Annotated in this window: 48 protein-coding genes, 2 tRNA genes, 2 pseudogenes, 1 riboswitch and 1 other annotated feature (1 of these 54 running past the window's edge); of the genes and pseudogenes, 8 read left to right on the top strand and 44 right to left on the bottom strand. The window is 32.2% G+C overall.

What is annotated here, in order from left to right; all coding sequences use genetic code 11:
* From ML436_00260 to ML436_00230, 7 genes are all read right to left on the bottom strand, one after another.
* Nucleotides 1-615, bottom strand: partial view of a tandem-type lipoprotein gene (locus ML436_00260; protein UMT78231.1) — the 5' portion only. 156 nt of this gene lie to the left of the window's left edge; the window shows 615 of its 771 coding nt (coding positions 1-615); the start codon lies at nt 613-615; its stop codon lies beyond the left edge, outside the window.
* Nucleotides 616-679: 64 nt separating this feature from the next.
* Entirely contained in the window at nt 680-1,450 is a 771-nt protein-coding gene (locus ML436_00255; protein ID UMT78230.1) for a tandem-type lipoprotein, read from the bottom strand.
* 51 nt (nt 1,451-1,501) lie between these two features.
* Nucleotides 1,502-2,269, bottom strand: coding sequence for a tandem-type lipoprotein (locus tag ML436_00250; GenBank protein UMT78229.1), 768 nt, complete (start codon nt 2,267-2,269; stop codon nt 1,502-1,504).
* A 220-nt stretch (nt 2,270-2,489) separates the two neighbouring features.
* A complete protein-coding gene (locus tag ML436_00245) occupies nt 2,490-3,476 on the bottom strand; it encodes a phosphatidylinositol-specific phospholipase C (GenBank protein ID UMT78228.1) in 987 nt (328 codons plus the stop codon).
* A gap of 206 nt (nt 3,477-3,682) precedes the next feature.
* The gene (locus tag ML436_00240; protein UMT78227.1) at nt 3,683-4,165 is read right to left on the bottom strand and encodes a hypothetical protein; all 483 of its coding nucleotides are present in this window, start codon (nt 4,163-4,165) and stop codon (nt 3,683-3,685) included.
* Nucleotides 4,166-4,319: 154 nt separating this feature from the next.
* A complete protein-coding gene (locus tag ML436_00235) occupies nt 4,320-5,051 on the bottom strand; it encodes a methyltransferase domain-containing protein (protein ID UMT78226.1) in 732 nt (243 codons plus the stop codon).
* A 235-nt stretch (nt 5,052-5,286) separates the two neighbouring features.
* Complete coding sequence (locus ML436_00230; GenBank protein ID UMT78225.1) at nt 5,287-5,841, bottom strand: TetR/AcrR family transcriptional regulator C-terminal domain-containing protein; 555 nt, start codon at nt 5,839-5,841, stop codon at nt 5,287-5,289.
* A gap of 178 nt (nt 5,842-6,019) precedes the next feature.
* Between ML436_00230 and ML436_00225 the strand changes: the two genes are divergently transcribed.
* On the top strand, nt 6,020-6,934 hold the full coding sequence (locus ML436_00225) for an alpha/beta hydrolase (GenBank protein ID UMT78224.1): 915 nt from the start codon (nt 6,020-6,022) through the stop codon (nt 6,932-6,934).
* A gap of 291 nt (nt 6,935-7,225) precedes the next feature.
* On the opposite strand, the gene ML436_00220 is transcribed toward ML436_00225, so the two are convergent.
* The 4 genes from ML436_00220 to ML436_00205 form a co-directional block, all read right to left on the bottom strand.
* Complete coding sequence (locus ML436_00220; GenBank protein UMT78223.1) at nt 7,226-7,828, bottom strand: hypothetical protein; 603 nt, start codon at nt 7,826-7,828, stop codon at nt 7,226-7,228.
* A gap of 562 nt (nt 7,829-8,390) precedes the next feature.
* Nucleotides 8,391-8,816: a MarR family transcriptional regulator gene (locus tag ML436_00215; GenBank protein UMT78222.1), complete on the bottom strand. Its 426-nt coding sequence runs from the start codon at nt 8,814-8,816 to the stop codon at nt 8,391-8,393.
* Between the two features lie 162 nt (nt 8,817-8,978).
* Nucleotides 8,979-10,544 (bottom strand): FAD-dependent monooxygenase, encoded by a 1,566-nt coding sequence (locus ML436_00210; protein ID UMT78221.1) that lies wholly within the window; start codon nt 10,542-10,544, stop codon nt 8,979-8,981.
* A 254-nt stretch (nt 10,545-10,798) separates the two neighbouring features.
* Nucleotides 10,799-11,659 carry a LysR family transcriptional regulator gene (locus ML436_00205; protein UMT78220.1) on the bottom strand — a complete coding sequence of 287 codons (861 nt, stop codon included), beginning with the start codon at nt 11,657-11,659 and terminating at the stop codon, nt 10,799-10,801.
* A gap of 112 nt (nt 11,660-11,771) precedes the next feature.
* On the opposite strand from ML436_00205, the gene ML436_00200 reads away from it, so the two are divergent.
* Nucleotides 11,772-12,323, top strand: a complete 552-nt coding sequence (locus ML436_00200) for a flavodoxin family protein (protein UMT78219.1) — start codon at nt 11,772-11,774, stop codon at nt 12,321-12,323.
* Nucleotides 12,316-13,536 carry an MFS transporter gene (locus tag ML436_00195; protein ID UMT78218.1) on the top strand — a complete coding sequence of 407 codons (1,221 nt, stop codon included), beginning with the start codon at nt 12,316-12,318 and terminating at the stop codon, nt 13,534-13,536. The genes ML436_00200 and ML436_00195 overlap by 8 nt, the downstream gene beginning before the upstream one ends.
* A gap of 63 nt (nt 13,537-13,599) precedes the next feature.
* Here the strand turns inward: ML436_00195 and ML436_00190 are convergent, their stop codons facing one another.
* Together ML436_00190 and ML436_00185 are read right to left on the bottom strand one after the other, a co-directional pair.
* Nucleotides 13,600-13,896: a TfoX/Sxy family protein gene (locus tag ML436_00190; GenBank protein ID UMT78217.1), complete on the bottom strand. Its 297-nt coding sequence runs from the start codon at nt 13,894-13,896 to the stop codon at nt 13,600-13,602.
* A 48-nt stretch (nt 13,897-13,944) separates the two neighbouring features.
* On the bottom strand, nt 13,945-14,148 hold the full coding sequence (locus ML436_00185; GenBank protein UMT78216.1) for a DUF6007 family protein: 204 nt from the start codon (nt 14,146-14,148) through the stop codon (nt 13,945-13,947).
* Nucleotides 14,149-14,456: 308 nt separating this feature from the next.
* Here ML436_00185 and ML436_00180 point away from each other — a divergent pair, with 308 nt between their 5' ends.
* On the top strand, nt 14,457-15,443 hold the full coding sequence (locus ML436_00180) for a tRNA-dihydrouridine synthase (GenBank protein ID UMT78215.1): 987 nt from the start codon (nt 14,457-14,459) through the stop codon (nt 15,441-15,443).
* A 103-nt stretch (nt 15,444-15,546) separates the two neighbouring features.
* On the opposite strand, the gene ML436_00175 is transcribed toward ML436_00180, so the two are convergent.
* Together ML436_00175 and ML436_00170 are read right to left on the bottom strand one after the other, a co-directional pair.
* A complete protein-coding gene (locus ML436_00175; GenBank protein UMT78214.1) occupies nt 15,547-16,020 on the bottom strand; it encodes a GNAT family N-acetyltransferase in 474 nt (157 codons plus the stop codon).
* 61 nt (nt 16,021-16,081) lie between these two features.
* Entirely contained in the window at nt 16,082-16,495 is a 414-nt protein-coding gene (locus tag ML436_00170) for an Lrp/AsnC family transcriptional regulator (GenBank protein ID UMT78213.1), read from the bottom strand.
* Nucleotides 16,496-16,595: 100 nt separating this feature from the next.
* Here ML436_00170 and ML436_00165 point away from each other — a divergent pair, with 100 nt between their 5' ends.
* Nucleotides 16,596-17,003 carry a carboxymuconolactone decarboxylase family protein gene (locus ML436_00165; GenBank protein UMT78212.1) on the top strand — a complete coding sequence of 136 codons (408 nt, stop codon included), beginning with the start codon at nt 16,596-16,598 and terminating at the stop codon, nt 17,001-17,003.
* A gap of 166 nt (nt 17,004-17,169) precedes the next feature.
* On the opposite strand, the gene ML436_00160 is transcribed toward ML436_00165, so the two are convergent.
* Both ML436_00160 and ML436_00155 read right to left on the bottom strand, forming a co-directional pair.
* Nucleotides 17,170-17,328: a hypothetical protein gene (locus ML436_00160; protein UMT78211.1), complete on the bottom strand. Its 159-nt coding sequence runs from the start codon at nt 17,326-17,328 to the stop codon at nt 17,170-17,172.
* 759 nt (nt 17,329-18,087) lie between these two features.
* Nucleotides 18,088-18,987 (bottom strand): hypothetical protein, encoded by a 900-nt coding sequence (locus ML436_00155; GenBank protein ID UMT78210.1) that lies wholly within the window; start codon nt 18,985-18,987, stop codon nt 18,088-18,090.
* 334 nt (nt 18,988-19,321) lie between these two features.
* On the opposite strand from ML436_00155, the gene ML436_00150 reads away from it, so the two are divergent.
* Nucleotides 19,322-19,924 carry a hypothetical protein gene (locus ML436_00150; protein ID UMT78209.1) on the top strand — a complete coding sequence of 201 codons (603 nt, stop codon included), beginning with the start codon at nt 19,322-19,324 and terminating at the stop codon, nt 19,922-19,924.
* A 197-nt stretch (nt 19,925-20,121) separates the two neighbouring features.
* Nucleotides 20,122-20,247 (top strand): hypothetical protein, encoded by a 126-nt coding sequence (locus ML436_00145; protein ID UMT79453.1) that lies wholly within the window; start codon nt 20,122-20,124, stop codon nt 20,245-20,247.
* A gap of 107 nt (nt 20,248-20,354) precedes the next feature.
* On the opposite strand, the gene ML436_00140 is transcribed toward ML436_00145, so the two are convergent.
* From ML436_00140 to hutH, 21 genes and pseudogenes are all read right to left on the bottom strand, one after another.
* Nucleotides 20,355-23,084, bottom strand: a complete 2,730-nt coding sequence (locus tag ML436_00140; protein UMT78208.1) for an ATP-dependent RecD-like DNA helicase — start codon at nt 23,082-23,084, stop codon at nt 20,355-20,357.
* 179 nt (nt 23,085-23,263) lie between these two features.
* Nucleotides 23,264-23,383: pseudogene (locus tag ML436_00135) on the bottom strand (IS3 family transposase).
* A gap of 44 nt (nt 23,384-23,427) precedes the next feature.
* Entirely contained in the window at nt 23,428-23,907 is a 480-nt protein-coding gene (gene rlmH / locus ML436_00130) for a 23S rRNA (pseudouridine(1915)-N(3))-methyltransferase RlmH (GenBank protein ID UMT78207.1), read from the bottom strand.
* Nucleotides 23,908-24,272: 365 nt separating this feature from the next.
* On the bottom strand, nt 24,273-26,591 hold the full coding sequence (gene adsA, locus ML436_00125; GenBank protein UMT78206.1) for an LPXTG-anchored adenosine synthase AdsA: 2,319 nt from the start codon (nt 26,589-26,591) through the stop codon (nt 24,273-24,275).
* A gap of 227 nt (nt 26,592-26,818) precedes the next feature.
* Nucleotides 26,819-27,619, bottom strand: coding sequence for an MBL fold metallo-hydrolase (locus tag ML436_00120; GenBank protein ID UMT78205.1), 801 nt, complete (start codon nt 27,617-27,619; stop codon nt 26,819-26,821).
* Nucleotides 27,620-28,007: 388 nt separating this feature from the next.
* Nucleotides 28,008-28,796: a two-component system regulatory protein YycI gene (gene yycI / locus ML436_00115; GenBank protein ID UMT78204.1), complete on the bottom strand. Its 789-nt coding sequence runs from the start codon at nt 28,794-28,796 to the stop codon at nt 28,008-28,010.
* Nucleotides 28,797-30,131, bottom strand: a complete 1,335-nt coding sequence (yycH, locus tag ML436_00110; GenBank protein UMT78203.1) for a two-component system activity regulator YycH — start codon at nt 30,129-30,131, stop codon at nt 28,797-28,799.
* Complete coding sequence (gene walK / locus ML436_00105) at nt 30,124-31,950, bottom strand: cell wall metabolism sensor histidine kinase WalK (protein ID UMT78202.1); 1,827 nt, start codon at nt 31,948-31,950, stop codon at nt 30,124-30,126. Before walK ends, yycH begins: the two co-directional genes overlap by 8 nt.
* Before the next feature lie 12 nt (nt 31,951-31,962).
* Nucleotides 31,963-32,664 carry a response regulator YycF gene (yycF, locus tag ML436_00100; GenBank protein UMT78201.1) on the bottom strand — a complete coding sequence of 234 codons (702 nt, stop codon included), beginning with the start codon at nt 32,662-32,664 and terminating at the stop codon, nt 31,963-31,965.
* A gap of 732 nt (nt 32,665-33,396) precedes the next feature.
* Nucleotides 33,397-33,469: transfer RNA gene (locus ML436_00095), tRNA-Asp, on the bottom strand.
* Between the two features lie 7 nt (nt 33,470-33,476).
* Nucleotides 33,477-33,551: transfer RNA gene (locus ML436_00090), tRNA-Glu, on the bottom strand.
* 435 nt (nt 33,552-33,986) lie between these two features.
* The gene (locus tag ML436_00085) at nt 33,987-35,270 is read right to left on the bottom strand and encodes an adenylosuccinate synthase (protein UMT78200.1); all 1,284 of its coding nucleotides are present in this window, start codon (nt 35,268-35,270) and stop codon (nt 33,987-33,989) included.
* A gap of 279 nt (nt 35,271-35,549) precedes the next feature.
* On the bottom strand, nt 35,550-36,950 hold the full coding sequence (gene dnaB / locus ML436_00080; GenBank protein ID UMT78199.1) for a replicative DNA helicase: 1,401 nt from the start codon (nt 36,948-36,950) through the stop codon (nt 35,550-35,552).
* 31 nt (nt 36,951-36,981) lie between these two features.
* Nucleotides 36,982-37,428: a 50S ribosomal protein L9 gene (gene rplI / locus ML436_00075; protein UMT78198.1), complete on the bottom strand. Its 447-nt coding sequence runs from the start codon at nt 37,426-37,428 to the stop codon at nt 36,982-36,984.
* The gene (gdpP, locus tag ML436_00070) at nt 37,425-39,392 is read right to left on the bottom strand and encodes a cyclic-di-AMP phosphodiesterase GdpP (GenBank protein UMT78197.1); all 1,968 of its coding nucleotides are present in this window, start codon (nt 39,390-39,392) and stop codon (nt 37,425-37,427) included. The genes rplI and gdpP overlap by 4 nt, the downstream gene beginning before the upstream one ends.
* A 14-nt stretch (nt 39,393-39,406) precedes the next feature.
* The gene (locus ML436_00065) at nt 39,407-40,345 is read right to left on the bottom strand and encodes a YybS family protein (GenBank protein ID UMT79452.1); all 939 of its coding nucleotides are present in this window, start codon (nt 40,343-40,345) and stop codon (nt 39,407-39,409) included.
* Between the two features lie 285 nt (nt 40,346-40,630).
* Entirely contained in the window at nt 40,631-41,599 is a 969-nt protein-coding gene (locus tag ML436_00060; protein ID UMT78196.1) for an alpha/beta fold hydrolase family protein, read from the bottom strand.
* A gap of 58 nt (nt 41,600-41,657) precedes the next feature.
* Nucleotides 41,658-41,756: riboswitch (SAM riboswitch) on the bottom strand.
* 208 nt (nt 41,757-41,964) lie between these two features.
* Nucleotides 41,965-42,296 (bottom strand): annotated as a pseudogene (locus ML436_00055) (AzlD domain-containing protein).
* Nucleotides 42,293-42,988 carry an AzlC family ABC transporter permease gene (locus ML436_00050; GenBank protein UMT78195.1) on the bottom strand — a complete coding sequence of 232 codons (696 nt, stop codon included), beginning with the start codon at nt 42,986-42,988 and terminating at the stop codon, nt 42,293-42,295. Before ML436_00050 ends, ML436_00055 begins: the two are co-directional and overlap by 4 nt.
* A gap of 581 nt (nt 42,989-43,569) precedes the next feature.
* On the bottom strand, nt 43,570-44,856 hold the full coding sequence (gene serS / locus ML436_00045) for a serine--tRNA ligase (GenBank protein UMT78194.1): 1,287 nt from the start codon (nt 44,854-44,856) through the stop codon (nt 43,570-43,572).
* Between the two features lie 87 nt (nt 44,857-44,943).
* Nucleotides 44,944-45,159, bottom strand: a binding site (T-box leader).
* A gap of 72 nt (nt 45,160-45,231) precedes the next feature.
* On the bottom strand, nt 45,232-46,746 hold the full coding sequence (gene hutH / locus ML436_00040) for a histidine ammonia-lyase (GenBank protein UMT78193.1): 1,515 nt from the start codon (nt 46,744-46,746) through the stop codon (nt 45,232-45,234).
* 324 nt (nt 46,747-47,070) lie between these two features.
* Here hutH and ML436_00035 point away from each other — a divergent pair, with 324 nt between their 5' ends.
* Entirely contained in the window at nt 47,071-47,883 is an 813-nt protein-coding gene (locus tag ML436_00035; protein UMT78192.1) for an NAD(P)H-hydrate dehydratase, read from the top strand.
* A gap of 108 nt (nt 47,884-47,991) precedes the next feature.
* Here ML436_00035 and gyrA read toward each other — a convergent pair whose 3' ends face one another.
* The 6 genes from gyrA to dnaA all read right to left on the bottom strand — a co-directional run bounded on the left by gyrA (nt 47,992) and on the right by dnaA (nt 57,153).
* Nucleotides 47,992-50,661, bottom strand: a complete 2,670-nt coding sequence (gyrA, locus tag ML436_00030) for a DNA gyrase subunit A (protein ID UMT78191.1) — start codon at nt 50,659-50,661, stop codon at nt 47,992-47,994.
* Nucleotides 50,662-50,697: 36 nt separating this feature from the next.
* Nucleotides 50,698-52,632, bottom strand: coding sequence for a DNA topoisomerase (ATP-hydrolyzing) subunit B (gene gyrB, locus ML436_00025; protein UMT78190.1), 1,935 nt, complete (start codon nt 52,630-52,632; stop codon nt 50,698-50,700).
* A gap of 9 nt (nt 52,633-52,641) precedes the next feature.
* Nucleotides 52,642-53,754 carry a DNA replication/repair protein RecF gene (gene recF, locus ML436_00020; GenBank protein UMT78189.1) on the bottom strand — a complete coding sequence of 371 codons (1,113 nt, stop codon included), beginning with the start codon at nt 53,752-53,754 and terminating at the stop codon, nt 52,642-52,644.
* Nucleotides 53,751-53,996 (bottom strand): S4 domain-containing protein YaaA, encoded by a 246-nt coding sequence (yaaA, locus tag ML436_00015; protein UMT78188.1) that lies wholly within the window; start codon nt 53,994-53,996, stop codon nt 53,751-53,753. The genes recF and yaaA overlap by 4 nt, the downstream gene beginning before the upstream one ends.
* Before the next feature lie 382 nt (nt 53,997-54,378).
* Nucleotides 54,379-55,512, bottom strand: coding sequence for a DNA polymerase III subunit beta (gene dnaN / locus ML436_00010; protein UMT78187.1), 1,134 nt, complete (start codon nt 55,510-55,512; stop codon nt 54,379-54,381).
* Between the two features lie 279 nt (nt 55,513-55,791).
* On the bottom strand, nt 55,792-57,153 hold the full coding sequence (gene dnaA, locus ML436_00005; protein UMT78186.1) for a chromosomal replication initiator protein DnaA: 1,362 nt from the start codon (nt 57,151-57,153) through the stop codon (nt 55,792-55,794).
* Between the last annotated feature and the right edge of the window lie 518 nt (nt 57,154-57,671).

Raw genomic sequence — 57,671 nt, 5'->3', positions numbered from 1 at the left:
TGGTATATTATATCTTTTACGTAATTGCTTTACATTATAATCATCATTGGTTAGTTGATATTTTGCTGAATAACTCGGCACCTCTGGATTATATGAAATATTTCCATCTTTATAATTTTTCAAATCTTTAAAATTGCCATACTGCGCGAAAAACTTAAAGTTTTTAATTTCTTTTTTTATTTTTTCATCTTTGATATCTTTAGTTGGAATGATTTTATTGTCAATCATTTTAACGGGATATTCTATTTGATTATCCTGAGGTCTGCCATTTTTATCCTTCTTTATCGCATTAACATAGTAAAATCCTTTTGCACTTCTTGTATTTCTATTTATCTTCAAAACCATACCTTTTATATTTAAGGCTTCTCCCTTTTTCTGATTTGCCATTTCAGAACTAATAGTCCATGTTCCTTTATCTTTTTTATCAAATTGATCATCACGATATCCTTCTTTATCGTATAAATCCTCTAGATTTTTAATCGGATACATACTTAATGTTTTTTCAAAACTTTTCTTTATTTCCGCTTCTTTCCCTGTACCACAACCAGCAACGATACTGATGATTAATATCAAAAAACTAATGTACAATACCAATTTGTTTAATCGTTTCATCATTTCACAATCCTATTTCTTTTTATTGTTTTTCCTGGATCGATTTCATAATTTGATCGAATCATGATTATTTATCCTCACTTGGATTAAAATGTAGCCCATCACTAAAGTATATATTTTCTCCCTTTTTCTCTACGAAAGTAAATTCAATATTTTTATATCCAACTGATGAGTCTTTTAAATTACCTGAACCTTTCAAAAATAACTTCGGCGCGTTATTTGTTGGTATGTCATATCTTTTACGTAATTGTTTTACATTATAATCATCATTAGTTAATTGATATTTAGCTGAATAACTCGGTACCTCTGGATTGTATGAAATATCTCCATCTTTGTACTTCGACAAATCTTTAAAGCTACCATATTGCACGAAGAACTTAAAATTTTCGATTTCTTTTTTTATGTTTTTATCTTTAATTTCTTTTGTTGGAATGATTTTATTATCGACCATTTTAACAGGATACCTTTTTTCGTTATCACGATGTATGCCTTTATCCTCTCTTTCTATAACATCAACATAGTAATAACCATTTGTTGTTCTTGAATTTCTATTCATATATAAAACCATGCCTTTTACGTTCATATCTTTTCCATTAGGTTGAATCGACATTGACGAACGAACAATCCATGTTCCCTTATCTTTTTTATCAAATTGATCATCTCGATAACCTTCTTTATCGTATAAATCCTCTAGATTTTTAATCGGATACATACTTAATGTTTTTTCAAAGCTTTTCTTAACTTCCGCTTCTTTACCTATACCGCAACCAGCAGTGATACTAATGACTAAAAACAGAAGACTAATACCAAGCACTAATTTATTTATACGTTTTATCATTTCATCACTCTCTTTTTCCGGGATCGATTTCATATTCTGATTGAGCCATGATTATACATCTCCGCTTTTTTTATAATCTAAGCTATCACTAAAGTATATATTTTTACCTTTTTTCTCTACGAAAGTAAATTCTATATTTTTATATCCAACTGATGAACCTTTTAAGTTACCTGAACCTTTCAACAATAACTTCGGCGCGTTATTTGTTGGTATGTCATATCTTTTACGTAATTGTTTTACATTATAATCATCATTAGTTAATTGATATTTAGCCGAATAACTCGGCACCTCTGGATTATATGAAATATCTCCATCTTTATAATTTTCCAGATCTTTAAAGTTTCCATATTGAACAAAAAACTTAAAGTTTTCGATTTCTTTTTTTATGTTTTCCTCATTAATTTCTTTAGTAGGGATTATTTTATTGTCGATCATTTTAACAGGGTATCTTTTTTCATTCTCCTGTGGTCTTCCGTCTTTATCATTCTTTATTGTATTTACATAATAATATCCTTTTGTTGTTTTTGTATTTCTATTTATCTTCAAAAGCATGCCATTTATTTTTAAAGCTTCCCCTTTATTTTGAGTCGCCATTTGAGAATTTATAATCCATGTACCTTTATCTTTTTTATCAAATTGATCATCACGATAACCTTCTTTATCGTATAAATCCTCTAGGTTTTTAATCGGATACATACTCAATGTCTTTTCAAAGCTTTTCTTAACTTCCGCTTCTTTACCTATACCGCAACCCCCAATAAAAATTGTTAAAAATAAGAAACTAATGCCTAACACTAATTTGTTTAATCGTTTCATCATCTTACAACTCTCTTCTTTTTAAAATGATTTACTTTTGAAAATTACATATTAATATCAATTTATAACACTTTTTCACTTTAATATTATCAAAAATTTCACAAACAATCTGTTCAATTTATAATATTGTTGAATTATTACTTATTTTCAAAATAAAAACGAGTAGTGAAAATAATTAAAATCTAACTATTTTCATACTCGTCTTAATGTCATTATTAAATCCTTATTTATTACTATCTATAATTTCACTTACGATACCATCATATCCAGGCCACGGATATCCTGCATAGTCAACAATCAGCCAACCAGTTCTAGCTTTCCCGTTTTCTTTAATCGTTTTTGCAATTTCAGGATTTATATGTGATGCATAGTTATAAGTACTATTAAATGCGCTGCCTCCAGATGCCACACTCAAGAAATTCACATATACATTGTCTTTGTTACTATCCGTTTTAGCTTTAGCCAATAAATTTTTAACAGCTTCAACTTTTTTATCATAGTAATCTTTATACTCATCTTGTACTTGTAAATTTAAGCTACCATTATTAATTTTCGTTTCAAATGTCGCGTTGTCTGCCCATTGAATGCCAGACGTGTCAGCACCATAACCACTTTTTATGTATGTACCACCCATTCTATTGAATAGGACAATTTTACCTTTTGTCTCTTTTAAAGTAGGATTCGCGTTATTTCCTGTGTAAAAAAGATTCTGATATTGTGGGTTATTATAATAATATTCTCTAAAAATTTCTTCAAATGTCTTCATAACTTTAGAGTCGCTATCGTAGTCCTTTTTCATAGACATCACAATTGTTTCATTTGGATAGGCACTCAAATAATATTTAGCATCATCGAGAAATTTTCCCAATTCATGATGCAAATAAACCATGCCGTGATGAACCGAAATTATATTATCAGCACTTGCTCTACCTCTAATATCAAAAAACCTGACTCCCGACTTCATTTGAGTAAGGTAATCTTTGTCTTGAGTCTTTGCCCAAACCGATTTTACTGGATCCTTTAAAGTGAATGAGCCACTATCATGTGAACCCGGTATATTAATCTCAGTTAAATGTTTGCTTTCATCAAGTTTACTCATCCAATTTTCCGGACTTTTACTCAACGAATCTGACGCTTGTGCTGAATGATACAAACTACTCACCACTACTAAAATGATACTTAAAAACAAAGTCTTAATACATTTTTTCATAACATCAACTTCTTTCTATATTTAATACATTAATTATACATCTTTTTAAAATAAAATTATGCTTAAAATTTTAAATATTATTTAAATAATATTTATGCGTATGCATTATAGAAATTAATGACGTATGATTCAAAACCATATAATTTAACTTTATAGTTGTACGTAAAATTTAAGGAGCTAGCTTTATAATCGCCAGCTCCTCATCGCTATTTTTTATCTTCCATTGTGTAACATACGAGGCCAAATAGAATGCCACCTATACTCCAAACGATTAAATCACTCCTAGTATTTCCTAAGTCAGTGATACCGTATATATCAGCTACAGTGCCTGCTGTCAGCGCCAATGATGTAAATAAAATTGCTACTAAAATTGATTTTAGTTTAACGAAACCCTTACTATTTTTCTTATTTTCTTTATCTTTGCCACGCTTAACATCGTACTCTTTCAAGAAACGCAGTCCAATTATTGCTTCAATTAAAATCAAAACGATGATGATTTGAGTGGTAATTGATAGTTTAGGCTCCAAAATGTGAATGAATATGTTAGAAATTACTAACGCAAGCAAAACGAGCATTGAATATGCATATAAAATGATAAATTTTGCCCCTTTTAATTCTTTAGTTGTTCCATTCTTGTCTGTTTGAGATCCACTTATTGCATTTAATATCCAGTTGTTAAATTTCTTCATTATTCAATTTTGCTCCTTTTAAAATGTATAAATTGCTCGATAATTAAGTATCACTTGATTAGCCTATAGAAATGTTGTTATTTTCAAAATCCATTAGTAACTTCACAAATTAAAACAATGGCGATGATAATATGCTGCTTTCAGCATTTTTAAACTAGGCTTTTCCGATAATACCAAACGCCATGTCACGTATAAATGCACACTGATTGTTTATTGCTTCGTGTTCAAGGTTTGATTTAAACTCATCTAGTGAAAAATCATCATTAATGACACCATGTGCTTTCATTCTTGGTAGCATTACATCTACAAGCCATGCTAAATCATTGTCCATTGATGTTTGAATCACTACCTCTGAAAAATAATCTACAAGATGCATTCCATTCTTATTAAACAAATTATATAAATTTTGACCGATATGAATATTGCCACCTTCTTGCTTCACTGTTTCCCAAATCCATTGAATTGCTGATTGATGTAAAGATAGTACATCTGCACCAACACCTGCATTAATAGCATCACTTTCTTGAAAACATAATATACCCTCAGGTTTTAAAATTGATTTCAAAATTTGTAAACACTTTTCAGCATCTGGTAAGTACATTAATACTCTTCTACCAACAATCGCATCAAAATGCCCCATAGTTTCTGGCAATTGATATATATCAGAAGATTGATATGATACATTGTTATATTGATTGTTTTCATTTGCAATTTTAAGTAATGATTCATTCACATCAACACCGACGACTTCACCATTCGCCCCCACACGTTTTGCAATTAATTGAGTGACCTCACCAGTCGCACAACCTATATCCAGTACACGCATGCCTTCTTCAATTTGGGCTCTGTCTAATAGTTTTTCTATAAAATCATTTCTATTTTGCATGAACATAACTTCCTCTATATACTTTTTTGTATGTTATTTTACATTTCTTTCTTTAAAAATCGTCTCATAAAATGGTTTCGACTGTATTCTTTGCATGTCGCCAATTACATAAAATTCTTTCTTAGCTCTTGTCACTGCAATATCAATTCATAAAACTATTATAATAAAATTCTCTCAAGAAATGACATACTATATCTGCTACACGCAATTATATTTCAATATAGATAGCTTAGTTTTAAATTAAATCGTATAAAGATAGTAGGCGCGACACCTGCAATGTTATTTTTTCTTGTTCTTCTGTATTTTCACTGCTGTTTAGATAGATATCTAGTAGTCCGATAATACCGTTACTAATAAAATTAATATATAAGTCGTAGTCTAAGCTTTTTTCAGTAGCAACACGTGTCGGAACTTTTTTCTTAAATTCTTCTTCAATAAAATGAAGCAGCTTTTTCTTATAATTTGAAGCGTTGTTAATATTAAAAATTTTCATAAAAAATGTTCTATTATTTTCGAAAAACTCAAACCATAACTGTGTGCCTTCTTGGATACCGAGACTCTTTTTGGCTTCAGAAATTTGTTCAAGTTCTATCAATTTTTCCGATACTATTTGATCTAGTAAATCATATTTATCAATATAATGTAGATAAAATGTTTTTCTCCCAATTTGCGCAAATTCAGTAATTTCTTTAATCGAAATAGTATCAAAATCTTTTTCAAAAAGTAAGGTCATAAATGCCTTTTTAATACTTGCCCTCGTTTTAACAACACGTAAATCCCCAACATTCATAATAATACTCCTTTCTTTTAAAACCCATTTTTATAAAACTGTGTATTAAAACACATATGTGCTTCCTTGCTAATTGAATTGTACATTTAAATACTCTAGTATGGCATTATACACACAAGAGTAATAAATATCTACAACAAATGAATGACTTATATAAAAAGATGGAGGCATTTAATCTATGAAACAATCAGTTAATTTTAAAAGTAAAACAAATTTATTAGCAGCGAATTTATATACACCAGAACAATTTGATGAAAGCAAAAAATATCCAGCAATTACAGTTTGTCACCCAGGTGGCGGTGTTAAAGAACAAACTGCAGGTATGTATGCAGAGAAACTTGCGGAATTTGGCTACGTTACGGTTGTATATGATGCATCACATCAAGGTGAAAGTGAAGGCTCTCCTAGATATTTAGAAGATCCATTTGCGAGAACAGAAGACGTTAGAGCTTCAGTTGATTATCTTACAACATTAGACTTTGTGGATAATGACAGAATTGGTGCGCTTGGCGTTTGTGCAGGTGGTGGATATACAGTAAGTGCAGCAAGAACAGAACGTCGCATTAAAGCACTTGCAACTGTAAGTATGGTAGATATTGGTGCTTTATTCCGTAAAGGTCCTGGCGATGTAGTATCAATAGATGATCAACTGGCATTTATGACACAAGTTGCAGATCAACGTACAGCTGAAGCAAATGGTGCAGATTATGGCATCACTGGCTATGTTCCTGAAGAAATTGATGATTCTATGCCTGAAAATTCAACAATGGTACAAGGGCATGATTATTATTTAACTGAACGTGGTCGCCATAAAAACGCACCAAACAAACTATTATTAAGAAGTTTTTCAGAAGTATTAACATTTGCGCCATTCACATATATTGATGAATTGTTGACACAACCATTCTTAGCAATCGCAGGTACAGAAGCAGACACGATTGAATATAGCGTTGATGCTGTTGAAAAAGCAGCAGGCGACAACAATGAATTATATAAAATTGAAGGTGCATCACACGTAGATTTATATGATATTCCAGAATATGTAAATCAAGTGTTACCAAAACTTGAATCATTCTATAAAGAAACTTTATAAAAACAACATGCGGTAGTGTGCATTGAGGCGGACGATTTTGTCCGCCTTTTTTAGTGCGTAGAAATATTTTGTAGATAGAATTATTATTAGATTAGTGTTTGAAAAAGCATGTTACTAGAATGTCTGTTTTTAATTAAGATGAAGATTGTGGCGTTAATTTTTTGCTTTACAGATATGTTCGATAGGATTTCAGCTTAACTTTTATTTTCCACTCACAAATGTTTCCGCTTCTTCATTTCCAACTAAATTTGAACATCAAAAAAGAGTACTCCTGAATAAGCACTCCCTTAATTATCTTTCCGTTATATTTGTATTGTCGACGGTTTCGATTTCTTTATTTTTATTTGTAGCTTTTTTCGCAACAATTAACAACGTTGAAAGTACCGCTAAAGCTAAATAAGCATAACCGCCCGCTTGTTTCATTACAAAACTACCGTAATAGTATCTTACGCCACCTTCGTCCATATAAATTTTCGTAGTGTGAACCAAAACTAGAGATAAGCCTAGACAAATTGACAAACCAATCGTAGTGTAAGCCATGTATTTTTTAAATGTCTGTTTTTTCTTTTTTTGCTTATAAAACGGTAGAAAACATAATCCATATGGCATTAAAAAAATGATACCTGCAATACCAAAGGTAAGTATGACAAGCCAAAAAAGAAATGCTGATACTATATAATATAGATAAAATTGAGAAATACCAGCCGTAGCCAAGATTAGAAATAAAAAAGTAGTAGCGAATTTATATGTCTCACTAACTTTATTAATTTTGTTAAAAAAGTTATCAATTGCTTTATTCTTTTTTGAAATATGTACTATACCTTCTATAATTGCCCAAATAATACCACCAATAACTAACAAAGCAAAAACTGGGATTATGAGACTAATTAACATATCGTTCACCTACTCATCTATATTTTCAAACAATTATGATTGAATTGAATCATTCTAATTTTTGTAAAGTTATTTATTCAATTTATTAACTCTATCATAACAAAAATACTGTTTGTGTATAACAATAAATTGAGCTACTCAATAATTTAATAATATGAAAATGATGCTTTTCAAAATAGTTGAGTATGGCAATTTATGATGTGTTGTGCAATCAATTTTTAGCGGTTGTCGTTATGATTTAAGGTGAGTCCAGTCGCCGTTGTGGTGCTTTGTAATTGTACTATTTTATAAGATAAATAAATGTTATAGATGGCGTCATTCATAATGAACGCTATTTAAAGATTTGAAAAAAGTGTGAAACAATCGGGTCGTGCTTAGTGGCATTTAATGATTATGAGACGATTGAAGAAATGATCGAACTTCTGTAGTATCAAAGATGTAAGTTACATAGATAAACTTAACGATATCCATCCTGCTATATGGTGCACTTATCATTTACATAATGCACTCATATAGCAGATTATATATTGAATAACTCAAACTAATCTATATTTTTCACGTACTAAAATTGTGTTTTTATCTTAACTAATAACTCATGTAAAGTCTTAAACTCTTCTTCTGATAAAAAGCTCTTATATTTTTCATTGTTTTCTTTTATTTTTTTGTCAAAATCATCAATAATACTTTCTCCTAATGGCAAGACAATAATATCGTATTGTCTCGCATTTTCATGCTTTCTCGTACGTTTAATGTAATTGTGTTTTTCTAACACTTTTAGAGAGCCACCAATACTTGCTGTCGAAACGTTAAAGTAATCGGCTAAATCTTTTTGACTCACAGACTGATCTTGATGTGTATAAATATATTTAATAATGCGACCTTGTTGCGCAGATAATCCCAAATCTTGAATCGCTTCATTTGCATCAATTTTACTTTTTAAAGCAATTTCTTGAATTTCTCGTATCGTTTGAACAGCATAATTTGTCATAGTTTAAGACCCTTTCAATACGTAATTAATAATACAAACTCCCTTAGTACCTTTGCAAAAGTATTTAAGGAAGCTTGATTTAGTATAACTTAAATATGAATGTATCAACTGTAATTTTCAAGCATCACTGTTACATTACTCTTTAAAATAAAACTTCGGTAATTATTTATCTTTAAATAACAATTTGTCTAATGTTGATTTCAAAATACCTCTTGTATCTTCAGGTCTATTTTCAGAGCGCCAAGCTATTACACCATCTGGTCTAACAACTACTGCACCATCTTCGCTTATACCAAATGCATCACAAAATGTTTGCTTGCCTACATTTTCATTTGTTATTTGGAAAATATCAATCGTTGCTTCAAATTGACCAACCATTTCCTGGGCAATATCTTTCCATACTTTATCTGCTGTTAATATAATCCAATTGTCACCAACGATATCAAGTGTTGAACTTTCTTTGTTTTGATTATTAAAAGTTAAATACGGTACTCGTGTTCCAGGTTGACCTTTCCATTGATCAAGACATAAAGCGGATGGCAATGAATCGTCTGCTCCAATAATTGCATCAGAGCGATATAATTCACCAAACTCTATCGCATCATCGTCAATTACAGCAATGTCGTAATTATTTTGTGTATATGATTTGTAGTCAGGACGAGCAAACGTTTGATCATGTCGCATATTAGCCACAGGTCGACGTTCTTTATCATACGTATCTAACAAATCTGATGTTGCTTTTTTAGAAATAACTGCTGCTAGTTTCCAAGCTAAATTATATGCATCTTGGATTCCAGTATTTGCACCGAAACCTCCTCGTGTTGGTGGCAATGTATGTGCTGAGTCTCCTGCTAAAAAGATTCTACCTACTGAAAATGTTTTAGCTATTAAAGCAGCTAATTCCCAACGACCACTTGTAATAATTTCGATATCTAAATCGTTACGACCAATAGCTTTAATTATATCTTGATACATCTCTTTTTCAGTTCGCTCAATATCGTCTTTAAACATTAATACCCAACGACCGTCACCATAACTTGTTAAAAAGGCTTTTAAATCTTCTTGATCTATATCAAATTGACGTACACCTGATTCTAAATATGCATCTAATGGCGCTTTGAATAGAACACTACGCATAATTCTTAAATCCCCAACACCTTCACGCTCAATTCCTAACTTTTCACGAATTGGACTACGATTACCATCTGCTGCTACAAGATAGTCGGCTGTAATTTCGTATTCTTCATTATTTTCACGGTTTCTAACAGTTGCAGTAACACCATATTTATCTTGACTAAATGAGACTAGCTCTGTGTTCATTCTAATGTCTGAGCCAAGTTCTCTAGCACGATTCATAATGATAGGTTCTAATTTATCCTGTGCAATTGCGGCACCATTAAATGGTGAGTAACTAACTTTACTTTCATCAACATCACCAGGTGTCCATTCTGTTTCCTCAAACCATTCACCGTCTAAACTTTCAATTCTAGCTCTTCTTAATCGGAAATTAGATGGTGACTGTGGAATCAATTTTGCGATATCAATTTTATCGAATATTTCCATAGTTCTAGGAGTAAATCCCATCGCTTTAGGATGCAACGCACTACTCGGATGACGTTCAATTACAATATTTTTCACATTTTGGTTAGATAAAAATGCACTAGTAGACAAACCTACTAAACTACCACCTACTACAAGTACAGACGTATGATTATCTCTATTATTCATCTTAAAGACTCCTTTTAATTTCAATTTTAAAAGTAGTTAATTCTATAGTTAGTTACTTATCTGTTAAGTACTTTACTATTTTGGTGAATGAATGTCAAGCCTTTAAAATTTTAACTAATATGAGCTTGATTGAAGGCTTAGTGTGCGTAGTTTAATACAAAATTAAATTTTCCAATGGTATATACTCTTAAATCTGTGCTTTCGAATTATATTTTAAAAGTTAGAACTGTATAAAACAAAAAATCAAACAGTAATTATAAAAAGACATCTTTTACAAAAGATTCTAGTACTTGCTTACTGGATTCAGGATTAATTATCAATGTTGTTTCTAAATTCGGAATATCGACATCTACGTCTATTTGAAACAAACTTTTATTTTCTAATTCATCTGCAACAATAAATTCCGGCAATAACGCAATCCCACCTGAATTTTTCAAGTGTTTTTTTAATGACTCAATTCCTAGAAATTCAATCATTTGTTTTGTTGAAAAGCTATATTTATAGAGAATCTTTTCTAACTGTTCTCTGTAACTACACCCTTTTTCAGTAACAAGTAATGTATGTTTTGGAATATCGTTTAATTTGAAATTTTTCATCTCTTTGTTAGTAACAAATATTAAACGTTCTTCAGTTATAGGAATAGCAGTTAAGTTACTATTGATAATTTTTTCATCTGTGATAAGGCTAATATCCGATTTAAAATTAGCAATTTCTTCTTTAATATAGAAATTAGAATGTGCGGATTTAAACTTCAAATTTACATATGAGTGTTCAGCTAACCATTCGCTAATCTTATTATAGTAGCGATACAGATACTGACTTTCTTGCATGTTAATACTTATATTTACCGTCTTATTGTAAAGCCCTTTTATTTCTCTTTCATATTCGTTATTACTATCTAAGATCACTTTAGCGTACTTAACGTATGCTAAGCCTTCTTCAGTCAGTTCCATACCATATTTTTTTCTATAAAATAATTTAACTCCTAACTGCTTTTCTAACTTTTCAATATGTGTAGATACAGTTGACTGTGAATAGTTAAGTAATTCTGATGCTTTAGTAAGGTTCTTAGTTTCACTAGTAACTAAAAATGATTTTAAAATGTTTAAGTTCAATATATTACCTCCTTTAGGATTCACTTTTATCGAATCCTGAATTCTAAGAATTCTGATTTAATAATAATATATTAAATATTATCATAAAGGTAAATCGAAAGGAGTTATGATTATGATTACTTGCTTATTTGGAAGTAGTAGAAAAGATGGCAATTCAAATATAGCAGTAGAGAATCTATTGAAGAATTTAAATGTCAACTTTGTAAACTTATATCAAAGTAACATTGAAAAAGTTACAGATAATCGTCATAGCAAAGATTCCAGCTTTCATAATGATGATTACGAACAAATTTTAAACAAAGTTTTAGAATCAGATATTATTATTTTTTCAACACCACTCTATTGGTACTCCATGAGTGCATCTTTAAAACTTTTCATTGATAGATGGACTGAATCATTGCGAGATACGCAAATAGATAATTTCAAAGAAATCATGTCACAAAAAAAGTATTTGGTTTTAATCATAGGTGGCGATAATCCCCGCACTAAAGCACAACCTTTAATCAACCAATTCAAATTAATATTTGAGTTTATGAATATTACAAACTATAGATTTTTAATCGGTGAAGGTAATAAACCGTTCGATGTTTTAAATGACTCTCAATTTATGGAAGCACTCACAAATACAAATCTTGCATTGAAAAAAGGTGATATTTATGACTGATTTGTTGAAAATTAAAAACTTCAGATTGTTCTTTTTAGCTGAAATAATTTCAGCATTCGGAGTTGGAATTAGTACTGTTGGAGCTAATTGGTATTTAATCGACAAAACCAACGACTCCCAACTATTAGGTATTATGTTAGCTTTAAATGTATTATCTGGTTTCTTAGCTTCTCCTATTATAGGTGGACTAGCCGATAAATATAATAGACGAAACATTATTTTAATCACCTATCTTCTTCAGGTAATATTATATTTACTCATTGTCGTAGCACTCATAATTATAGGCTTTGAGACCTATTTAGTGATTGGATTTGCGATTGTTAATGGGATAGGTTGGACTACGTATATGACAACATCTAGAAGTTTAGTTAAACAGATTTTAAAACCAGATCAATATACAGATGCTAATTCTCTATTAGAGATTAGTTTGCAAACAGGTATGTTTATTGCAGGTGGATTATCAGGAGTATTATATAAAATAAATGGATTCACTCTAATTATAGCGATGACTATAATTATGTTTCTAATTAGCATTATTATGTTGTTTAGATTGCATGTAGATAAACCCACGCATTCAGAGGAAGAATCAACAAATAGTTTATTGCAAGAGTATTTATTGGGATGGAAATTTTTAAAAGACAACATGATGATATTTATTTTCGGAGTTATTTCAATCATACCAATGGTGTTTACAATGATCTTTAACATATCATTACCAGGATATGTATATAATGTTTTAAAACTTTCGTCTGTACAATTTGGTTTTTCAGATATGTTATATGGCATTGGAGGATTATGTGCAGGTTTAATTTCAGCTATTCTTTCGAAGAAAATTACAACTAGAACATTAATATTTTTGTTGTATTTTATATTAATCATAAATTCAGCATTATTTATTTGGATAAATTCAGCATTTTACTTATTCTTAGGATCACTTATACTAGGCTATTCAATTTCATCAATCAGAATATATATGAATACAGCTATAATGAACACTGTTTCAGATAAATATGTCGGTCGTTCATTTACAATTTGGACGTCAATTTCATTGTTACTGCAAAGTTTTATCTCTCCATTTTTAGGAAGATGGATTAATGAAATCAATGATAAATTCGGTTTCTATATTATACTCATTTTATCCCTATTGATATTTGTTACACTGCTGCCAGTAAACAAAACAGGCAAAATAAAATATGCACATAAAGAAGAGTGACCGTCACTCTTCTTTAACAAGCGACCATTTATCGATGGGCTTAGTTCTCTCTGCACCCACACTTCACTTTTTCAAATCATTTTTTATGGTCTTAAATAAATCAGTGAGATTTGTTGCTTCGGTAAAGTCTGGAATTAATATCATTTCTTTAGCACCTGGATATGGCGAAACTAATGTATTATCTTGCAATTTCTGCTGGGCACTTTTAGTCGCTTTAACCAATAATCTATTATCATACAAACCACCTATAACCACGCCATCGTAATAAATAATATATTCTCCCATCATCTTTCTTGTCTTAACCGCGTTTGAATTCACATAATTTAAAAATAAATCATGTACATCTTTTTCAGTAGCCATTGTAATCGCTCCTTCAGTTTTATGTTTAATCACATTCGTATTAATGAATCATTTCGAGTTGCTCTTAATTTTATCTATAATTATATGCGTAGTTAAAATCAAACCTATGGAAAAGAAAATAATAATAACAATGTTAAGAAATATAGTTATAAAATTATTGTTTGGAAGGTATGCGAATAGCAGAAACATAGGTATCGCAAAAAATAAATCCCACCAACCTAAACTTTTTAAAGAATGCTTTAAATCTTCCATAATATCACCTTTATAAATTTGTCTTTGTTATAAGATAACTAAAAAATTGCTTTACTGTAAAAGTAGCTAAAGAAAATTCTGAATCATATTCATAAGTAGTGTATCATTAATAATGAACAATTTAACGCGAAAATCGTTGATTTGTATATTGATCAACTTACCACAACATTTATTTTAGACTACTCTTAGACTTCCCTTTAAAAGGGTTGCATCTATTGAAATTCCTTTTGTATAAGTTCGTCTTTTGTGGTAATATCATCATGCATAAAAAATCGAGATACTAATTATAAAGAGGGTATAAATATATTATGAAAGAAAATTTTTGGAGTGAATTACCACGTCCATTTTTTATTTTGGCGCCAATGGAAGACGTTACAGATATCGTCTTTCGACACGTTGTAAGTGAAGCAGCTAGACCGGATGTGTTTTTCACTGAATTTACAAATACTGAAAGCTTTTGCCACCCTGAAGGCATACATAGTGTGCGCGGACGCTTAACTTTTAGTGAAGATGAACAGCCGATGGTCGCTCATATATGGGGAGATAAGCCAGAACAGTTCCGTGAAACGAGTATTCAATTAGCTAAAATGGGCTTTAAAGGCATTGACTTAAATATGGGATGTCCTGTAGCAAATGTTGCTAAAAAGGGTAAGGGTTCCGGCTTAATCTTAAGACCTGACGTCGCTGCCGAAATTATTCAAGCAACTAAAGCAGGCGGGCTTCCGGTAAGTGTTAAAACACGCCTTGGCTACTATGAAATCGATGAATGGAAAGATTGGTTGAAGCACGTGTTAGAACAAGACATTGCCAATTTATCTATTCATCTTCGTACACGTAAAGAAATGAGTAAAGTAGATGCACATTGGGAACTAATCGAAGCTATTAAAAATTTACGTGACGAAATCGCACCAAATACATTGTTAACAATTAACGGTGATATTCCCGATAGAAAAACAGGACTTGAGCTTGCAGAAAAATATGGCATCGATGGAGTCATGATCGGTAGAGGCATTTTCCATAATCCATTCGCTTTTGAAAAAGAACCACGCGAACACACAAGCAAGGAACTATTAGATCTATTGAGATTGCATTTATCATTGTTTAACAAATATGAAAAAGATGAAATACGACAATTCAAGAGTTTGCGTAGATTCTTTAAAATCTATGTGCGTGGCATAAGAGGCGCTAGCGAACTTCGCCATCAATTGATGAACACACAATCAATTGCAGAAGCAAGAGCACTACTAGATGAATTTGAAGCCCAAATGGACGAAGACATTAAAATAGAATTATAGGTGTAATAAAGGTTGAGGAGGAATTTAAGTTCCTCCTTTTTTGTTTGTGTTAAAGATTTTTTGGTATGAACTAGGGTGATTTAAAACAACGTATATTTATACGTTATAAACATTTTTTCAATACAATTTCATCTCTAATTTCAATGCCATTTTTACCAATTGCAGGAATCGACGGCTTTATTTTCCTTGCTTCTGTTACAGCATCAAAAATAACGTCTGTGATTCTATATTTATTTTTTTGATAGAAATAGAGTGCCTTAATATTTTCATTTGTAGTAATAACACTGATACTTCTTTTACTCATATCTGAGGCAATTATTTCAGCATAATCAAGTAAATGACTACCAATACCCTTGTTCTCTACAAAACTATCTAAAGAAATGATTTCAATGTACTCATCATAAACTTTATACGTTAGTAGCCCCACGATATCATTATTTTTATAGGCAACAATACATGGCAACTCAGACAAAATGTAACTACCTGTTGAGACTACCATTTTATTATCGAAATTTTTTTCACTCAACAAGATAGATAAAATATTATTACTCATTTTGTTGTAAGATTTATATTCCAAACTAAGTCACTTCTCTCTGTTAATAATCTTTCCTATGCTTATTAAACTTTTTCCATGTAGTTTAGACAACTGATGAAAAGATAAACTGACATTTTGTCTGCCCATATGGCTGTATGGTATCAACAAATGTTTCTACTTCATCCATATTTTCCAACCGAACCTTAAATACAAAACATGCCTCTCCTGATACACGATAACAAAACTCAACATTATCTTGTTTTGAAATAAATTCTTTAAAATCTTTGTATCTATTATTCTTTATAGTTAACTCAATTAATATTTCTACATCGTAACCTAATTCCTTATAATCTATGTTAATTGTATAACCTTTTATAATACCTTGATCTTCAAGTTTATTTACCCTTTCTCTTACAGCTGGAGCAGATAAGTTCACTTGTTTACTTAATTCATTAATAGTAATTCTACTATTATTTAACAAAACGTTGATTATTTTTTCATTTATTAAGTCATTCATAGAAAATCCTCTCTTTTCAAAGCATTTAATGATATAAACTTTCAAAATCTTATTTCCATACAATTTTATCATGTATATCATTAAGATAGGAGATGAGGATATGACATTATTAGAATACAGTAATATTGGAAACACACCATTTGAAAAACTATTAGGGCATAATAAAAACTTATTAAAATACTGGAATAATTTATCTGATTTTTTAAGTAGCGATGGGGCAATAAGTAAAGAATTAAAAGAGGAATTAAGAAGGTTACTGGCCCAGCAAAACGGATGTCAATATTGCAAAGCAAAAGGTAGTCCTACAAATAAATTTCTAAACGAAAAATCTCTACTTTGTATTGGCTTTGTTGAAGTTTATTTAAAATCTAAACAAAACATACCCGAATCAAGTATAAGTTTATTAAAAGAAACGATGACAGATGAAGAAATCATTGAATTAATTACATTCGTATTATTTACTACTGCACAGCAACATTTAGGAGCAATATTAAGGCTATCTGAATAAAAAATGAATTTTTGGGTAATCACACTTTTTAATTACTTTGAAATATTTTAGTTACGAATTTTTTTAGGTAAGAGCATTTATATGTTATTTTATTTGAGCAATTATTATTTAATGAGTAACTTTTCAAGATAATTTAATGCCTCTTGAAAAGTTGCTCTATATTCCATTATTTAAAAGCGACTTTACGAATAAGTTCATTTGTAATTTCTTTCTCATTATAAATTGCATGAAGAATTTGTATTTGTTGCTCCCGTGTAACATACATACCTTCAAGTGAAAGGTTTTTAGCGATTTGTTTGTTAATCTTCGAGTCAATAGTAATCATGATATCGCCTCCTATATAGCACTTTTATATCGTTTATCACTTAACAGGGCTATTTATGCCTTACCTAATAATCTTATTTAAAAATTGTTCATACAACTACAAAAATTAACTTTCACAAATTGCAATTACTGTTATACGACTGATCACTTCTATTAATCCTGTAGATATCAAAGTATTATTTCTTCACTTAAATCGTATTTCATTTATATAGACCAAATATTGCGATAATTAAGTCCTACTTTTTCAAAACTTAAATAACTATGTTTACATATAATTGTTCTACCCATAAACTTTTGAAAATGATGATTTAGCAATGCACACTTTTGATTGTTTAAACATGTCTATTTTAAAATTATTTTTAGATATAAATGCAAATTTTAAAGTTGCTACTCTTTCAGATTTACCTAAAATAAAAATTGCTATGAAGAACGTAAACATTAGAATAAATAAAAGTAAAAGCGCATTAAAAGCACGACCATCTTGACCCGCTCAAAACGACATTTTCAAGTCGCCATAAAACAGCATTTTTAAACCGCTATTGACATCTGCTATTCAAAATTAATAATTTCCTATGTCGCTAAGTACCCTTTACTTTTGTTATTATTTAATTTGAAGAATCTGATTAAATCATAATAAGCACTTACATATACGTCATACTTTATGATAAGTCCAAAAGTTCAAAATCCCCCCTACTTATGATACGCCACTGCGTATCATATAGTGATGCGGTTTTTAAATCTTTTAACTAAATTTACCGAGTTAAGTATCTAAGTCGTACATCATATTAAATACATCAATTATTGTCTTACTTCCTTTTAATTCTGTGAATCCAATATTTCCATAAGATTCCCTTAATTCTTTCTTTTTAGCTTTTCTTAAAAAAGGTATACCCGGTTCTCCTTCTATTTCCATAGCTTTCAACATTAATTGATTTAATTCAGTGCTATACTTATTTATTAACCCTATAAATGAATATAAAAGCATATTTTTTATACACTCATCATAATCTATTATTAGTTGATAAAAATCAATTAATCCATTGTAATTTTCTAAATCGCTCTTAAATGCCTTATTCCAATTATAGTTAGTATTTAGTAATATAGATGGATCAATAAATAATTGATAGTCGTTTATTTCTTCACCATTACAATTTACAACTAACTTTTCTTTAATATTCGTAATTGCCAAACCATGATGTTGTGTAAAATTTCTCATTTGATAACATAATCTATAAGAAAAATTATTGTCATAAATATTTGATATATTATTTTTCCATTCCTTAAATTCTTTCTCACCAATAGACTTAAATAAATTCTCAGTATACTGATAAAATGTTCTTGCAGTAGATAAAATATGCAAGAAATATAAATTGATAAAGTCAATAGATTTAAATTCATTATTTAGATTTCTTTTATTTTTAATGTAATCTTTAATTATTTGAAAATCATAAAGATAGTAATCATACATTTCCTTTACAACATTAAATCGATAACTCAAAGTGGCTATTTTCTGAAAAACCTGTTTATCTTCACTAGTCAGCTTTTTATCTGTAATCTTCATTATTTTCTCTTCATCTGTTACTACATATATAGCAAATTGCTCTATGACATCATCATCTTTATAACCTTTATATAATTCTTCAAATTTATTTAAATCCATAGAATTTTTCTCCTTCTATACTTAATCCCTCATACTTCCTTATTTAACAACCTATAAAATTTCTGAACCTAATTTTTTATGAACCCTGATTATATTCAATATAATCAATTATATTTAAATCAAAGTTGTTGATTTACTTTTCAAAGTCTATATAATCATTAAAATTATTTTATATCTTTATTTTATTTATTGAACGAAACTTTTTTAGTTAACTTACTTATTTGGATATTACTTGTCTAAATCTAGAATATTTCCTAACATTCCTAGAAAATTCCCAATTAATAAACAGCTTTATAAAACCTGTCATTACAATAAGCCTAGAAAACATCACGAAATGATTAAGAAATTACTAATCGAATTTATTATAGACAACAAAGATAGCAAAATCGTTAGCGCGGAACCATTTGAATTAAACCTAGAAGCTTTTTATGCTATCAAACAAAATTGTAATATTAGTAATAACAATAAACCCTTAGATGAATATATTATTACATATTTTGAGGATTTATTGTCTAATATAAGTAACACATTAACAAATAATAATAGGGCTAATGGAAATAACCCAATAATAAATTACATCTATGTTACTCAAAGAAAAGATGGCATGGTTTGCGTAGTTGGAAAATCACATTTCAAATATGAATTTAAGGGTAATGAATATAAATTAGTTAAAAATCAAGAAGGTGACTTATTTAAGAAGATGGATGAAGATAAAGGTTCCGGAAAAATATTATCTTCATTGTATATAAAAGACAATGAATTAAAAAAACAATATTCTACATGTAGAGATTTTCTAGATGATTATTTATATACAGCATGGATTATTCCTGTTTTGCTGAATGAACATGCAACAAGTCAATTAGAGGAATATTTAGGTAGATATTTAATTAACCAAAACGTACCAATCCTTAATTTACTTTCACATACTTTCAAATAATCAAGTTATATTTAAAGATAGTATTTATGTAAATGGCGGTTTAAAAAGGTGTCACCGGAAATGGTAAAAGTTACATCGCTTTTATTTTAGTAAATGATGATTTTTTATTGCCGTATACAACTGAACAAGAACAATAGTATCTCATGGAGGTATTCGAAATAAGAAGCCGTGAAAAATCATTAATACTTTGTTCTCAAATGACTTCCGTAGAATGGCATAAGAAATTAAGTGGGAAAGTCATCGCTTATGCGATTTTAATTCGTGCTGTATCAAAGTCATTTAAAATATTTTTAGAAGTAGAGTCGTTGAGAAAAATTAAATAAAATCACTGGTACTAGTCGAACGATTTATATGGTACTAAAAAAACGCGATTTACATGGTCCCGTAAATCGCGTTTTTATGGTTCTATATAAGCGTCGTATGAAAATTTCTAAGCATTTTGTTTTTTTATTCGAGATTTTAATATAGAAAGATCCTTCAAGTTTCTTTTAGAAATTATATTATCAATAATTTTCTTTTCAGTTCGTGGTGACCAATAAATCTTTAAATTTTCTCTAGCTCGTGTAATTGCAGTATAAAAAATATTGTTAGTGATTTGTTCGTCTAAATCATCAGATATAACAATTTTTACTGAATTAAACTCTAACCCTTGAGCTTTATGTATTGAAATTGCATAACTCACTTGAAAAGGAACTATACTATCAGATGAATCATTATCATCATCATTCAACCCATCACTTTTTTCTACTCTAATCCTAATCACCGAACTATTTTCAGAAGAACTTATTAAATCAATTTCTAACAAAATAATATCAAGTTCATTTATAACTTTATTTATTTCTAAATCAAACAATATATATTCTTCAAAAACATATATTTCAATTATTGACCCTTTTAAATTATTAAAAAGTATTGGTGAGTACTTATTAGTTTCATTAAATAGAATAGGATCACCAACTTTATATTCTTTCACACCCCAAATTACAGAATCATTTTTATTATTTGCTTGTAATAATCTATTAATGTTATTGATACCATATATACCATCGTAATTTAAACAAAGAATAATTTCATCTTTATTGAATTCATTAAATATACTTTCATCTAATCTTGTAGAATATTTATTCATATTAATAATTTCATTTAAATTACTCTTTTTTTCTCTAACAGATTTCCAAAAGTAAAGTAAATCATCATTTTTAGTTCGATACATATTAGTTAGTTCGTTGATTATATTTTTTGGCAAAACATCTTTGGCAATTTCGAACCAATTTCCAAAATCTATCGATTCGATTTGATAATTATCACCGACAATTAATAATAATTCAAATTGCTTGTTTTCAAGAATTCGATTCATGTCCTTATTACTAACTGTACCTGCCTCATCGATTATTAACAAGTCATACTTTTCTTTATCATTATATAAAAATTTAGAAATAGTAGACGTTTTAATGTTAGATAATTTGATTTTTCTTTTAATATTGTCTACTGCAGTATTAGTATTTGCTATGACGATAACATCTTTATCATAGAAAAAATTGCAAATATGGTTTATTAAAGTTGATTTCCCTGTTCCAGCAGCTCCGTATACCATCGATATTTTGCTATTTGAAAACATTCTTAAGAGTATTTCCTTCTTTTCTTTACAATCCAACGATGTATATTCATTATTTAGCCAAAACTCTACTGAATTTGAATAGCCCTCTACGCTTTCATTTGACAACAGTTTAATTGACTTTATTATACTCATAATACTCTGCTCATTTTCATATAAATAATAATTATCACCAAATGAATGTATTTCTCTATTCGGTCGATGCTTATAATACAAATTATTATTATATTTATCGATTAGTTCGTTTACAACACCATACTGCTCAATTTCTTCTTTGATTGTATAAACTTTCTTATTCTTCAAAGTATTCTTTTGAATCTTCCTGACTAATAATTCATATTCTCTCCCTTTGTATTCTATACATTGTAACAAAGTATAGATATTAGGATTATGGCCTTTTAAAGAGGCTGTAAATGGCATTTGATCAAATGGAACACATTTATAATCCAATATAAGGTTAGATAATTTATAACATTTATTGCTAATATAAGGTAACTGTAAACGAATTATCCTATTGTTAAAAACAAATAATAAATACCTAAGAACATTTGCGCCTGATTTATTTGTTAAAATATATCTTCTTGCTAGTCTCAACACATTAAAAATATTAATAACTGCTGATTCGCTATTCACTAAACACTCCAATTCATTAAATTCATCGTCATCTAACAAAACAATATCAAGTAAATGTAAATTAAATTCTTTTAGCAATTTCATTAATTTTTTATATTCATTATGATTTGGTTGTAATTTTAAATCGTAATCTAATATTTTAGCAAAATTATTAAATTCACAAGGCCTTATAGATATTTCGTAATCATTTATTATTATTACGTTAGCTTTAATCCCTAAATAACTTATTGTTTGCCTTTCTAATGCGAATTTTACAGCATAATTTGTGTTTATTCTATATTTTGAATAACCAATCAGTCTTTCGTATTTACTAGTTTTATCATTTGCATTTCTAAATGTAATTTCATAATATACTTTATTTTCAATAACAAATGGTTTTGTTTTTTCAATATAATACCTTGAATTATCTACTTCATATTCATTATCAGTGTATTTATTACCTATTAATTGAGATATTGTATGATAATATCCTTTTAAATCACTATCAATATTCAGCGGTACTTTATATAAACTTTGCAATAAATCCATTTCAAAATCTTTCTTTAACTTTTCTTTTAATTCTAACATTAAGTCATAATACTTTATAAATAACCGTTCGGATCTATCTTCATCAAATGTATAATGAGAAACAGATTGCTGAAGTAATTCATGAAAATTTTTAAGCCAATTCAATTTGTAATGCTTCCTAAAATGATCTATTCCCATTTGTATTTCATTATAGATATTTGAAGAACTATTAGTCATATCTTCATTTACACTTTCGAAATAATATTTCATACCAATATGTTCTACGTAGTTTCTTAAATGTGATAAGATACTTTGTGATAAATAACCTAAATCTGATGAGTTATTCTCAATACTTTTACAAATAACTTTATCTATATCATAAATTGCGATATCTATATTTTTCATTTGTTCCCCTTATTAAATTAATATTTTATTTAATAATTCCTGTTTTCGCGCCTTTATTTTTTTATTTTATTAGTTTATTAGTTTGTCTGGAATTGTGTCACAAAAATCCATGTATAATGAATGATCTTACTATCTATAAACAACTACAATCAAATATAGAGTGGAATGTCAACAGTTTTTTAGACACTTTTCATGTGTATACCTTTAAACGCCATTGGCGTTAAATACTGTAATGAAGAATGTGGTCTAAAATTGTTGTACCAATTTACATAATCAAATAATTCTGTTTCTAACTGTTCTAACTTTTAATTTATATATTTTTTATAAAAATTAAAAACTTCCTCTACTTATGATACGCTTCTCCACGCATAATCTTAAATGCTCTGTACACTTGCTCAATTAACACAACCCGCATCATTTGATGTGGAAATGTCATTTTGCTGAATGATAGTGCGTAGTTACTGCGTTGTAAGACGTCTTTGTGCAGGCCGTTTGATCCGCCAATGACGAATACAAAGTCGCTTTGGCCTTGGGTCATGCGTTGGTTCAATTCTTGGGCCAATCCTTCGGAAGATAGCATCTTTCCTTGTATCTCTAATGTAATGACTGTTGATTGTGGTTTGATTTTGGCTAGTATTCGTTGGCCTTCTTTTTCTTTTACTTGCTCAATTTCTTTGTCGCTCATATTTTCTGGTGCTTTTTCGTCTGGAGCTTCTATGATGTCTATCTTGGTGTATGGGCCTAAACGTTTTTCATATTCTGCTATGGCTTGCTTCCAATATTTCTCTTTTAGTTTCCCTACAGCTAAAATGGTGATTTTCATGTCGTTTGGTCCTCCAAATTGTTATCAACTTTCCAGTTATCCACAAGTTATTAACTTGTTCACACTGTTCCCTCTTATCATACCAATATTTTTTGCAGTTTTTGATATTTTCCAGACATTTATGCCCAATTTTTAGTGTATAACTTGTGTATTTGTGGATAACTCTGTGGGCATTGTGGGTGTTTCTCTTTAAATTGTACACAATTCTGGATAACTATCCCCATTTCTGTGGATAAATACCTTGATGTCTTATTACTTATCCCCGTTTTTATATCCCATGTTTATCAACGTTTATAGCTTTTTTCCAAAAAAACACTACCGTACCTCTTATTTAAGAAATACAGTAGTATTGTTTTCAATATATTTTAGCTAGCTTTTCTACGTCGTACAGTCGCGATTAAACCTATACCTGCTACTAATACAAACATCGCTGCTGGGCTTGAACTTTGATTAGTTCCAGTTTTTGGTAACTGTTTATCATGCACGCTACCTTTAGGCCCTGACATTCTAACCAATTGTTTCCCACTCTTGCTTGATACAGTAGTCCCTTCTAATGCGCGACCAGAACCTTCTGTACCGCTACTAACAGTTCCTCTATGCGCTGGTAACAACACAACTTTACCTGAAGCTGGTTGTTTCGCTGGATTCATCACTTTGTCTTTACCAATTGGTTGTGCATCTTTACCAGACTCACTACCTTTGCTACCTTGTTGTCCTTTAGCTGGTTGTTCACTTACTGCTGGTTTACCTAATAACATACGTTGTGGTTCTGTCGTATCATACTTAGCTAAGTTAGCTGTTTTTAAATAACTTGCTAGTACTTGATCTAATGAAATACCTTCTTCTCTAGGTCCGCCGAACATACTATATCCGTCTCCACCTGATGCTGTGAAGTCATTCATCGTTACATGATATACGCGTTTTAAATCAATATTTTCAAACTTACCTGTCTCTTTATTTAAAATTTGAATAGCATTAATTCGTTTGCCAGACGGTTTATTCATATCATAGTAAACACGAATTGAATCAGAGATATGTAATAAACCGCCATTCGCTGTTAACACTGTCTTACCGTCTTTTTGTGTTGTTGGTGCACCTAAACTATGTTCGAAAGCCATCCAGACGTCTGAACCTTTTACATCAATTTGCGCAATCGTATTTCCAAATGGTAATACTGAGATTAAATCATAGCGTGTCACCTTACCTTTTGCAATAGAGGCACGAATACCTCCACCATTTGTCACGGCAAAGTCAGGCTTTTTAGAGAAATTCTTAACGCCATACGATTCCATAGCATCTGCAATCGCATTTCCTAAATTTGTTTCACGCGTTCTAACGTCATCTCTTTCTCCTTTGAAATCAATCGTATTATTTGGAATAATAACCTCTGCTGTTTGTGCTCTAAATGTTTGATCAGCTTGATTAATTTGTTCAGCTAATGCTTTGTTCGGTTTTACATTTTCAACGTCTTTAACATTAATCAATGATGGTTTAATATTTGATACCTCTCCATTGCGGTAATTAAATGTAATCTTACCGATATTCGCAAGTGCTGTACCTGTTTGTGCTAATGCATCATTGTTATAAATTTGACCATTTTGAAGTACGGTATGTGAATGACCATCAATGACTGTAATACGTTTCTTCAATTGTGGATTTTGACTTAATTGTTTCACTAAGTAATCACCACGCCATGTTTCTTGTGTTGAAGGATCAATACCTAAATGTGATATAACAACAAATGTATCTACGTCTTTATAAATACGCATCATCTCTGCTGTCACACTTTGTAATGGATCTCTAAATTCAACACCTTTAATGCCTTCAGGTCTTGTTTTCGTCTTTGTTTCTGGTGTCGTTACGCCAATAATTCCATAACGAATACCATTTTTCGTTACAATCGTTGAAGGCTTAAACGCGCGTTTCCCATCTTTATAAATGTTAGTACTTAGCATCGGGAAGTCTAACATACCCTCTAACTTTTTCAACTGGTCGTATCCAAAGTCAAATTCGTGGTTACCGACTGCCATAGCATCATAACCTACTGCATTCATTGCTTTAGCCATTTCTTCACCTTTAGACTGGTTTGAAAGTGGTAAACCTTGAAAGGCGTCTCCTGCATCTAACATTAAATCAGGCTTTTCTTGTTCTTTTACTGTTTTTAATTTAGCCATACCGATGACACGCCCTTTTTCTTCGGCTAGTCGGCCATGGATATCATTTGTATGTAATATTTTATGTGTTGTTGTTTGTGGTACATTGGTAGCAAACATTCGTGGTGAAAGTGATGCTGTTTTAGCATTTGATAATTTGAATGTTGCTGTGTGAGTTGGTTTTTGTGTTGAGGCTTGTTGTGCATCTACATCGCGCGTTTCGTTTCCTGTTGTTGAAACTGCTGTAGTTGGTTTGTTAGATGGTGCGTTGGATGTTACTTTGTTGTTTGTATCATCAGCTGTTCCCTGCGCTGATGCTGATACATGGGTTGCCGCTTCTTCACCATAATGATGAGCCGCTTCCTTTGTTGGCGGTACTTGTTGCTTATCTGTTGTTGCTTGGTCTATCGTTGTTACTGCATGTGCTTTCATTGGTGTATGCTGCTCAGCCGCGTTCGAGACATGCCATAATCCCATCACACTAAAAAGCAAAACGAGCCATACACTTGTTTTAAGTAATAAAGCTTTCATTTCGTTCCCTCCATTAACTGTCATACACCAATATATTATCATAATCCTTATATTAAAATGTTTGATTTTATGTAAATTATTTATAAATTACATTTAATATCGAATTATTTTTTACATTTCAATCAAGTCGGTTCAACCCAATAACAGCCATTTTCCACCAACAACATAAAAAAGCACCCGATAAAGTCGTCTCACAACAATGCGGAACTTTATAGGGTGACTCTCATTTATATTGTATATATTGGCGTTGGAATAGCTTTATCCGTATCACATAGTAATACTTCTTTTTCCGTATCAATATCGTGTTCGTTCAATACTTGACCAACACTCATACGCGCCAAATCTTTCATATTATTATCTTGTGATAAATGTGATAAGTAAATACGTTTCGTGTTGCCTGTAATCACATCCGTCATCGCATGGCCTGCATCCTCATTAGATACATGTCCCATATCGCCTAAAATACGTTGTTTCGTCTTCCATGGATAACGACACATTCTCAACATATCGACGTCATGATTACTCTCAAAAATAAACGCATCGCTGCCACGTATCATACCTTTCATACGATCAGACACATATCCGGTATCCGTTAAAATCGTAAACTTCTTATAGTTATTATGGAAAATATAAAATTGCGGATCTATCGCATCATGAGACACGTTAAAAGATTCAACATCGAAACCTGCAATAGATTTTGTTTCATAAGGATTAAAAATGAATTTCTGATCCATAGGGATGCGACTATCTTTCTTTTCAATAGCTTGCCAAGTCTTTTCATTCGCATAAATTGGCAATTGATATTTACGCGCCAAAACACCTAAACCTTTAATATGGTCAATATGTTCATGAGTTACTAAAATACCATTTAAATCTTGAATATTACGATCAATTTGACTAAACAATTCTTCCATTTTCTTGCCAGTCAAACCAACATCAACTAATAGACTACCTTTTTCATTTTCTACAAAAGTGGCGTTACCTGTACTACCACTTGCTAATACACTCATGCGTATCAAGCGGCTCATCCTTTCTCTTTAAACAGTCACTTTCTTTATATGACTGCAATATACATCAGTACAAATATACGATTTTCCCTACAGAAACTATCAATATATTAGCTGTTTTGTATACCTTTCCTATTATGTAACTTTAGTTCATCGACCGGTCTCTTATATTTAAATTTTGATAATCACGTGCAATGAATTTCTTAATTATTATAACAATGATTAGACAAATACTAAAGTTTTTAAAATAGCAGTTACTTTAATTTTACAATGCGGTACTACTTAATAAGTGAATAAGTGTGCACGTTAGAGACGCAGAAATGTCAGCCATGAAAACCCATACCAGCAAAAAGCTAGCACCGCTTCTCACATATGATGAGCTTGCAATGCTAGCTTATTATGATTCATATTAATGATTAATAATTTTAGGGTTATTATTTGTAGCTTCAACATAGTAAGTATTCGTCTTGTCCTTACCATCATGCTTTACTTTAATCTCCCAGTTTGGCTGTAACAATTGAACATTCGTTTCATTCACGACTGAATAGTAACCAAGTCTTGCATTAATTACTTCATCACCTTTTTTCAAGTAACGATTATAATATAATGCCTCGATTGCTTTTCTCACACTAATAACTTGATGCTTCTTATCTGCACCATCAGTCGGCTTAATGTCATCCATCATTGACTGTTTATAACTAGTTGCTTTGTTATCTTCTATTTTAAAGTTCAACATCGCTTTGCTGTTATTTAAAATCGGAAAATCATCATACGTTTGTTCATATTTTACAGAATCTGAACTAATCTCGCTTAATTGATATTCAGCACCTTTAAATACACGCTTGTTAACGTAATCTTTTAAATCTTTTAAGTTATTATCACTAACTTTTACCGATTGGCTGATGTTCGCATTTAATAATTTTCCACTATCTGATGTGGATAAATCAGAATCACCTTTAGCTTTTGAACTAAAGTCTTTTGATCGCCCTGTAATTTGTTCTAATTGTATGCCTTTAACAGATTTATTTAAAATACTGGCTGGCACCCTAATTTCTTCTTGTTGAAAATTCACTTCATTGTTACTTTCAACTTCATTAATATGTGAACGATTGACTTTATTAACATAAATCGATACTAAGACGATGTTGACAAGAATAAACACGAAAATGAAAAGTGTCTTCGTAAGTTTCCAGTTCATTTATTCAAGCCTCCCATCGTTATAAACAAACCATTTACCATCATATTCTACATACCAGCGTGGTACGAGTTCGCTATTAATCTGCACTTCGATGTGATTATGGTCTGGATTATCTTGCATTTCATAACCGATAGCAATGTTCGTTACTTTTTCAAAATTAATATCACTATTGTTTGCCAAGCTTGAACGTACAGACTCTAATTTCGGCAACGTTTTATTATCTTCACTGTTTAAAACAACGTCGGTACGCAATAACGAACGACGATAATCAAAGACACCCTTTTCGCCCCATGTGACTTGAATTTCATTAGAGTCTTCTTTATTAAACGTTGGATAACCATTAAGGAAACGTTGATATGTTAGCTCGCCTGACTGATTATTCGTACTGAACAATCTCAAGTCTTCGTTTAAGAAGCCACCATGATTATTAATAAAATCAAAAGTCCCTGGTATCGTTTCTTCCATTTTACTAGAACTTGCTTCATCTTCAGACAAGTTTTTATAATGATATTTTTCATTTTTATCATTATAGTTTGCGACACCTGTATTATTGTTATACGTAGTGACACCACTCTTCGAACTACGAACAATAGTTGAATCGTCAAATAATATAGCATTCATTTTTTCAACACTAATTGTATTAAATACCATGCGATAAGTTTTTAACTTTTCAGGTTTACTTGGTGCAAAGACATGTGTCGTACGATCAATTGTATCTTTATTTGTAATGATATCTGAATATGGTTGCATTTCTTTTTTAACGGTAGATAAAGCATCCATAAAGTGATCGTTTTTCGTTGTAGTTGTCAATTTCACGTAATCGTGACGGTCTTTACTAATGGCATAAAGTACGATATGTCCTTGGGCATCATGATCAATAACTAAACGATTGAAATTGAAATGATTTGGTACTTTCGCATTCATGTTCAGTACTTGACCAAGATACGTTGATAACGGTAAATCATACGTAAAATCAAATATCGTAAAATCACTACTCAAATCTGGAATCATTAAGTTATGATCTCGACGAACATGTTCCACAGATTTTATTTCTTTATTTTTCAAAGGCTTTGTTAGCTTATTCACGTTAGATACTGTCGCAACCGTTCCCTCAGGATGATCATTTTTCGAATGAATAATCTGAAACGGCGTAATAGTTGTATCCATTTTGGCTGTCATTGGTTTCGTTAAAGGTTTCGTTTCACTTTTCTTACTATCTGTATTGTCGACATTTGCAATATCAGGCGAAAAGTTCCATACCATATATGTCAATACGACACTCATCAAGACGAGAAGCGCTAAAATGACAGATTTAATATGTTCCTTATTATTCATCCCAATCACCGTCTTCAATGACTTCACATGGAAGTGTGATAAAGATAGATGTGCCTTGACCTTCTACACTGTTTGCCCAAATACGACCATTGTGCGCTTCCACAATCTCTTTCGAAATGGCTAGTCCTAATCCAGTACCACCCATTTTACGCGTACGTGCCTTATCTACACGATAGAATCGGTCGAATATCTTATCGACTTTATTGATAGGAATACCGATGCCATTATCTTTAATACGAATCGTCATTCGATTATAAAGTGGATTTTGTTTCACGTGGAACTCGACACGTTTATCGCCTCTAGAATATTTCATCGCATTTGTAATGACATTATCAAATACTTGCGTCATTTTATCAGGATCAAATTCTGTGAAAATCGTCTTTTTCGGAATATCTCGAATAAATGTTGTATCTTTCGCAGACATTTCATGTCGATTAATAATTTTATTAATGAACATGTTAAAGTCGATAATTTCTTTGTTGATTTGATCTGATTCATTATCCATTTTAGATAATTGTAGCAAGTCATTTACAAGTCGAATCATTCGTTCTGTTTCTTCACGAGTTACAGATAAAAATTGTGGTGCTAGTTCTTCATCTTTCCATGCGCCTTCTTCAAGTGCTTCAATGTAACTATTCATTGATGTTAACGGTGTACGTAACTCATGTGATACATTGGCAACGAATTCGCGACGTTCACGTTCAACTTGTTGTTGTTCAGTAACGTCATGTAACACGGCAATATAACCCGTTACAAAGCCTGTTTCCTGCACAATTGTACTAAAGTTAACACGTGCGATAAGACCTTCTTCTTCATTTAAATCTAGTAAGAAACTATCGTTATTCTCTTGAATCTCTTCAAGTTTAAACTCATCTTCAAGACTTAATACACTTAACATGTAGTAACCAATAATATCTTCTTTAGCCATACCAAGCATTTTAAGTGCCATGTCATTGACAATACGAATACGTCCTCGGCGGTCTGTTGCGATAATACCATCACTCATATGTGTAATAACTGAGTCAAGTCTACGTTTCTCACTTTCAGTATTAGCCTGAGCTTCTTGCACACGTTTGGACAAGTTATTGAATGCTAGGGCTAATTCACCAATTTCATCGTTACCATAAATCTTCACACGTTGCGTGTAGTTACCTCGCGACATTTCGACTGTCTGGTTACGCATATCGGTGATTGGTTTGGTAATCGTTCGCGCTATAAAGAATCCCAAGATGACTGTAATTAATAATGAAATAGCTGTACCAACAATGAATATTTGGTTAATATTATTTAATTGGTTATAAACGTCATTAATTTTTGATTCGATATAGATATTACCTATTACTTTTTTATCGACTTTAACTGGAATGTTATACACCCACACACGGTCTTTTCCGTTACCATAATCTTTTAATATTAAATGATCATTCGATTGTCCTAATGATAATGCTTTTTGAACAGAACTATCATTTGCTTTTTGATTAATTAGACTACGGTTAGACTGCTTCGTCGTTGCGACAATAATTTGGTCTTTATCTATAAAACGAATTTCTCCAATTTCTTGACGGTTGGCATACTCACTTAATAAATTTTGAATATCTTTTTGTGCATTTACGGAGCCCTTTTCGTCATATACTTTTTCAATACTAATTTCTAATTGTTTTGCATATTGAGTAATATTCTTCTTAAAATTATCAAGCAGTTCTTTTTCAAGGTTATTTGTAAAATATAGCCCGATAATTTGCATACCAATGATAATCAGTAATACATAAACAATTACAAGTTTAGTATGAAGGGATTGTAGTTGTTTTAGCCACTTCATTCGTTTCGACCTCTACTCATGTTGTTGGAGGAAATATCCAACGCCTCTACGCGTAACAATATATTCAGGATGTGACGGATCATCTTCAATTTTTTCACGTAAACGACGAATCGTTACATCGACCGTACGTACATCGCCAAAGTAATCATAACCCCATACTGTTTGTAATAAATGTTCACGTGTCATAACTTGTCCCATATGTTTTGATAAATAATGGAACAATTCAAATTCACGATGTGTTAACTCAATATCTTCGCCACGTTTTTTAATAGAATATGCGTCAGGGTAAATCACAATATCTTTAATTGTGATTTCATTCGTCACGTTCCCAGTGTCTTGCGCTGGTTGTGAGTAATGACGGCGTAAATTAGCTTTCACACGTGCAATTAATTCACGTGTACTAAATGGTTTTGTTACATAGTCATCTGCACCTAGTTCTAAACCAAGTACTTTATCAATCTCTGAGTCTTTAGCAGTTAGCATAATAATTGGCATTTCGTATTTTTTGCGCACTTCACGACATACTTCCATACCATCACGACCAGGCAACATAATATCTAATAATACGATGTCTGGTTCTTCTTCATAAATTAAGTCTACTGCGTCATTACCATCATATGCACAGTACACATCGTATCCTTCTTTTTTTAAATTAAATTCTAAAATATCAGCAATCGGTTTTTCATCATCAACTACAACAACTTTTCTAGCCATTTGCATAAACCTCTTTTCTTAAATCATTAATATCATTTTATCATTTTTTGATCTTTATCGTTTATGTTTGTGTAAAAAATCACAGGATGTCGCTTACTATTTTTGTTATTGTGCGCATTTTCCGTCTTATAACGTATAGTAACCTATTATATAATTTACCATTTATAAGCTATTAATTCTATTTTCCAATATAAACTTATATATTAATATTTTTTATTAGTTTCTCACGGCGTATTGTGATAATAATTAGTCTTTCCCTATAATATGACCACGAAATCATTTTTATATTATTAAAGGTGCGAAAAAATCATAGTTCCTATTGGTGTGGATGTGAGGAAAATAAATACTATTATATTTTTGTTAGACGGGCTCTTTTGGTCTATCACTATGAAGAAGTATGTTAATAAAGGCACATGGTAATCTAATTAAAGAATTTGGGTTCTACATTTGTCTTTAATACATTGCAACTGAATTACCAGAAGTTTATACATTATAAATAAAATGGGAGTGGGACAGAAATGATATTTTTACAAAATTTATTTCGTTGTCCCACCCCGGCAAGGTTGACTAGAATTGAAAAAAGCTTGTTACAAGCGCATTTTCGTTCAGTCAACTACTGCCAATATAACATTATAGAGCCTAGAACTTGATTTATGTCTCAAGCTTATTTGTCTTCAATTGATATAATTTTAAACGTAAAAAAATGCCTATCCTCTTGGATAGGCATTTGTACGGTCTCGACGGGAATCGAACCCGCGATCTCCTGCGTGACAGGCAGGCGTGTTAACCGCTACACTACGAGACCTAAAACATGGTGACTCCTACGGGACTCGAACCCGTGTTACCGCCGTGAAAGGGCGGTGTCTTAACCGCTTGACCAAGGAGCCGTTCTTAAGCACAAGATAGATTATAGCACAGCCAAACTTACCATGACAAGATATTTTTTACATAATTTTGCTATTATTTTTTGAACTATGTTATAAGTGAAAAATTGCATTTTATTGGCAGTCTATTTATTATAAAATTTACGCTCTTTTTGAAAATTTTCCATTTTCATCATCTTCATTTATCCTCCATCTACGCCATTTTATATAGTTATTTTCGATACTAAATTTCTTACATTTAAATATTTCATTTTATTTTCATTGAATACTTTCACGTCGAACCTTCTAATATATGACAAGCAATACCACCTATACTTAAACAATTCTTTCCATCTCAATAATCAAGTTGATACACAATTTTACATAACAAAAGCCTCCTACCAATAAAGATAGAAGGCTCATTCGTTTATAATCATTGTGTATTACTTGTATAAAGTTCTACCACAATTCTTTTAATAAGTTTGTTTGTTCTCTATCTGGACCAACTGAGAAGATAGAAATTTGTACATTACATAATTCAGAAATACGCTCTAAATATTTACGTGCATTTTCAGGTAATTCTTCTAAAGTACGTACGCTTGTTACGTCTTCTGTCCAACCTGGTAACTCTTCAAAGATTGGTTTACAACGTTTTAATTGATCTAAGTTTGCTGGATACTCAGTAATTTCTTTACCATCTAATTCATAAGCTGTACAGATTTTCACTGTGTCTAAACCAGTTAACACATCGATAGAGTTAATAGATAAATCTGTAATACCACTTACACGACGAGAGTGACGTAATACAACTGAGTCAAACCAACCTACACGACGTGGACGTCCTGTTGTTGTACCGTATTCACGACCAACTTCTCTAATATGATGTCCATCTTCATCGAATAATTCAGTTGGGAATGGACCATCACCAACACGTGATGTATAAGCTTTACATACACCAATTACTTTGGAAACGAATGTTGGACCTACACCTGTACCTACAGTAACATTACCTGCAATTGGATTACTTGATGTAACGAATGGATATGTACCGTGGTCGATATCTAACATTACACCTTGCGCACCTTCGAAAAGTACTTTTTCATCTGCTACAAATGCATCGTCTAAGATTTTTGATGTATCTGTTACAAATTCTTTTAAGCGTTGACCTGCTGCATAGTATTCTTCAAAGATTTCATCAAATGATGGGCAAGTTTCATTAAACATACCTTTGAAATATGCTTGTTTATATTCAATATTTGATTTCAATAATCTTTCAAACGTTTCTTTTTCAAGTAAATCTGCCATACGAATTCCGATACGTTGAACTTTGTCTACATATGCTGGACCGATACCTTTTTTAGTTGTACCAATTTTGTTGTCTCCACGTAAACGTTCTTCATATTCATCTTGTGCTAAGTGGTAAGGTAAAATCACTTGCGCACGATTAGAAATACGTAAATTACTTGTAGGAATGCCACGTTCATTTAATCCGTCTAATTCTTTTAATAGTGCAACTGGATCAACAACGACACCGTTACCGATTACCGCTAATTTATCTTTATAAAAGATACCAGATGGTACTAAATGTAATTTATATGTCTCTCCGCCAAATTGAATTGTATGGCCTGCATTATTACCACCTGAAAAACGTGCGATAACATCCGATTGTTCTGCTAAGAAATCCGTAATCTTTCCTTTTCCTTCGTCTCCCCATTGTGTCCCAACTACTACGATTGATGACATGTGAGCACCTCCAAGTTTTTCTCATTTAACCATTTGATATTCTACCAATATCGAGACCATAATGCAAATAAAAATCGAACATTGATTTTCTTGCATTCTAAAAGAAAAATCATTTTCATAAATATGTTAAAATGCTTCAAAAACCCTTTTATAGCAATATTTATGGTGTTTTTAAGTCATTTCCAATACACAAACTTAACATATGTCAACGCATTCAGAACAAAATAAAAACCGTACAATTTTATCATAAACATGATTATTGTACGGTAAAAACTTTTTTTACATCATATCGGCATGTGCATAATCGATATCTGTAAATTTATTGTATTGTTTCATAAAGTGTAACTTAACTGTTCCTGTTGGACCGTTACGTTGCTTGGCAATGATGATTTCAATTTCACCATTTTCATCATTAGTTTGTGGCTCGAAACCACTATCATCGTCATCATCTTCATCGCCACCACGATTATAGTAATCATCACGATATAAGAATGCAACGATATCGGCATCTTGCTCAATCGAACCAGATTCACGAATATCACTCATCATTGGACGTTTATCTTGTCGTTGTTCTACACCACGTGATAGCTGACTCAGTGCAATAACTGGACATTCCAATTCACGAGCTAACGCTTTTAATGTACGAGAGATCTCAGAAACTTCTTGTTGTCTGTTATCGGACGCACGTGAACCACTACCTTGAATCAACTGTAAGTAGTCAATTACAATCATGTCTAAACCATGTTCTTGTTTTAATCGACGACACTTAGATCGTAAATCATTAATTCGAATACCTGGCGTATCGTCGATAAATATCTTCGTACGCGACAATTTACCGACAGCAATCGTGAATCGACTCCAGTCTTCCTCAGTCATAGTACCTGTTCTTAAACGGTTCGAGTCAACATTACCAGAACTACAAATCATACGTGTTGCTAACTGATCGGCACCCATCTCTAGCGAGAAAATACCAACTGTATACATATCTTCGTGTGTTGCAACTTTTTGTGCGATGTTAAGTGCGAACGCAGTCTTACCTACAGACGGACGCGCTGCAAGGATAATTAAATCATTACGGTTAAACCCAGCTGTCATTTGGTCTAAATCTCGATATCCTGTAGGGATACCTGGCGTTTGACCGCTATTTTGATCAAGCTCTTCAGCTGTTTCATATACTTGTCCCAACACGTCACGAATATCTTTAAAGCCATCACTTTCTCGAGAAGATGATAGCTCTAAAATACGGCGTTCTGCATCACTTAATATCGCATCTAGTTCAAGTTCATCATTATATCCATCATTGGCAATACTATCTGCAGTCTGAATCAATCTACGTTTTAATGAATGCTTAGAAACAATGTCCGTGTAATACTGAACATTTCGTGTCGTTGGTACATTTGTAGATAACTCTGCAAGATATTGCGGACCACCCGCTTCATTCAACGTACCTTCACTTGATAACTGATCCATCAATGTTACAACATCAATTTCTTTGTTATCTTCATTTAAGTGCATCATTGCACGGAAAATATGTTGATGGGCACCCCTATAAAACGACTCAGGAAGCAACACTTCCTGAGTAGTATTAATCAATTCTGGATCGATAATAATTGAACCTAAGACAGACTGTTCAGCTTCATTGCTATGTGGCATTTGGTTTTGCTCATACATTCTATCCATGAATGGTTACACCTCTTATTTCAATCCAACTTTATTGTTCAACTGTGTGTACGCGAATTGTACCTTCAACTTCTTTATCCAATTTAACTGGTACATTCGTATATCCTAATGAATGGATTCCGTTTGGTAAATCCATTTTACGTTTGTCGATTTTAATATCGTGTTGTGCTTTTAATGCTTCAGCAATTTGTTTCGTACTTACTGATCCAAACAACTTACCGCCTTCACCAGTTTTAGCTGATACTTCAACTTCGATATTTGATAATGTTTCTTTTAATGCTTTAGCATCTTCAATTTCTTGTTGTCTTTCTTCTTTTGCACGTTTTCTCTGTAACTCTAATTGTTTAAGGTTACCTGGTGTTGCTTCGACAGCATAATTCTTTTTCAATAAGAAGTTATTTGCATAACCTACTGGTACTTCTTTAACTTCACCTTTTTTACCTTTACCTTTAACGTCTTGTGTAAAAATTACTTTCATGCATCTTCACTCCTACTTAATTGTTCTGTAATTGCTTGTTGTAATTGTGCTATCGCTTGTTCAACTGTAACACCTTTAAGTTGTGTTGCAGCATTAGTTAAATGCCCACCGCCACCAAGTGCTTCCATTGTTAACTGGACATTTACTGAACCGAGTGAGCGTGCTGATATACCTATCAAATTATCTTCACGTCTCGCAACAACATACGATGCTTCTATACCTTCTAAACTTAACAGTTCATCTGCCGCTTGCGCAACTGTTACTGGATGATAAATTTTATCTTCTGAACCATGGGCAATGGCTATACCATTATCTTCAACTTTCACTGTTCGAATAAGTTCAGATCGATTAATGTACGTATCCACATCATCCTTTAAGAAATGTTGGGTTAAAATCGTATCTGCCCCATGAGCACGTAAATAACTTGCTGCATCAAACGTTCTTGAACCTGTTCGTAATGTGAAGTTTCTTGTATCTACAATGATACCTGCATACATTACAGTTGATTCAAGACGTGTTAAACGTTGCTCTGTTGGTTGATATTCCAGTAATTCTGTTACAAGTTCAGCTGTTGAACTTGCATATGGTTCCATATAGACCAACAACGGATTAGAAATAAAGCTTTCTCCACGTCTATGATGATCAATAACGACTTTACGGTTCGCTTTATTTAAGACATTTTCATCTAAAACAAGCTCCGGTTTATGTGTATCAACAATCACTACCGTTGTCTTAGATGTCATCATGTCCCAAGCATCATCTGATGTAATAAATCGCTCTCTTAACTCTGGCTTTTTATCAATTTCGTTCATAACACGTCGTAATGTTGGATCAATATCCGACTCATTTAATACGATGTACGCTTCTAAATTATTCATCATCGCAAATCGAGATACGCCAATTGCTGCACCGATTGCATCTAAGTCGGGACGTTTATGTCCCATAATAATGACTTTGTCACCTTCTGCAAGGATATCTTTTAATGCATGTGAGATAACACGCGCTCTTACACGCGTACGTTTCTCCATCGGGTCAGTCTTACCACCGTAGAAACGGACATTGCCATTAATACTCTTAATAGCAACTTGGTCGCCACCACGTCCTAATGCTAGGTCTAATCCAGATTGAGACAATTCACCTAAATCTATTAGGTTTTCAGTACCTTCACCAACACCGATACTTAATGTTAATTGAGCGCGATAACCGACACTCTTTTCACGTAATTGACTTAAAATATCAAATTTAGACTCTTCTAAATCCGCTAATATTTTTTGATTTAAATATGCTACAAATTGATCTGAACTATATCTTTTAAAGAATATGTTGTATTCTGTCGCCCATCGACTAATCACACGCGTTACCATAGAGTTAATTTCCGAACGCTGTGTATCATTCATATTTTGCGTAATCTCATCGTAGTTATCTAAAAATAATGTCGCAATAATCGGTTTAGAGTTCTCATATAATTCATTTGTTTGTACTTGTTCAGTTATATCAAAGAAATAGAGACAGTGATCATGCTCTGAATAACGCACTTGGAAATGATACTGATTATATTCTATTTCAACAGACTTCACTCTATCTAATTGCTTTAAAATGTTAGGAAATACTTCATTCACAGATTCTGAAATAACATTTGCTTCCATATGATCCGTCATGAATTGGTTAACCCATTCGATATGGTCATTTTCATCTAAAACGATAATACCTATTGGTAAATGTTTGATTGCTTTATTATTCGTTGTTGAAATTTGCGCACTCAAATCATCTACATAATTATCCATTTTCATTAAAGCTTGTCTAAATAAAATGACACTAACGATAATCATCACGACAAGAACGATAGATGCAATTAATGCTATAAGACTATTAAAGATAAACCATACACCCATTAAAACAATTGCTGTAATAATCATGATGAGAAATGGTATTAGTAAAGCTTTCTTAGTGGACTGCCGATTCATTATTCCACCTCTATTCACTTTTTAGAATTATTTTTCATGATTCGCTTCAAATTCAAACTTAAATCGATAACACCAAGTAATCCTACAATATGTGTCGTAGGTGACAATAATGTACCGATAATCAATAGTAAAATCGTTACTGCATTCGGCAAACCTTTCGCTTTACCAAAGAAATGAATAACACTTAAACCTTGAATATACATCACTAATGATAACACAAGTTGGAAGTTTAAAAGTATGCTCTGGAACACACTTGGTTGACTTGTAAATAACAAGCATACAAGTACAATAATATATATCCATAATAAAATCCCGCTCATTTGCCATGCGAAAAGTGGCTTAAACACTGGTGTTGCGATTTTAAATTTTCGTAAAATCGGAAATGTAACGATTAAGTTAATTAAGACAATAAAAAATGTAATGATAATGATGAAACCAGGTAATTGAACGGTCGCTTGTCTAAACCCTTCTTCTAGTATTTGGGTCATATTTGCATCGACGCCACTCATCGTAATCACTTCATGAAGTGATTGTTTGAAAGGTTTTACTAAGCTTGCTGAGGAAGGAATTTTCCCGAACGTTTGAAGTAACATGAATGCGATTAATGAAATCAAACTCATCGCTACAGTTGTTACGTATAAAATTCTCTCTTTAGATGTCTTTTCTTTTAATAATTGACCGATAATTAAACTTGCGATTAAGACTAATATAATAGCACTTAACACGAAAGTATTACCTAGAATAGTTGTTATAATCACTGTAATAAGTGCACTAATTCCAAAAGATTGTGTTGATTTATTCCATAAAATGATACCTGGTATGGTTGCAAATAATGAAAATACTAGTCCTAAACCAGGCATTTGATATAAAGCTAAAGCGACAAATATCAACATTATTGTTGCAATCATTGTTGCTTTAGGTTGTATTTTTGAAAACACATAAGCCACTCCCATATTTTTAACTATAGCTATTATTTTAACCTCTTTAATAGAAATTAACAATTTATAGGTTATATCTTTCTATCACATTTAATTGATTACTATTTTTCTTATTTTGTAACTAACAACTCATGCCATATAGATTGTTATAATGTCTTTATGACATCTCCTTTAAAGCCGTTATGCTTCTATGTTTAACAATAACGATACCGCATTTTAGATACAGTCACTTCTTTAAATTTTTTCAAATATAGTATTTATAGTTTAGAAGTCTCATTTTTAAGAAAAAACGAAATGCTATTACTTACGTTTGAAATGCTTTAAATTTAAAAAATGATATAAATTAGGTGCCCACGTATTAAAATTTAGTAGGAATCCATCGTGCCCTACGTTATCAGGTACAAAGAAATGACGATGATATTTAAATCGTTCACCTAAGGCGCGTACTTGATCATCTGGATATAATAAATCATCAATAAATCCCATTGTTAACACTTTTGTTTCTAAATTGTTAAAAACATGCGTTACATCAGTACGACCGCGGTCAATGTTGTGGCTGTCTAAAACATCAAGCAGCGTCAAATAGCAATTCAAGTCGAAACGCTCTTTAAATTTATTACCTTGATGTTGTTGATATGCTACGACTTCTTCGGGTGTGAAACGTTCATCGTAACTTTTAGATGACCGATATGTCAAAAAACCTAACTGACGTGCAATACTCAATCCTTCTTTACCACCAAGATGAATCGCTTGTCTTGCAATTTCATTGAAAGCTCTGCTATATGATGAAGTTCTACTAGTAGCAGCGAGAATGATAGCTTTATCTACTTGAAATTGTTGATTATACAATAATTCCATTGCTTGCATACCGCCAAGGCTCCCACCTATTAATATATTAATCTTGTCATATCCAAGTGCTCGAATACCTAATTCGTTAGCTCTAACGATATCTCGTAATGTTAGTTTTTTAGGAAAATGAGCATCGTTCAAAGGTGAACTTGAGCCAAACGGACTCCCAATGACATCAAAGGTTAAAAATTGATAGTCATTGATGGGCACATATCCACCATCAATAATTTCTCGCCACCATCCAGGATTATCATCAGTACCATATGTTAAATGATTACCGGTTAATGCATGACAAACTACAACTAATGGTTGTCCATAATAACCTACATGTTCGTATCGTAAACGTAAATTATCTATGACTTCCCCAGATTCTGTTATAAATTCCCCTAAATTTAAAGTATCTACTGTGTAATTTGTCATTGTCCTTTCCTCCTTAAATAAAAAACTTCTTACCCTATTGAAAAGTAAGAAGTTTATATACTTATCATTCGAGTAACTCGTTGGTTTTAGCACCGTGCTATAAAGTCGGTTGCTGAAGTATCACAGGGCCAAGTCCCTCAACTTCTCACAATAAGACATATGAAATTGTTATGTGTTTAGTTGAGTTTAAATCATGAATTACTTTTTATCGTTTGAAAAACATTGTTATCAAAATCATAAGATTAGCTAAATTGTTTGATATGTACAATTTCCCAAATTGCTATAAACAATTTGTATATCAGAATTTTCTGATTAATATCAGTTTACCTAAGTTTAAATATCTGTTCAATGATTTTAAAGTATTTTTAAAAGAAAAATCTTAGTGTCTTGCCATGATAATAATCCCACTAATAATTGTAATAGTTAAACTGCGTGTAATTATTGATAAAATAACAGTAGGTATTAACGCAATAATATAAGGTATATTCAGTGTATATCCATCGCTATGTGGTGTTTGTTGAATGATACTATCGATGACCAGTGCCGTAAATAATGTAATAGGTATAAATGAAAGCCATCGAACAACGACATCTGGTAACTGTACTTTAGAAATCATGATAAAAGGAATGATTCGAATTAGTAGCGTTACGATACCGCACAATAAAATAAGTATTAACATATTCATATTTGTTGTCATCGTTCCATCATCACTCCTAACGCAGCCGCAATTGTTGCCGCAAATAAAATAGCAAGGTAAGAAGGCATAAATATGCTTAAAGATAACATCATTACAATTACTACAATAACTAATACAATGTATATTCTTAATCGTGACTTAGTGATTGATTCGAATTGTGCAATTGCCAAAAAGATAAACATAGCTGTGATAGCAAAGTCTAGCCCTAATGCTTGCGGGTTTGAAATATATTTTCCAAATAAAGCACCGGCAACACATGAAACTGTCCAAAATAAATATGCCGTTATATTCAGACCGTGCAGCCATCGATCATTGATAGGTTCTCCTTTTAAATAAGGTGTAATAGCTACACCAAATGTTTCATCAGTTACTAATGAACCTAATCCTATACGATTCCAAAACCCATATGATTTGAAGTTTGGCGCAAGCGACATACTTAAGAGAAACATTCTAGAATTTACAATGAATGCAGTTAATACAATCGCTGATATTGGCGTTCCTGCAATATACAACGCGCACATAATAAACTGAGCGGCACCAGCATATATAATAAGACATAACAATGTAATTTCTAAAATACTAAAATTTTGTGATGCAGCTACAATGCCAAATGAAATACCAACACCTGCATATCCCAACAAAGTAGGAATACATTCTTTTATGCCTTGCCTAAAACTTAAATGCGATGTCATCTGTCCAACCCCCCTTTAACGTTTTATATGTTTATAAGTATGTAAAAATAATATACCTAGTCTAATACACTTCACACATACAAGTAATAACGTTAGACTGCGGTTTGTCTGATGTTAGACTGACGTTAGTTTAAAAGCACCTTTGTTGTAGTATTTTATTTGTCAGAATTTTTGAACAAAGACTTAAGACATCCCTTATTTTTTATAGGTTTTCATCTTGTATTAAAGTGTTTGAATAATATTCTTTTACGTCTTTTGTGATATTTTTTATGCTATTCACTTCATTCCTTCTTCCCATATCTACATATTGTCCACTCCCCTATCCTGTTAATATTAATTTGTTATAACTTTTCCTATTTATGCATCGAGTGTCGTATATTTGTATCGCATCATTAACTAAGGTGAATAGTTAATATGTATTTCGTCCATCATGATGATTCATCGTTGTTTCTATAATTAATCTAACCAATAGTGTGAAAAACTTTATTCTTATGAGTTTTTTTCAATGGCTCAATAATATTATTTTCCGCACAAAAAAAGTGATGACAGATTCGTCACCACTTTTTACTGTAAATCTTTAATTATTTAATTGGTTTTGAAATTTGTGTTTTACCACCCATAAATGGTATTAAAGCTTCTGGAATTGTTACTGTTCCATCTTCATTTTGGTAATTTTCAACGATAGCAGCAAATGTACGTCCAACTGCTAAACCACTACCATTTAAAGTATGTGCTAATTCAGGTTTAGCTGCTTTATCACGTTTGAAGCGAATATTTGCACGACGCGCTTGGAAATCAGTACAGTTAGAACATGAACTAATTTCTTTATAGTCATTGTAACTTGGTAACCAAACTTCTAAATCATATGTTTTACTTGCGCTAAAACCGATATCACCAGTACATAAAATAACACGACGATATGGTAAACCTAATTCTTCAAGGATTGCTTCTGCATTTGTTGTCATTTCTTCTAAAGCATTCCATGAATCTTCAGGTTGTTCAAAACGTACCATTTCTACTTTATCGAATTGGTGTAAACGAATTAATCCTCTTGTATCTCTACCAGCTGATCCCGCTTCACTTCTGAAACATGCAGATTGACCAGTGAATTTTTCAGGAAGTACACCTGGTTGAATAATTTCATTACGATAGAAATTTGTTAAAGGTACTTCAGCAGTTGGAATTGTATATAATCCTTCTTTTTCTACTTTAAATAAGTCTTCTTCAAATTTAGGTAATTGGCCTGTACCATACATTGTATCTGCATTCACAAGCTGTGGTACCATCATTTCTGTATAACCATGCTGCGTTGTATGTTTTGTAATCATATAGTTCATTAAAGCACGTTCTAATTGCGCACCTTCATTTGTTAAGTATACAAAACGCGCACCTGAAACTTTAGCTGCACGATCAAAATCAGCCATTTTTAATTCTTCAACAATGTCCCAATGCGCTTTTGGTTCAAAATCAAATTCGCGTGGTGTGCCCCATTTTTTAACTTCAACGTTATCTTCATCAGACTCACCTTGAGGTACATCATCACTAATTAAGTTTGGAATACGACAAAGGATACTTGTCATTTTATTATCTATTTCGTTTAATTGATTATCTTTTTCTTTAATATCATCACCTAATGTGCGCATTTCTGCTATTACATCATCGGCATTTTCTTTATTACGTTTTTTTAATGCAATTTCTTCACTTACTTTATTACGACGTGCTTTCATTTCTTCTGTAGCACTAATCAATTTACGTCGTTGCTCATCCAATTCTAAAATTTCATCTACAACTTTTGGATCATCTCCGCGTAACTCAATTTTGCTCTTAACTTTGTCAGGCTCATTTCTAAAAAGTTTAATATCTAACATTAACATTCATCCTTTCCCAAAAAAATTATCATTTATTATTGGATAACATACGTTTTATTTTTGAAAATAAAAAAAGACCACATCCCTACAAGGGACGTGGTCTACGCGTTGCCACCCTATTTAACAATTTCAGATATAGTTACACACTAAAATCTAAATTGCACTTCACTAAAATAACGGTTATTACCGATTGTTCTTTCAATAAGTAGGTAGATTCATATATATGTTGATTCTTGTTCACACTAACCACAAGCTCTCTGACATCAAGCACCATATATTACTTGTCCTACGAACAATGTCTTATTAAGTTAATTTTAATATAGCAAACTATATTTGCTTTTTCAAGTAACGATTAAGAACTAACTTCATGTCGATTTAATGACATTCAGACGTTTGATAAATAGATTGCTTTAAATAATGTGCAACCGCTTCAATATCTTTATGAAATTGACGGTCATGTGTAATAGACGGCACGATATTACGAAACTCCTCATATTTACGACGTGTTTTTGGTGATAAACTTTCAACACCTTTTAATTCTGCTGCTTGTAATGCAATTACACACTCAATTGCCAGCACACGTCTTGCATTTTCAATAATTTGATAACCATGTCTAGCAGCTGTGGTACCCATAGATACATGATCTTCTTGATTCGCAGACGATGTAATAGAATCTACACTTGCAGGATGAGCTAAAGTTTTATTTTCAGAAACTAGGCTTGCAGCAGCATATTGCATAATCATTGCGCCACTTTGCAATCCTGGTTCCGGACTAAGAAATGCTGGTAAATCACCATTTAACTGAGGATTAACTAGTCTCTCGAGACGACGCTCAGATACATTCGCTAATTCACTTACACCTAATTTAAGATGATCCAAAGCAAAGGCAATCGGTTGCCCATGGAAGTTACCACCAGAAATGACAAATGTTTCATCTGCTTCCTCAAATATTAATGGATTATCATTAGCCGCATTCATCTCAAATTCTAATTGCTGTTTAACATAGTTAAATACTTGAAAACTTGCGCCATGAATTTGTGGAATACAACGTAGTGTGTACGCGTCTTGTACACGAATTTCTGCTTGTCGAGTCGTTAATGTTGAACCTTCTAACCAATCGCGCATGCGAGCTGCTACATTAATTTGTTCCTGAAAATTTCGAACAGCATGCACTTCATGACGATATGCATCTATAATCCCATTGAGCGACTGATGTGTTAATGCTGCAATCCATTCAGATTGATACCCTAAATCTTCTGCCTCTATATAACTTATGACACCTTGTGCTGTCATTGCCTGAGTACCATTAATCAATGCTAATCCTTCTTTAGCCTGAAGGTTCAAAGGTGGTCTGTCTAATTGCTTTAATACGTCTGCACTATCCATTTCTACATCTTTATAAAACACTTTGCCTTCACCAATTAATGCTAATGCTAAATGTGATAGTGGTGCTAAATCTCCTGATGCACCTAGTGAACCTTGTTGCGGTATCACTGGTATAATACGCTCATTTATAAAGAATTGTAATTGTTTTACGAGATCTAAAGTTGCACCTGAATGCCCTTTTAATAATGTATTTAATCTTAATACCATCATAACGAGTGCTACTTCTTTTGAAAATGGCTCACCTAATCCACAGGCATGTGAACGTATAAGGTTCACTTGTAATTCATTGTATTGTGTTGAGTCTATACGCACATCACTAAATAATCCGAATCCTGTTGTAATGCCATAAACTGTTTCTTCATTTTCAATAATACGCTCAACTACATCTCTACTTTTCTTAACACGTTCTAACGCCTCATCAACAATTTCTATATTCGTTTGTTGTTGTAAAAATGATTTAATATCCTCAATTGTTAGTGTTTCTCCATCTAAATATAATGTCATACATGTTACCCCCTTGTTAATATTAAGTAACCCATCCTTCTTGAAGTATACGTTTTCATTTTTATTGAAACAATGGTTTTAAGTACATTTATAACCTATTATCAGAGCACTATTGTAACGTGTTAAAGGATATTAATATTGTTGAAAGTATATTTAATAATTTATCTATTGACGAATTGCATATACAGGTATAGTATTTTCTATTGTATTTAACGACAAATAATAATGAATTCACATATTTATAATACATTTTGTTAAAACTTACTATATATTTTTAAAATTGAATATATTTGAAAAAGCTTTTACATGGGAGGTTATATCACTATGGAAACGTTAAATTCTATTAACATTCCTAAGCGTAAAGAAGATTCACATAAAGGTGATTATGGCAAAATTTTATTAATTGGTGGATCTGCTAACTTAGGTGGTGCCATTATGTTAGCGGCTCGTGCATGTGTATTTAGCGGTAGTGGTTTAATCACTGTAGCGACACATCCAACGAATCACTCAGCGTTACATTCTCGTTGTCCAGAAGCCATGGTTATCGATATTAATGATACGAAAATGTTAACGAAAATGATTGAAATGACTGATAGTATTCTTATTGGTCCCGGACTTGGTGTTGATTTTAAAGGGAATAATGCCATTACATTCCTATTACAAAATATACAACCACATCAAAACTTGATTGTTGATGGTGATGCAATCACAATTTTTAGTAAACTTAAACCGCAATTACCTACTTGTCGTGTAATATTCACTCCACACCTCAAAGAGTGGGAACGTTTAAGAGGTATTCCAATTGAGGAACAAACGTATGAACGTAATCGTGAAGCGGTAGATCGTTTAGGTGCAACAGTTGTACTAAAAAAACATGGTACTGAAATTTTCTTTAAAGATGAAGACTTTAAATTGACAATTGGTAGTCCTGCGATGGCTACTGGTGGTATGGGTGATACTCTTGCTGGCATGATCACAAGTTTTGTAGGTCAATTTGATAATTTAAAAGAAGCGGTTATGAGTGCCACATATACACATAGTTTCATTGGTGAAAATCTTGCAAAAGATATGTACGTCGTACCACCATCAAGACTAATTAATGAAATACCATACGCAATGAAACAATTAGAAAGTTAATCATTTCATTGATTGCTTAACTAAAATGCCAGAATAATGGCCAAACGCTATATACTATGGCATAAAAATAAGACTCCCCTACATTCAAGGGAAGTCTTATTTTTTATGTTATTCTTCTTCATCATCTGATGCTTGTTGTATATCTTCTTCAACACGATCCATGAAATCTTGTCTTACTTCAATACGTCCATCGTCATCAGTTTCTTCTGAATCAATTACTTCAGTATGAATTGCATTTCCTGGTGTTTCATCATTTACAACCGCTTCACGTTGTTGTTCAGTACCATCTTCAGATACAGTAGAAGTAGATTGCTCATCTTCATTCGTTTCATCTTCTGCATCTTCTTTTACTTTAGCAACAGTAGAAACAAATTGATCATCGCCTAAGCGAATTAAGCGAACACCTTGTGCTGCACGACCATTTTGAGAAATATCTGCAACATCTAGTCGAATAATGACACCTGCATTCGTAACAATCATTAAATCTTCTTCACCAGTAACAGTTGTAATACAAACAACATTACCATTACGTTCAGTAATCGTTGCAGTCTTAATACCTTTACCACCACGGTTTGATAAGCGATAGTCATTAACTGGCGTACGTTTACCATAACCATTTTCAGTAACAACTAAAACTTCATCTACACTATTTTCGTGAGCAACATCAAGCCCTACAACTTCATCGCCTTCACGAAGTGTAATACCTTTCACACCAGTTGCTGTACGACCTAAAGGACGTAACGTTGATTCAGGGAATCGAATTAATGATGCATGAGAAGTACCAATCAGAATATCTTCTTGACCACTTGTTAAACGTACTGCGATTAACTCGTCATCTTCTCTAAATGAAATAGCAATCTTACCATTTCTGTTAATTCTTGAGAAGTTACTTAATGCTGAACGTTTTACAATTCCACGTTTCGTTGCAAACACTAAGAAGTTGTCTTCACTTTCAAGGTCTTTTACAGCAATCATTGTACTAATTACTTCATCATTTTCAAGTTCAATAGCATTCACTACAGGAATACCTTTAGATTGTCTTGATAATTCAGGCACTTCATAACCTTTAAGTTTATAAACACGACCTTTGTTAGTAAAGAACAATACATGATCATGTGTACTTAACGTTACTAATTGGCTAACGAAGTCTTCCTCTAATGTATTCATACCTTGAACACCACGGCCACCACGGTTTTGAGCACGATATGTAGATACCGGCAAACGTTTAATGTAGTTATTATGGCTTAGTGTAATTACAATTTGTTCTTCTGGAATTAAGTCTTCGTCCTCTAAGTCTTCAAATCCACCTAATTGAATTTCTGTACGACGATCATCACCGAAACGATCTCTAATTTCAGTTAATTCATCTCTAACTAATTGTAGTAATACTTCTTCATCAGCTAAAATTGCTTCTAATTCACTAATATAATTTAATAGTTCATTATATTCTGCTTCAATTTTGTCACGTTCTAAACCTGTTAAACGTCTCAAACGCATGTCTAAAATTGCTTGTGCTTGTTTCTCAGAAAGTTTGAAGCGTTGTTGCAAGCTTTCCATGGCAACTTTATCTGTTTCTGATTCACGAATCGTTGAAATGATTTCGTCGATATGGTCAAGTGCGATACGTAACCCTTCTAAAATGTGGGCACGATCTTTAGCTTTACGTAAGTTGTATTGCGTACGTCTTCTAACAACTGTCTTTTGATGTTCTAAATAATGTACCAACGCTTCTTTTAAATTAATAAGCTTCGGTCTACCATTTACAAGTGCAATCATATTCACACCAAATGATGTTTGAAGAGGTGTTTGTTTGTATAAGTTATTTAAAATGACACTAGCATTTGCATCTTTACGAACATCAATGACCACTCTCACACCTGTACGTAAACTTGTTTCGTCTCGTAAGTCAGTAATACCATCAATTTTCTTGTCGCGTACTAGCTCTGCAATTTTTTCAATCATACGTGCTTTATTCACTTGGAAAGGAATTTCAGTCACAACAATACGTTGACGACCACCGCCACGTTCTTCAATTTCCGCACGAGAGCGCATTTGAATTGAACCACGACCTGTTTCATAAGCACGTCTAATTCCACTTTTACCTAAAATAAGACCCGCAGTTGGGAAATCAGGACCTTCAATATCCTCCATCAACTCAGCAATTGAAATATCAGGGTTTTTACTTAAACTTAGCACTCCGTTGATTAATTCAGTTAAGTTATGTGGTGGAATATTGGTTGCCATACCTACAGCAATACCTGATGCACCATTTGCTAATAAGTTAGGGAAACGTGCTGGTAAGACTGACGGCTCTCTTTCATTACCATCATAGTTATCGATAAAATCTATTGTATCTTTATTAATATCACGTAACAGTTCAAGCGTAATTTTAGTCATACGTGCCTCAGTATAACGCATTGCTGCTGCACCGTCTCCATCCATTGAACCAAAGTTACCTTGACCATCAACAAGCGGATAACGATAACTAAAATCTTGAGCCATACGTACCATTGCTTCATAAATAGATGAGTCACCATGAGGGTGATATTTACCCATTACGTCACCAACGATACGCGCTGATTTTTTATATGATTTATCCGGTGTCATACCTTGTTCATTCAATCCATAAAGTATACGACGATGTACTGGTTTTAAACCGTCACGAACATCTGGCAATGCACGAGCAACAATAACACTCATCGCATAATCTAAAAATGATTCACGCATTTCACTGGTAATATTTCGTTCATTTATTCTTGATTGAGGTAATTCAGCCATCAAGAGATCCTCCTTCAAAAGTTCAGTTCACAGCGCTTAGAAGTCTAAGTTTGCATAAACTGCATTATCTTCTATAAATTGTCTACGGTTTTCTACAACGTCACCCATTAACATTTCAAATGTTTGGTCCGCTTCAATCGCATCTTCAAGCTTCACTTGTAATAATGCACGGTGTTCAGGATTCATAGTTGTTTCCCATAATTGATCTGCATTCATTTCTCCAAGACCTTTGTAACGTGCAATTGACCATTTTGGTGTTGGGTTTAATTCAGATTTAAGTTTTTCAAGTTCCCTATCATTGTAAACATAATACTTTTGTTTACCTTGTGTTAATTTATATAACGGTGGTTGCGCGATGTACACATAACCTGCTTCGATTAACGGTCTCATAAATCGATAGAAGAATGTAAGTAACAATGTTCTAATATGCGCACCATCGACATCCGCATCGGTCATAATTACGATTTTATGGTAGCGTGCTTTTGCTAAATCAAAATCGCCACCGATACCTGTACCGAATGCTGTAATCATTTGACGAATTTCATTGTTATTTAAAATTCTATCTAATCTTGCCTTCTCAACATTCAATATCTTTCCTCGCAACGGAAGAATGGCTTGCGTTCTAGAGTCACGACCGGATTTTGTAGACCCCCCGGCAGAGTCACCCTCGACTAAGAAGATTTCACATTCTTCAGGACTTTTACTAGAACAATCTGCTAATTTACCTGGTAAACTCGCAACGTCTAATGCTGACTTACGACGTGTTACTTCACGTGCTTTTTTCGCAGCAACACGTGCACGTGCAGCCATAATACCTTTTTCAACAATCGTACGTGCTACTTGTGGATTTTCGTATAAAAATCGTTCAAAGTGCTCAGAGAACAATTTATCTACAACTTGACGTACTTCAGAGTTACCTAATTTCGTTTTTGTTTGACCTTCAAACTGAGGATCTCCATGTTTAATAGATATAATTGCTGTCATACCTTCACGTGTATCTTCACCAGAAAGTCTATCTTTGTCTTCTTTCATAATCTTGCTACTTAAACCGTAACTATTTAAAACACGTGTTAATGCACGCTTAAATCCATCTTCATGCGTACCACCTTCATACGTATGAATATTATTTGCGTAAGTTAACAGATTCGTAGCATATCCAGAGTTGTATTGAATCGCAATTTCCACTTCAATATCATCTTTAGATTGATGTATATAAATTGGTTCGTCATGAATTGGTTCTTTCTTTTCATTTAATAATTCAACGTACGATTTAATACCACCCTCATAGTGATAGGAGTCTTCTCGAATATTGTCTTCATCACGTTCATCTCTTAACGTAATTTGAATACCTTTATTTAAGAAAGCAAGCTCTCTAATACGTTGCTGTAACGTTTCATAATTATATACTGTTGTCTCTGTGAAGATTTCTCCATCTGCTTTAAAACGAATGACAGTACCTGTTTTATCAATTGTACCAACTTCTTTTAAATCAAATTGAGGTACACCTTTTTTGTATGCTTGATGATAGATTGTCTCATTTCTGTGTACATATACTTCTAAATCTTGTGACAGCGCGTTTACTACTGATGAACCAACACCGTGTAAACCACCAGATACTTTGTATCCGCCACCGCCGAATTTACCACCAGCATGTAATACTGTTAAAATAACTTCAACTGCTGGACGCCCCATTTTTTCTTGAATATCAACAGGGATACCACGTCCGTTATCTGTTACTTTAATCCAGTTATCTTTTTCAATAACGACTTCAATTTGGTTTGCATAACCAGCTAATGCTTCGTCGATACTGTTATCAACGATTTCCCATACTAAATGGTGCAAACCTCTTTCTGAAGTTGAACCAATATACATACCTGGTCTTTTACGTACTGCTTCTAAACCTTCTAATACTTGTATTTGCCCAGCACCATAATTATCCGTGTTGTTTACATCTGACAATGCAGTCACCATCGCTTTCTGTTACTTTATAATTTCACCTTGATTAATACGATACAATTTAGCGTTATTCATAATTTCATGATCAATACCATCAACAGATGTCGTAGTGACAAATGTTTGTACTTTATGCTGAATTGTACTTAATAAATGCGTTTGACGTGAATCATCTAATTCACTAAGTACATCGTCTAATAATAAGATGGGGTATTCCCCAACTTCGATATTCATTAATTCAATTTCAGCTAGTTTAATGGACAATGCCGTTGTACGTTGCTGACCTTGAGAACCATAGGTTTGTGCATCCATGCCATTTACATCAAAACTAATATCATCTCGATGTGGTCCAAATAAGCTAATTCCACGCTCTTTTTCTCTTTGCATGTTATCACTTAGAATAGACATAATTTCTTCAAGACGTGCCGCTTCACTTTGAGCATAATCGAATTTAAGACTAGGTAAATAATTCAATGACAACGTTTCCCTATCATTTGTAATCCCAGCATGAATGGGTTTCGCTAATGATTCTAGCTCTTGAATAAAATGCGCACGTTTATCAGTTACTTTCAATGCATATTCAGCAAACTGCTGATTTAATACTTCTAACATTGTTAAGTCCTTTTTTTGGCCTAATTGTAACTGCTTTAAGTAATTATTCTTTTGCTTTAAAATACGTTGGTATTGAGCTAAATCATTTAAGTAAACAGCAGAAATTTGGCCCAACTCCATATCTATAAAGCGTCGTCTTATTTGAGGAGAGCCTTTTACAATATTCAAATCTTCTGGCGCAAATAGAACCACATTGAGGTGTCCAATATATTGTGTTAGTCGACTTTGCTCTAAGTGATTCACTTTGACTTGTTTACCTTTTTTAGTTATAAACATTGTTAATGGCATCGTGCCGTGTCTATAACTAAGCTCACCTTCTATTTTAGCATAATCAGCATTAAAACGTATGAGTTCCTTATCATTACTCGTTCTATGACTTTTTGCTAAAGCTAAGGTATAAATTGATTCAAGTAAATTTGTCTTTCCTTGTGCATTTTCTCCAATGAGGATATTCACATCAGGATGACACTTCAACGTAACCTCATCATAGTTACGATAGTTTTCTAATTGGAGTGTATTTAATTTCATTGTTCACCTTGATGAATGATTAAGAAAGAACCAGCATCTTCAGGTAACTCTGGGATATCTATACGATCTTGATGTTCTAACTTTTTACCGCGACGTGTTTCACGCACTCCATTAATTAATACTTCAACGTCTTGCAAGAACCATTTTGCTTGACCACCGGACTCAATAATCCCTTCTGTTTTTAGAAATTGACCTAAATTGATGTCGCCTTCTACTACAACTTCTTGAACCAAAATAATCACTCCATTTCTTTGTATGTCATTAATATATTATACCTTTTTTTGTCACAAATTTCATTTAAAAGAGAGGGAAAAACCGTTTACATATGAATAAATTATTCATTATTTTTCTTAATGTCTTTAAATTGTATTTCGAAGTCCTTTTCAACCAAGTCTTACTATCATTTTCAATCTATCTGTTAGCAATTTAAAATTTTAAATTTAAGGGGCATTTAAGCGCAATTATTTAAATCATGACATTTCTATCACAATTTTCATTCAAGCTTTTTATTTACCATTTAAAATGCTGTCACCTTTATTTCTAGACCTTTTATTTTAATCTTGTTCAAAAAAATAAAGGATGACGTTTTAAATAATCACGTCATCCTTTATGATTGTTTGTTTTTTAGTATGTTCTGATTGGTAAAATTAATTGTGTTACTGAGTCGTCACCTTTTGGTTTTAAAATGAATGGCTTCATTGTACCAAAGAATTCAACCTCAACTTCATCATTATCAATTGCTTTTAAAGCGTCCATCATATATTTAGAGTTGAAAGAAATTTTTAAGTTCCCGCCTTCAACATCATTTGCATCAACTTCTTCTTTAACAGTACCAATTTCTGGTGATGTAGATGAAAGTTCAACTACTTCGTCACCAGTGCTTAGTTTAATAACGTTATTGCCACCTTCACGTGCTAATAATGATGCACGATCAATTGCATGATAAAACTCGCCATTATCTATGCTTAACTTAATTTCATAGTTTTCTGGGAATAAACGTGTTGTATCAGGATAGTGTCCTTCTAATAATCGAGAAATAAAGTTTACATTCCCTACTTTAAATAAAACTTGATTTGAAGCAAAGAATATATCAATGTCTTCTTCACTATCAGACATAATTTTATTTAATTCAGCTAAAGCTTTACCTGGAATGATGACATTTTTATTTTCAGAAACATCTTCTAATTGTAATTTTCTTACAGCCAAGCGGTGTGAGTCAGTTGCTGTGCATATTAATTCATTTTCTTGTATAAGCCAGTTCACACCAGTCAATACAGGGCGTGTTTCTGAGGTGGACACTGCAAAATTCGTTTGTGCTATCACGTTTTTAAGTACTTTTACTGATAATTGAATTGCATCATCTCTAGAAACTTGTGGTAATAATGGATATTGATCTGGATCTAAGCCACTTAAATTAAATTCAGAATGACCTGATGTAATTAATGTTTGGAATTGCTCATTTGTAGATAATTTAACATCTTTACCAGGTAATTTCTTTATAATATCGACAAAGAATCGTCCAGGTAACACAACTGAACCCGTTTCTGAAATGTTGACAATATCTTCACCATCAACAGTTTTAGGAATAGTGATTTCGATTGAAATTTCAGAGTCTGAACCAGTTAGTATCACTTCATGTTCTTTTGCATCGATTTTGATACCAGTTAAAATTGGTAATGTTGTTCTTGGTGATATTGCTTTTAATGTGTCATTTAATTGTGTAATAAAATAATCTCTTTTAATAGTGAATTCCATCATTAATTTAAACTCCTTCCAGTCGTTTATATATAATTATATAGGTTTTAAGTTCTTAGTAATAGTAGTAGGTGCTGTGGATTAGTGGATAAGTCTTAAAAACACTGAAATTGCAAAGTTATACACATGTTGATAACTTGTGTATGGTGTGTATTACTTTTAAACATTATCCACAAAATAGATTTTAACCATCTTACTATTTCATTTATTAAATATAAACGAAAAGATAGCTTCTATATATTACTGTTATATAACAGATTTTATTTCCCATATACCTTCTACTTAAATATTTCTTATTTCTTTTTCAAGATTCTCTACTTCTTGTTTAAAAATAGGATCTTCTTTTAAATCTTTAGATATCTTTTCATGAGCATGGATTACAGTTGTGTGATCACGCCCGCCAAATTCTTCACCAATTTTAGGTAATGAAAAATCAGTAAGCTCTCTAGATAAGTACATAGCTATTTGACGCGGATATGCGATTGACTTTGTACGTTTTTTAGCACTGAAATCTTCAATTCTAACATTATAGTACTGACCTACAACCTTTTGAATATCTTGAATTGTAATTTTCTTAGATTTTGGTGCTTGAATAATATCTTTTAAAGCTTCAGCAGTTAATTCAGTAGTAATTGGTTTCCCTAATAATTGTGAATATGCAAGTAAACGTGTTAATGCGCCTTCTAATTCACGAATATTAGATTGAATTTGATTTGCTATATAATTTAAAGCTTCTGGTGGAATATCTAATTTTTCTTCTTCAATTTTCTTCTGCAAAATTGCCATTCGAGTTTCGTAATCTGGTGGCGTAATATCAACAATTAGCCCCCATTCAAAGCGTGAACGTAATCGATCTTCTAATTGTGCAATCTCTTTTGGTGGTCGATCACTCGAAATAACGATTTGCTTGTTATTCTGATGTAATTCATTAAAAGTATAGAAAAATTCTTCTTGCGTTTGAACTTTATTTTGAATGAACTGAATATCATCGATTAATAAGACGTCGATATTACGATATCTTTCTCTGAAAGCTTCACCCTCGTTATCACGAATCGATTTGATAAATTCGTTTGTGAATTTTTCACTTGATGTGTAAATCACTTTGGCATCTGGATTATTATCTAAAACATGATGACCAATGGCATGCATTAAATGGGTTTTTCCTAAACCAACACCTCCATATATAAATAATGGATTATACGCTTTTGCTGGTGCTTCGGCAACGGCTAAACTTGCTGCATGTGGGAAGCGGTTACCAGGTCCGATTACAAATGTGTCAAATGTGTTATGGGCATTGAATTGCTCTCTACCAAGCACATGATTATCTTCAGTTGTTTCTGTAGAAGATTTTGGTGTTTCCTTTACCGTAGAACCATCTTTATTACTATAGTTTGCTAATTCTTCAGTAGTAATAAAATGAGGTTTCACTTCATATCCAACAACATCAAATAATATAGCTTGGATAATTTCTGCATATTGTTGATTTAACCAATTTGCATTAAAAGGAATACTCGATAATACGATAGCTTCACTATCTTTAATCGTGTAAAGCTCGGTATCTTTTAGGAAAGTTGAGTAACTTACAGCTGATAATTTTTCTTGAGCAATTTCAAGCACTTTTTCCCAAATTTCTTTTTCCGACATAAATTTACTCCATCTTTCTTAAATTTTTAAGTTATACACAAAAATAACAGCCGTGGATAACTTTTAAACACACCATGTTAATAATTATCCACAAGTTAATAACAATCGGTGGATAACTTATTTATGTTTATCAGTTATGCACAGTGATTTTCATGTAAAAATCAATAAATAAATCCTTATAAAATCATGAGTTGGACGACTTATCCACACAATTATACTTTTTCAGTTCTCTATATGTCAAATAGCTGTGAATATGTTGCTAAAAATAGTATAAGTTTGTGTGTAACTTTTAATTATCCACAGTTTCAAAAACTGTATGTGTGCATAAGTGGATAACTTTCTCTTTTATATTTAAGTTATTCGCATTTGTAACAAAACAGCTTGGGAAATAATTTATAGAACTTGTATAAGAAATGTATAAGCTATTCAAAATAAGCAAAGACATAGATTTGAGATGAATTCTATGAGAGATGTAATGAAATTTCAGCGCATGTGTTGTGTATTTCTATCTTTAATCG

Origin of the sequence: Staphylococcus roterodami (genome assembly GCA_022493055.1) — a bacterium.
GTDB lineage: Bacteria > Bacillota > Bacilli > Staphylococcales > Staphylococcaceae > Staphylococcus > Staphylococcus singaporensis.
Note: the sequence above shows the minus strand (reverse complement) of the source record. Positions and strands in the feature narration are given on the sequence as shown.

Bases quoted from the DNA above. Each gene is read 5' to 3' on its own strand.
- ML436_00255 (UMT78230.1), bottom strand. From the start codon at position 1,450: ATGATAAAACGTATAAATAAATTAGTGCTTGGTATTAGTCTTCTGTTT.
- ML436_00250 (UMT78229.1), bottom strand. From the start codon at position 2,269: ATGATGAAACGATTAAACAAATTAGTGTTAGGCATTAGTTTCTTATTT.
- ML436_00245 (UMT78228.1), bottom strand. From the start codon at position 3,476: ATGAAAAAATGTATTAAGACTTTGTTTTTAAGTATCATTTTAGTAGTG.
- ML436_00240 (UMT78227.1), bottom strand. From the start codon at position 4,165: ATGAAGAAATTTAACAACTGGATATTAAATGCAATAAGTGGATCTCAA.
- ML436_00235 (UMT78226.1), bottom strand. From the start codon at position 5,051: ATGCAAAATAGAAATGATTTTATAGAAAAACTATTAGACAGAGCCCAA.
- ML436_00230 (UMT78225.1), bottom strand. From the start codon at position 5,841: ATGAATGTTGGGGATTTACGTGTTGTTAAAACGAGGGCAAGTATTAAA.
- ML436_00225 (UMT78224.1), top strand. From the start codon at position 6,020: ATGAAACAATCAGTTAATTTTAAAAGTAAAACAAATTTATTAGCAGCG.
- ML436_00220 (UMT78223.1), bottom strand. From the start codon at position 7,828: ATGTTAATTAGTCTCATAATCCCAGTTTTTGCTTTGTTAGTTATTGGT.
- ML436_00215 (UMT78222.1), bottom strand. From the start codon at position 8,816: ATGACAAATTATGCTGTTCAAACGATACGAGAAATTCAAGAAATTGCT.
- ML436_00210 (UMT78221.1), bottom strand. From the start codon at position 10,544: ATGAATAATAGAGATAATCATACGTCTGTACTTGTAGTAGGTGGTAGT.
- ML436_00200 (UMT78219.1), top strand. From the start codon at position 11,772: ATGATTACTTGCTTATTTGGAAGTAGTAGAAAAGATGGCAATTCAAAT.
- ML436_00195 (UMT78218.1), top strand. From the start codon at position 12,316: ATGACTGATTTGTTGAAAATTAAAAACTTCAGATTGTTCTTTTTAGCT.
- ML436_00190 (UMT78217.1), bottom strand. From the start codon at position 13,896: ATGGCTACTGAAAAAGATGTACATGATTTATTTTTAAATTATGTGAAT.
- ML436_00185 (UMT78216.1), bottom strand. From the start codon at position 14,148: ATGGAAGATTTAAAGCATTCTTTAAAAAGTTTAGGTTGGTGGGATTTA.
- ML436_00180 (UMT78215.1), top strand. From the start codon at position 14,457: ATGAAAGAAAATTTTTGGAGTGAATTACCACGTCCATTTTTTATTTTG.
- ML436_00170 (UMT78213.1), bottom strand. From the start codon at position 16,495: ATGAATGACTTAATAAATGAAAAAATAATCAACGTTTTGTTAAATAAT.
- ML436_00165 (UMT78212.1), top strand. From the start codon at position 16,596: ATGACATTATTAGAATACAGTAATATTGGAAACACACCATTTGAAAAA.
- ML436_00160 (UMT78211.1), bottom strand. From the start codon at position 17,328: ATGATTACTATTGACTCGAAGATTAACAAACAAATCGCTAAAAACCTT.
- ML436_00155 (UMT78210.1), bottom strand. From the start codon at position 18,987: ATGGATTTAAATAAATTTGAAGAATTATATAAAGGTTATAAAGATGAT.
- ML436_00150 (UMT78209.1), top strand. From the start codon at position 19,322: ATGATTAAGAAATTACTAATCGAATTTATTATAGACAACAAAGATAGC.
- ML436_00145 (UMT79453.1), top strand. From the start codon at position 20,122: ATGACTTCCGTAGAATGGCATAAGAAATTAAGTGGGAAAGTCATCGCT.
- ML436_00140 (UMT78208.1), bottom strand. From the start codon at position 23,084: ATGAAAAATATAGATATCGCAATTTATGATATAGATAAAGTTATTTGT.
- rlmH (UMT78207.1), bottom strand. From the start codon at position 23,907: ATGAAAATCACCATTTTAGCTGTAGGGAAACTAAAAGAGAAATATTGG.
- adsA (UMT78206.1), bottom strand. From the start codon at position 26,591: ATGAAAGCTTTATTACTTAAAACAAGTGTATGGCTCGTTTTGCTTTTT.
- ML436_00120 (UMT78205.1), bottom strand. From the start codon at position 27,619: ATGAGCCGCTTGATACGCATGAGTGTATTAGCAAGTGGTAGTACAGGT.
- yycI (UMT78204.1), bottom strand. From the start codon at position 28,796: ATGAACTGGAAACTTACGAAGACACTTTTCATTTTCGTGTTTATTCTT.
- yycH (UMT78203.1), bottom strand. From the start codon at position 30,131: ATGAATAATAAGGAACATATTAAATCTGTCATTTTAGCGCTTCTCGTC.
- walK (UMT78202.1), bottom strand. From the start codon at position 31,950: ATGAAGTGGCTAAAACAACTACAATCCCTTCATACTAAACTTGTAATT.
- yycF (UMT78201.1), bottom strand. From the start codon at position 32,664: ATGGCTAGAAAAGTTGTTGTAGTTGATGATGAAAAACCGATTGCTGAT.
- ML436_00085 (UMT78200.1), bottom strand. From the start codon at position 35,270: ATGTCATCAATCGTAGTAGTTGGGACACAATGGGGAGACGAAGGAAAA.
- dnaB (UMT78199.1), bottom strand. From the start codon at position 36,950: ATGGATAGAATGTATGAGCAAAACCAAATGCCACATAGCAATGAAGCT.
- rplI (UMT78198.1), bottom strand. From the start codon at position 37,428: ATGAAAGTAATTTTTACACAAGACGTTAAAGGTAAAGGTAAAAAAGGT.
- gdpP (UMT78197.1), bottom strand. From the start codon at position 39,392: ATGAATCGGCAGTCCACTAAGAAAGCTTTACTAATACCATTTCTCATC.
- ML436_00065 (UMT79452.1), bottom strand. From the start codon at position 40,345: ATGGGAGTGGCTTATGTGTTTTCAAAAATACAACCTAAAGCAACAATG.
- ML436_00060 (UMT78196.1), bottom strand. From the start codon at position 41,599: ATGACAAATTACACAGTAGATACTTTAAATTTAGGGGAATTTATAACA.
- ML436_00050 (UMT78195.1), bottom strand. From the start codon at position 42,988: ATGACATCGCATTTAAGTTTTAGGCAAGGCATAAAAGAATGTATTCCT.
- serS (UMT78194.1), bottom strand. From the start codon at position 44,856: ATGTTAGATATTAAACTTTTTAGAAATGAGCCTGACAAAGTTAAGAGC.
- hutH (UMT78193.1), bottom strand. From the start codon at position 46,746: ATGACATTATATTTAGATGGAGAAACACTAACAATTGAGGATATTAAA.
- ML436_00035 (UMT78192.1), top strand. From the start codon at position 47,071: ATGGAAACGTTAAATTCTATTAACATTCCTAAGCGTAAAGAAGATTCA.
- gyrA (UMT78191.1), bottom strand. From the start codon at position 50,661: ATGGCTGAATTACCTCAATCAAGAATAAATGAACGAAATATTACCAGT.
- gyrB (UMT78190.1), bottom strand. From the start codon at position 52,632: ATGGTGACTGCATTGTCAGATGTAAACAACACGGATAATTATGGTGCT.
- recF (UMT78189.1), bottom strand. From the start codon at position 53,754: ATGAAATTAAATACACTCCAATTAGAAAACTATCGTAACTATGATGAG.
- dnaN (UMT78187.1), bottom strand. From the start codon at position 55,512: ATGATGGAATTCACTATTAAAAGAGATTATTTTATTACACAATTAAAT.
- dnaA (UMT78186.1), bottom strand. From the start codon at position 57,153: ATGTCGGAAAAAGAAATTTGGGAAAAAGTGCTTGAAATTGCTCAAGAA.